The 50,655-nt window shown below is 61.2% G+C and carries 70 protein-coding genes and 3 tRNA genes (1 of these 73 only partly in view); 32 read left to right on the forward strand and 41 right to left on the reverse strand.

The features are described from left to right. Positions 1–143 precede the first annotated feature (143 nt). Positions 144–1,013: a TauD/TfdA family dioxygenase gene (locus HDC35_RS02995; protein ID WP_184643475.1), complete on the forward strand. Its 870-nt coding sequence runs from the start codon at positions 144–146 to the stop codon at positions 1,011–1,013. A gap of 166 nt (positions 1,014–1,179) precedes the next feature. Here HDC35_RS02995 and HDC35_RS03000 read toward each other — a convergent pair whose 3' ends face one another. Next, positions 1,180–1,842 carry a lysoplasmalogenase family protein gene (locus HDC35_RS03000; RefSeq protein ID WP_184643477.1) on the reverse strand — a complete coding sequence of 221 codons (663 nt, stop codon included), beginning with the start codon at positions 1,840–1,842 and terminating at the stop codon, positions 1,180–1,182. A 108-nt stretch (positions 1,843–1,950) separates the two neighbouring features. Here HDC35_RS03000 and trmFO point away from each other — a divergent pair, with 108 nt between their 5' ends. After that, positions 1,951–3,297: a methylenetetrahydrofolate--tRNA-(uracil(54)-C(5))-methyltransferase (FADH(2)-oxidizing) TrmFO gene (gene trmFO / locus HDC35_RS03005; protein ID WP_184643479.1), complete on the forward strand. Its 1,347-nt coding sequence runs from the start codon at positions 1,951–1,953 to the stop codon at positions 3,295–3,297. A gap of 77 nt (positions 3,298–3,374) precedes the next feature. On the opposite strand, the gene HDC35_RS03010 is transcribed toward trmFO, so the two are convergent. Then, complete coding sequence (locus HDC35_RS03010) at positions 3,375–3,710, reverse strand: 2Fe-2S iron-sulfur cluster-binding protein (RefSeq protein WP_184643481.1); 336 nt, start codon at positions 3,708–3,710, stop codon at positions 3,375–3,377. After that, positions 3,710–4,813 (reverse strand): cysteine desulfurase family protein, encoded by a 1,104-nt coding sequence (locus HDC35_RS03015; RefSeq protein ID WP_184643483.1) that lies wholly within the window; start codon positions 4,811–4,813, stop codon positions 3,710–3,712. The genes HDC35_RS03010 and HDC35_RS03015 overlap by 1 nt, the downstream gene beginning before the upstream one ends. Before the next feature lie 140 nt (positions 4,814–4,953). Here HDC35_RS03015 and HDC35_RS03020 point away from each other — a divergent pair, with 140 nt between their 5' ends. Beyond that, positions 4,954–5,610, forward strand: a complete 657-nt coding sequence (locus HDC35_RS03020; RefSeq protein WP_184643485.1) for an alpha/beta hydrolase — start codon at positions 4,954–4,956, stop codon at positions 5,608–5,610. Between the two features lie 148 nt (positions 5,611–5,758). Here HDC35_RS03020 and HDC35_RS03025 read toward each other — a convergent pair whose 3' ends face one another. Beyond that, entirely contained in the window at positions 5,759–5,923 is a 165-nt protein-coding gene (locus HDC35_RS03025) for a hypothetical protein (RefSeq protein WP_184643486.1), read from the reverse strand. 112 nt (positions 5,924–6,035) lie between these two features. On the opposite strand from HDC35_RS03025, the gene rpiB reads away from it, so the two are divergent. From rpiB to HDC35_RS03050, 5 genes are read left to right on the forward strand one after another with little or no spacing between them, the layout of a single operon-like run. After that, a complete protein-coding gene (rpiB, locus tag HDC35_RS03030; RefSeq protein ID WP_184643488.1) occupies positions 6,036–6,500 on the forward strand; it encodes a ribose 5-phosphate isomerase B in 465 nt (154 codons plus the stop codon). Next, positions 6,497–7,804: a serine hydroxymethyltransferase gene (gene glyA / locus HDC35_RS03035; RefSeq protein WP_184643490.1), complete on the forward strand. Its 1,308-nt coding sequence runs from the start codon at positions 6,497–6,499 to the stop codon at positions 7,802–7,804. The genes rpiB and glyA overlap by 4 nt, the downstream gene beginning before the upstream one ends. Before the next feature lie 5 nt (positions 7,805–7,809). Beyond that, positions 7,810–8,028: a hypothetical protein gene (locus HDC35_RS03040; RefSeq protein WP_184643492.1), complete on the forward strand. Its 219-nt coding sequence runs from the start codon at positions 7,810–7,812 to the stop codon at positions 8,026–8,028. Positions 8,029–8,031: 3 nt separating this feature from the next. Beyond that, complete coding sequence (gene nrdR / locus HDC35_RS03045; RefSeq protein WP_184643494.1) at positions 8,032–8,496, forward strand: transcriptional regulator NrdR; 465 nt, start codon at positions 8,032–8,034, stop codon at positions 8,494–8,496. Further along, a complete protein-coding gene (locus tag HDC35_RS03050) occupies positions 8,493–9,242 on the forward strand; it encodes an RNA methyltransferase (RefSeq protein ID WP_184643496.1) in 750 nt (249 codons plus the stop codon). Before nrdR ends, HDC35_RS03050 begins: the two co-directional genes overlap by 4 nt. 9 nt (positions 9,243–9,251) lie before the next feature. Here the strand turns inward: HDC35_RS03050 and HDC35_RS03055 are convergent, their stop codons facing one another. Continuing rightward, the gene (locus HDC35_RS03055) at positions 9,252–9,566 is read right to left on the reverse strand and encodes a chorismate mutase (RefSeq protein WP_184643498.1); all 315 of its coding nucleotides are present in this window, start codon (positions 9,564–9,566) and stop codon (positions 9,252–9,254) included. 202 nt (positions 9,567–9,768) lie between these two features. Between HDC35_RS03055 and rpsD the strand changes: the two genes are divergently transcribed. Beyond that, the gene (rpsD, locus tag HDC35_RS03060; protein ID WP_058803739.1) at positions 9,769–10,380 is read left to right on the forward strand and encodes a 30S ribosomal protein S4; all 612 of its coding nucleotides are present in this window, start codon (positions 9,769–9,771) and stop codon (positions 10,378–10,380) included. A 62-nt stretch (positions 10,381–10,442) separates the two neighbouring features. Here the strand turns inward: rpsD and HDC35_RS03065 are convergent, their stop codons facing one another. Next, entirely contained in the window at positions 10,443–12,428 is a 1,986-nt protein-coding gene (locus HDC35_RS03065) for a S9 family peptidase (protein WP_184643500.1), read from the reverse strand. A 175-nt stretch (positions 12,429–12,603) separates the two neighbouring features. Between HDC35_RS03065 and HDC35_RS03070 the strand changes: the two genes are divergently transcribed. From HDC35_RS03070 to HDC35_RS03085, 4 genes are all read left to right on the forward strand, one after another. Beyond that, positions 12,604–14,286 carry a M28 family metallopeptidase gene (locus HDC35_RS03070; RefSeq protein ID WP_184643502.1) on the forward strand — a complete coding sequence of 561 codons (1,683 nt, stop codon included), beginning with the start codon at positions 12,604–12,606 and terminating at the stop codon, positions 14,284–14,286. 136 nt (positions 14,287–14,422) lie between these two features. Continuing rightward, a complete protein-coding gene (locus HDC35_RS03075; RefSeq protein WP_184643986.1) occupies positions 14,423–15,406 on the forward strand; it encodes an agmatine deiminase family protein in 984 nt (327 codons plus the stop codon). 58 nt (positions 15,407–15,464) lie between these two features. Further along, positions 15,465–16,316 (forward strand): N-carbamoylputrescine amidase, encoded by an 852-nt coding sequence (gene aguB, locus HDC35_RS03080; RefSeq protein ID WP_184643504.1) that lies wholly within the window; start codon positions 15,465–15,467, stop codon positions 16,314–16,316. 20 nt (positions 16,317–16,336) lie between these two features. Then, positions 16,337–16,981: an FABP family protein gene (locus HDC35_RS03085; RefSeq protein ID WP_184643506.1), complete on the forward strand. Its 645-nt coding sequence runs from the start codon at positions 16,337–16,339 to the stop codon at positions 16,979–16,981. Between the two features lie 3 nt (positions 16,982–16,984). Here HDC35_RS03085 and HDC35_RS03090 read toward each other — a convergent pair whose 3' ends face one another. Then, positions 16,985–17,605: a PilZ domain-containing protein gene (locus HDC35_RS03090; RefSeq protein WP_184643508.1), complete on the reverse strand. Its 621-nt coding sequence runs from the start codon at positions 17,603–17,605 to the stop codon at positions 16,985–16,987. A gap of 457 nt (positions 17,606–18,062) precedes the next feature. Here HDC35_RS03090 and HDC35_RS03095 point away from each other — a divergent pair, with 457 nt between their 5' ends. From HDC35_RS03095 to HDC35_RS03170, 17 genes are all read left to right on the forward strand, one after another. Next, positions 18,063–18,410, forward strand: a complete 348-nt coding sequence (locus HDC35_RS03095) for a hypothetical protein (RefSeq protein WP_184643509.1) — start codon at positions 18,063–18,065, stop codon at positions 18,408–18,410. Further along, entirely contained in the window at positions 18,407–18,811 is a 405-nt protein-coding gene (locus HDC35_RS03100) for a hypothetical protein (RefSeq protein ID WP_184643511.1), read from the forward strand. The genes HDC35_RS03095 and HDC35_RS03100 overlap by 4 nt, the downstream gene beginning before the upstream one ends. Further along, positions 18,808–19,230 (forward strand): hypothetical protein, encoded by a 423-nt coding sequence (locus HDC35_RS03105; protein ID WP_184643513.1) that lies wholly within the window; start codon positions 18,808–18,810, stop codon positions 19,228–19,230. Before HDC35_RS03100 ends, HDC35_RS03105 begins: the two co-directional genes overlap by 4 nt. After that, entirely contained in the window at positions 19,227–19,409 is a 183-nt protein-coding gene (locus HDC35_RS03110) for a hypothetical protein (protein ID WP_184643515.1), read from the forward strand. Before HDC35_RS03105 ends, HDC35_RS03110 begins: the two co-directional genes overlap by 4 nt. After that, positions 19,402–19,707 carry a hypothetical protein gene (locus HDC35_RS03115; RefSeq protein ID WP_184643516.1) on the forward strand — a complete coding sequence of 102 codons (306 nt, stop codon included), beginning with the start codon at positions 19,402–19,404 and terminating at the stop codon, positions 19,705–19,707. Before HDC35_RS03110 ends, HDC35_RS03115 begins: the two co-directional genes overlap by 8 nt. Continuing rightward, entirely contained in the window at positions 19,700–19,945 is a 246-nt protein-coding gene (locus tag HDC35_RS03120) for a hypothetical protein (RefSeq protein ID WP_184643518.1), read from the forward strand. Before HDC35_RS03115 ends, HDC35_RS03120 begins: the two co-directional genes overlap by 8 nt. Further along, positions 19,935–20,186 carry a hypothetical protein gene (locus HDC35_RS03125; protein WP_184643520.1) on the forward strand — a complete coding sequence of 84 codons (252 nt, stop codon included), beginning with the start codon at positions 19,935–19,937 and terminating at the stop codon, positions 20,184–20,186. The genes HDC35_RS03120 and HDC35_RS03125 overlap by 11 nt, the downstream gene beginning before the upstream one ends. Then, on the forward strand, positions 20,183–20,671 hold the full coding sequence (locus tag HDC35_RS03130; protein WP_184643522.1) for a DUF6557 family protein: 489 nt from the start codon (positions 20,183–20,185) through the stop codon (positions 20,669–20,671). The genes HDC35_RS03125 and HDC35_RS03130 overlap by 4 nt, the downstream gene beginning before the upstream one ends. Continuing rightward, positions 20,668–20,832, forward strand: a complete 165-nt coding sequence (locus tag HDC35_RS03135) for a hypothetical protein (protein ID WP_184643524.1) — start codon at positions 20,668–20,670, stop codon at positions 20,830–20,832. Before HDC35_RS03130 ends, HDC35_RS03135 begins: the two co-directional genes overlap by 4 nt. After that, on the forward strand, positions 20,822–21,124 hold the full coding sequence (locus tag HDC35_RS03140; RefSeq protein ID WP_184643526.1) for a hypothetical protein: 303 nt from the start codon (positions 20,822–20,824) through the stop codon (positions 21,122–21,124). Before HDC35_RS03135 ends, HDC35_RS03140 begins: the two co-directional genes overlap by 11 nt. Beyond that, complete coding sequence (locus tag HDC35_RS03145; RefSeq protein ID WP_184643528.1) at positions 21,117–21,380, forward strand: hypothetical protein; 264 nt, start codon at positions 21,117–21,119, stop codon at positions 21,378–21,380. The genes HDC35_RS03140 and HDC35_RS03145 overlap by 8 nt, the downstream gene beginning before the upstream one ends. Then, positions 21,373–21,645: a hypothetical protein gene (locus tag HDC35_RS19490; RefSeq protein WP_221438071.1), complete on the forward strand. Its 273-nt coding sequence runs from the start codon at positions 21,373–21,375 to the stop codon at positions 21,643–21,645. Before HDC35_RS03145 ends, HDC35_RS19490 begins: the two co-directional genes overlap by 8 nt. A gap of 596 nt (positions 21,646–22,241) precedes the next feature. Continuing rightward, the gene (locus HDC35_RS03150; RefSeq protein WP_184643530.1) at positions 22,242–22,589 is read left to right on the forward strand and encodes a hypothetical protein; all 348 of its coding nucleotides are present in this window, start codon (positions 22,242–22,244) and stop codon (positions 22,587–22,589) included. A 202-nt stretch (positions 22,590–22,791) separates the two neighbouring features. Continuing rightward, positions 22,792–22,995, forward strand: a complete 204-nt coding sequence (locus HDC35_RS03155; RefSeq protein ID WP_184643532.1) for a hypothetical protein — start codon at positions 22,792–22,794, stop codon at positions 22,993–22,995. A gap of 325 nt (positions 22,996–23,320) precedes the next feature. Further along, positions 23,321–23,397, forward strand: a tRNA-Leu gene (locus HDC35_RS03160). A 92-nt stretch (positions 23,398–23,489) separates the two neighbouring features. Then, positions 23,490–23,565: transfer RNA gene (locus HDC35_RS03165), tRNA-Leu, on the forward strand. A gap of 1 nt (position 23,566) precedes the next feature. Beyond that, positions 23,567–23,658: transfer RNA gene (locus tag HDC35_RS03170), tRNA-Ile, on the forward strand. Between the two features lie 169 nt (positions 23,659–23,827). Here the strand turns inward: HDC35_RS03170 and HDC35_RS03175 are convergent. The 8 genes from HDC35_RS03175 to HDC35_RS03210 form a co-directional block, all read right to left on the reverse strand. Then, positions 23,828–24,193: a hypothetical protein gene (locus tag HDC35_RS03175; protein WP_184643534.1), complete on the reverse strand. Its 366-nt coding sequence runs from the start codon at positions 24,191–24,193 to the stop codon at positions 23,828–23,830. Next, positions 24,187–24,387, reverse strand: a complete 201-nt coding sequence (locus HDC35_RS03180) for a hypothetical protein (RefSeq protein WP_184643536.1) — start codon at positions 24,385–24,387, stop codon at positions 24,187–24,189. Before HDC35_RS03180 ends, HDC35_RS03175 begins: the two co-directional genes overlap by 7 nt. Further along, positions 24,387–24,662, reverse strand: coding sequence for a hypothetical protein (locus HDC35_RS03185; RefSeq protein WP_184643538.1), 276 nt, complete (start codon positions 24,660–24,662; stop codon positions 24,387–24,389). Before HDC35_RS03185 ends, HDC35_RS03180 begins: the two co-directional genes overlap by 1 nt. Continuing rightward, complete coding sequence (locus HDC35_RS03190; RefSeq protein ID WP_184643540.1) at positions 24,659–25,228, reverse strand: carboxypeptidase; 570 nt, start codon at positions 25,226–25,228, stop codon at positions 24,659–24,661. Before HDC35_RS03190 ends, HDC35_RS03185 begins: the two co-directional genes overlap by 4 nt. A gap of 8 nt (positions 25,229–25,236) precedes the next feature. After that, positions 25,237–25,518, reverse strand: a complete 282-nt coding sequence (locus HDC35_RS03195; protein ID WP_184643543.1) for a hypothetical protein — start codon at positions 25,516–25,518, stop codon at positions 25,237–25,239. Continuing rightward, positions 25,515–25,925 (reverse strand): hypothetical protein, encoded by a 411-nt coding sequence (locus tag HDC35_RS03200; protein ID WP_184643545.1) that lies wholly within the window; start codon positions 25,923–25,925, stop codon positions 25,515–25,517. The genes HDC35_RS03195 and HDC35_RS03200 overlap by 4 nt, the downstream gene beginning before the upstream one ends. Positions 25,926–26,051: 126 nt before the next feature. Then, positions 26,052–28,016 carry a right-handed parallel beta-helix repeat-containing protein gene (locus HDC35_RS03205; RefSeq protein ID WP_184643547.1) on the reverse strand — a complete coding sequence of 655 codons (1,965 nt, stop codon included), beginning with the start codon at positions 28,014–28,016 and terminating at the stop codon, positions 26,052–26,054. 493 nt (positions 28,017–28,509) lie between these two features. Continuing rightward, a complete protein-coding gene (locus HDC35_RS03210) occupies positions 28,510–29,079 on the reverse strand; it encodes a hypothetical protein (RefSeq protein ID WP_184643549.1) in 570 nt (189 codons plus the stop codon). Positions 29,080–29,270: 191 nt separating this feature from the next. On the opposite strand from HDC35_RS03210, the gene HDC35_RS03215 reads away from it, so the two are divergent. Next, positions 29,271–29,675, forward strand: coding sequence for a hypothetical protein (locus tag HDC35_RS03215; protein ID WP_184643551.1), 405 nt, complete (start codon positions 29,271–29,273; stop codon positions 29,673–29,675). Between the two features lie 51 nt (positions 29,676–29,726). Here HDC35_RS03215 and HDC35_RS03220 read toward each other — a convergent pair whose 3' ends face one another. The 24 genes from HDC35_RS03220 to HDC35_RS03330 form a co-directional block, all read right to left on the reverse strand. After that, positions 29,727–32,609, reverse strand: coding sequence for a hypothetical protein (locus HDC35_RS03220; protein ID WP_184643553.1), 2,883 nt, complete (start codon positions 32,607–32,609; stop codon positions 29,727–29,729). Continuing rightward, positions 32,609–33,634 carry a hypothetical protein gene (locus HDC35_RS03225; protein WP_184643555.1) on the reverse strand — a complete coding sequence of 342 codons (1,026 nt, stop codon included), beginning with the start codon at positions 33,632–33,634 and terminating at the stop codon, positions 32,609–32,611. Before HDC35_RS03225 ends, HDC35_RS03220 begins: the two co-directional genes overlap by 1 nt. Next, positions 33,631–34,230, reverse strand: a complete 600-nt coding sequence (locus HDC35_RS03230) for a hypothetical protein (protein WP_184643557.1) — start codon at positions 34,228–34,230, stop codon at positions 33,631–33,633. Before HDC35_RS03230 ends, HDC35_RS03225 begins: the two co-directional genes overlap by 4 nt. Further along, entirely contained in the window at positions 34,230–34,688 is a 459-nt protein-coding gene (locus tag HDC35_RS03235; RefSeq protein WP_184643559.1) for a GNAT family N-acetyltransferase, read from the reverse strand. The genes HDC35_RS03230 and HDC35_RS03235 overlap by 1 nt, the downstream gene beginning before the upstream one ends. Further along, positions 34,682–35,218 (reverse strand): aspartyl/asparaginyl beta-hydroxylase domain-containing protein, encoded by a 537-nt coding sequence (locus HDC35_RS19795; protein WP_184643561.1) that lies wholly within the window; start codon positions 35,216–35,218, stop codon positions 34,682–34,684. Before HDC35_RS19795 ends, HDC35_RS03235 begins: the two co-directional genes overlap by 7 nt. Before the next feature lie 436 nt (positions 35,219–35,654). Then, positions 35,655–36,170, reverse strand: a complete 516-nt coding sequence (locus HDC35_RS03245; RefSeq protein WP_184643563.1) for a hypothetical protein — start codon at positions 36,168–36,170, stop codon at positions 35,655–35,657. Next, positions 36,170–37,522: a hypothetical protein gene (locus HDC35_RS03250; protein WP_184643565.1), complete on the reverse strand. Its 1,353-nt coding sequence runs from the start codon at positions 37,520–37,522 to the stop codon at positions 36,170–36,172. The genes HDC35_RS03245 and HDC35_RS03250 overlap by 1 nt, the downstream gene beginning before the upstream one ends. After that, positions 37,523–38,224, reverse strand: coding sequence for a hypothetical protein (locus HDC35_RS03255; protein ID WP_184643567.1), 702 nt, complete (start codon positions 38,222–38,224; stop codon positions 37,523–37,525). Then, positions 38,221–38,547, reverse strand: a complete 327-nt coding sequence (locus HDC35_RS03260; protein WP_184643569.1) for a hypothetical protein — start codon at positions 38,545–38,547, stop codon at positions 38,221–38,223. The genes HDC35_RS03255 and HDC35_RS03260 overlap by 4 nt, the downstream gene beginning before the upstream one ends. Before the next feature lie 10 nt (positions 38,548–38,557). Beyond that, positions 38,558–38,962: a hypothetical protein gene (locus HDC35_RS03265; protein WP_184643571.1), complete on the reverse strand. Its 405-nt coding sequence runs from the start codon at positions 38,960–38,962 to the stop codon at positions 38,558–38,560. A gap of 1 nt (position 38,963) precedes the next feature. After that, entirely contained in the window at positions 38,964–39,725 is a 762-nt protein-coding gene (locus tag HDC35_RS03270) for a hypothetical protein (RefSeq protein ID WP_184643573.1), read from the reverse strand. Further along, positions 39,725–40,207 carry a hypothetical protein gene (locus HDC35_RS03275; RefSeq protein ID WP_184643575.1) on the reverse strand — a complete coding sequence of 161 codons (483 nt, stop codon included), beginning with the start codon at positions 40,205–40,207 and terminating at the stop codon, positions 39,725–39,727. Before HDC35_RS03275 ends, HDC35_RS03270 begins: the two co-directional genes overlap by 1 nt. Before the next feature lie 141 nt (positions 40,208–40,348). Beyond that, the gene (locus HDC35_RS03280) at positions 40,349–40,546 is read right to left on the reverse strand and encodes a hypothetical protein (RefSeq protein WP_184643577.1); all 198 of its coding nucleotides are present in this window, start codon (positions 40,544–40,546) and stop codon (positions 40,349–40,351) included. Positions 40,547–40,629: 83 nt separating this feature from the next. Next, positions 40,630–41,538, reverse strand: coding sequence for a hypothetical protein (locus tag HDC35_RS03285; protein WP_184643579.1), 909 nt, complete (start codon positions 41,536–41,538; stop codon positions 40,630–40,632). A 14-nt stretch (positions 41,539–41,552) separates the two neighbouring features. Beyond that, entirely contained in the window at positions 41,553–42,128 is a 576-nt protein-coding gene (locus HDC35_RS03290) for a hypothetical protein (protein WP_184643581.1), read from the reverse strand. An 83-nt stretch (positions 42,129–42,211) separates the two neighbouring features. Next, entirely contained in the window at positions 42,212–42,700 is a 489-nt protein-coding gene (locus tag HDC35_RS03295; RefSeq protein WP_184643583.1) for a hypothetical protein, read from the reverse strand. A 2-nt stretch (positions 42,701–42,702) separates the two neighbouring features. After that, entirely contained in the window at positions 42,703–43,506 is an 804-nt protein-coding gene (locus HDC35_RS03300; protein ID WP_184643585.1) for a hypothetical protein, read from the reverse strand. 14 nt (positions 43,507–43,520) lie between these two features. Continuing rightward, positions 43,521–43,847: a co-chaperone GroES gene (locus HDC35_RS03305; RefSeq protein ID WP_184643587.1), complete on the reverse strand. Its 327-nt coding sequence runs from the start codon at positions 43,845–43,847 to the stop codon at positions 43,521–43,523. A gap of 105 nt (positions 43,848–43,952) precedes the next feature. Then, positions 43,953–44,123, reverse strand: a complete 171-nt coding sequence (locus HDC35_RS03310) for a hypothetical protein (RefSeq protein WP_184643589.1) — start codon at positions 44,121–44,123, stop codon at positions 43,953–43,955. A 32-nt stretch (positions 44,124–44,155) separates the two neighbouring features. After that, a complete protein-coding gene (locus HDC35_RS03315) occupies positions 44,156–46,294 on the reverse strand; it encodes a collagen-like protein (protein WP_184643591.1) in 2,139 nt (712 codons plus the stop codon). Between the two features lies 1 nt (position 46,295). After that, positions 46,296–46,670 carry a hypothetical protein gene (locus HDC35_RS03320; RefSeq protein ID WP_184643593.1) on the reverse strand — a complete coding sequence of 125 codons (375 nt, stop codon included), beginning with the start codon at positions 46,668–46,670 and terminating at the stop codon, positions 46,296–46,298. Further along, positions 46,670–47,119: a hypothetical protein gene (locus tag HDC35_RS19495; protein ID WP_221438072.1), complete on the reverse strand. Its 450-nt coding sequence runs from the start codon at positions 47,117–47,119 to the stop codon at positions 46,670–46,672. The genes HDC35_RS03320 and HDC35_RS19495 overlap by 1 nt, the downstream gene beginning before the upstream one ends. After that, positions 47,119–48,450 (reverse strand): PBSX family phage terminase large subunit, encoded by a 1,332-nt coding sequence (locus tag HDC35_RS03325; protein WP_221438073.1) that lies wholly within the window; start codon positions 48,448–48,450, stop codon positions 47,119–47,121. Before HDC35_RS03325 ends, HDC35_RS19495 begins: the two co-directional genes overlap by 1 nt. Beyond that, positions 48,447–48,872: a terminase small subunit protein gene (locus HDC35_RS03330; protein WP_184643595.1), complete on the reverse strand. Its 426-nt coding sequence runs from the start codon at positions 48,870–48,872 to the stop codon at positions 48,447–48,449. The genes HDC35_RS03325 and HDC35_RS03330 overlap by 4 nt, the downstream gene beginning before the upstream one ends. 926 nt (positions 48,873–49,798) lie before the next feature. Between HDC35_RS03330 and HDC35_RS19545 the strand changes: the two genes are divergently transcribed. Then, positions 49,799–49,930 carry a hypothetical protein gene (locus HDC35_RS19545; RefSeq protein ID WP_260397470.1) on the forward strand — a complete coding sequence of 44 codons (132 nt, stop codon included), beginning with the start codon at positions 49,799–49,801 and terminating at the stop codon, positions 49,928–49,930. A gap of 387 nt (positions 49,931–50,317) precedes the next feature. Here HDC35_RS19545 and HDC35_RS03335 read toward each other — a convergent pair whose 3' ends face one another. Both HDC35_RS03335 and HDC35_RS03340 read right to left on the reverse strand, forming a co-directional pair. After that, positions 50,318–50,575 carry a hypothetical protein gene (locus tag HDC35_RS03335; RefSeq protein WP_184643597.1) on the reverse strand — a complete coding sequence of 86 codons (258 nt, stop codon included), beginning with the start codon at positions 50,573–50,575 and terminating at the stop codon, positions 50,318–50,320. Beyond that, positions 50,572–50,655, reverse strand: the final stretch of a protein-coding gene (locus tag HDC35_RS03340; protein ID WP_184643599.1) for a hypothetical protein. It continues 114 nt past the right edge of the window; 84 of the gene's 198 nt are visible here — the last part of the coding sequence; its start codon lies off the right edge, out of view; its stop codon occupies positions 50,572–50,574. The genes HDC35_RS03335 and HDC35_RS03340 overlap by 4 nt, the downstream gene beginning before the upstream one ends.

Below are 50,655 nucleotides of genomic sequence, written 5' to 3' on the forward strand. Positions count from 1 at the left end.
GATGTCGCTATCGACGCAAGCCGCCCCTCTGGCCGGACAGATCGCCCCCCGCTTATGGCAACCCGGCAGCGAGTTTTGCTTGCCCGACCGCAGGGCGGTGGCGCCCGATTGACCGCGCGCCACAATCGGCGCAGCATCGGCGCATGACGCTCACTATCACCCCCAGTGGTCAGTCCTGCGGCGCGCGTGTTACCGGCGTCAACCTGACCCGGCCGCTCGATGCCGATGTGGTCGCCGCGATCCGCGCCGCATGGCTCGACCATCATGTTCTGTCCTTCCCCGACCAGAAGATGAGCGACGACGATCTGGAGCGCTTCACCGGCTATTTCGGCGGTTTCGGCGACGATCCCTTCATCCGTCCAATCCCGGGCCGCGAGCATATCATCGCGGTGAAGCGCCGGGCGGACGAGACCGCGCCGCTCTTCGCCGAAAACTGGCACAGCGATTGGAGCTTTCAGGCGCGTCCGCCCGCGGGAACCTGCCTGTTCGGCATCACCATCCCGCCGGTGGGCGGCAATACCGAATTTGCGAACCAGCACGCTGCACTGGACGCGATGCCCGCCGATCTATGGGCGCGCGTGGAAGGCCTGCAGGCGATCCACAGCGCCCGCGCGGGCTATGCGCCGCAGGGCATGTATGGTGCGGCGGACCCAAAAGGACCGAGGGGCCGCAGCATGGACATCCGTTCGGACGAGGAAGCGCTCGAAACCCAGCTTCATCCCTTCGTCCGCGCGCATCCCGAAACCGGTCGTCTCGGGCTGTTCGGTTGCGCGGGTTATATCATAGGCTTCGACGGGCTGGACGACGGCGAAGCGCTGTCTCTGCTCTACGAACTCATCCAGTGGCAGGGGCGCGAGGAGTTCCGCTACCGCTATGACTGGGAACCCGACATGCTGATCATGTGGGACAACCGCTCCCTGCTCCACCGCGCGACGGGCGGCTACGACGGCTACGACCGCCTGCTCCACCGCACGACGATCGCGGCGTGGGACGCCGTTCCGCACCCTGCCTGACGCCCGCCGTCTATCGTACGCGCCGCCCCTCGGCGGACGCCGAATAGAGATCGATGTCGCGGATTTCCTACCGCAGGTCGGCGTGGATACGCTCGGCAGTCGATTTCTGTGGCGGCGTATAGGGCGGCAGGCTTGGACAGACATGCGCCGACCGAGCGCCCCCGTCCTACACCGTTTCGCGCGCAAGCGTCGAAACCACGCCCCACGCGATCAGCGTTTGCCCGCCGAAATAGAGCGGCCAGACGAGCCACTGGGTGATGTCGTTTGAGAGCGCTCCGCCCTCGCCCGCGAAAATGAAAAGGTCGCTCGCAAGGAACAGCATCGCGCCGATCCCGGCGCGATAGCGCGGGAAACGGCTCGTCCATGCCGCCGCCGCCATCGCCGCGACGAACAGCGAATAGAGTGCGGCGTGCCACCAGCCGGGCGCGGGGCTCAGCATGCCCCAGACGATCGCGAGCGTCGCGGGCATCGTTAGCCAGACGAGCAGGCGCTGCGAAGATGTGAGCCGCGGGCGCCGGTTCATCAGATAGAGGGCGATCGCGATGATATGCCCGATAACGAACGCCACCGCCCCCGTCTCCAGCCCCTTCGCGTCGAGCAGCCAGTCGCCAAGCGCCCCGAATGCGAGCGTCGCCGCAATCATCCACCCATGTTTCCCGCGCGCATTCGCTGCCGCCCACAGCGCCAGCAATCCGACGCCACTTGCCTTCCACGCCCAGATCGTCGGACCGTCGAGCCGCTGGTACACCACTGCGAAGAAACTGACGCCGCCGAGCAGCGCCAGCCACCACAGCCAGCGCGCGCGATCCCAATTCTGCTGTGTCGTCATGACGTCCGCCCCTTTGCATCTTGCTCGCAACCGGCCTAGTGCGCGCCGAAGCGCACACAAGTAGAAAAGCCGAACGGCGCAACAAGCACAAATCAACGGACAGAGTAAATGACGTACGACATCCATATCATCGGCGGCGGCCTCGCGGGATCCGAAGCGGCCTGGCAGCTCGCCGAAGCCGGCTATCGCGTGCGTCTCTCCGAAATGCGCGGGGCCGGCGACATGACCCCGGCGCATCAGGGCGATACGCTGGCCGAGATGGTGTGCTCGAACAGCTTTCGCAGCGACGACGGCGACAGCAACGCCGTCGGCCTCCTCCACCGCGAAATGCGCGCGCTCGGCTCGATCATCATGCGCGAAGCCGACGCGACCAAGGTGCCAGCCGGATCGGCGCTTGCGGTCGACCGTGACCTGTTTTCGGGCGGCGTCACGCGCGCCCTGTCCGAACATCCGAACCTCACCATCGTCCGCGAACGCGTCGACACGCTGCCTGCCGAGGGCATGACGATCGTCGCGACGGGACCGCTCACCGCCGCGAGCCTGGCGGAGAGCATTGGCGCCGCGACGGGCAAGGATGCGCTCGCCTTTTTCGACGCCATCGCGCCGATCGTCTATCGCGACAGCATCGACATGGACATCGCGTGGATGGCGAGCCGCTGGGACAAGGTCGGGCCGATCGGCGACGGCAAGGATTATATCAACTGCCCCATGGACAAGGAGCAATATCATGCCTTCGTCCAAGGGCTGATCGACGGCGACAAGACCGACTTCAAGGACTGGGAGAAGAACACCCCCTATTTCGAAGGCTGTATGCCGATCGAGGTGATGGCCGAGCGCGGCATCGAAACGTTGCGCTTCGGTCCGATGAAGGGCGTCGGCCTCGACAATCCGCGCACCGGGCGCTGGCCCTATGCGGTCGTCCAACTGCGGCAGGACAATGCGCTCGGCACGCTGTGGAACATGGTAGGCTTCCAGACTAAGCTGAAGCACGCCGCGCAGGTCGAGTTGTTCCGCACCATCCCCGGGCTCGAAAAGGCCGAGTTCGCGCGGCTGGGCGGGCTCCACCGCAATAGCTTCATTCGCTCGCCCGAATTGCTCGACGGCCAGCTTCGGCTGAAATCGGCGCCGCATATCCGTTTTGCGGGTCAGATCACCGGTTGTGAAGGTTATGTCGAAAGCGCCGCGATCGGGCTCGTCGCCGCGCGCTTCGCGATCGCCGAACTTGGCGGGCGCACCCTGCCCCCACCGCCGCCCGAAACCGCGCTTGGCGCGCTTCTTGGCCACATCACCGGCGGCGCCGACGCCGCATCCTACCAACCGATGAACGTCAATTTCGGCCTCTTCCCGCCGCTCGCCGAGGATGTGCGCAAAAAGGACCGCAAATTGGGCTACACCCAGCGCGCGGGCGCGAAGCTAGCCGAGTGGATGAAGCTGGCCGACGGCGTTACGGCGTAAGGTCTCAACGTTGGAGCGGCGGCTTTGGGGCTGTGAGCAACCATACCCAATTGAGATACGCAGCCGTCCGCAACCGGTTAGTGCGGTACCTGCATGTTGCGGCTTTCTGGCGGGATATGGACGGTCAGCCCGTTGAGATCGGGCGTCAGCACGATCTGGCACGACAGGCGGCTGGTCCTGCGCACGCCGGCGGCGAGATCGAGCATATCCTCTTCCATCTCGCTCGTGGGCGGTAGGCGGTCGAAATCCTGCCTGTCGACGATGACGTGACAAGTCGAACAGGCCATCTGTCCTTCGCATGTCCCTTCGAGCGGCATGAGATGCCGCTGCGCTACGTCGAGCAATATGTCACCCGACTGCGCCTCGGCCTCGGTGCGTCCCTTGCCGTCGGCGTGGATGAAGGTGACGCGCATCAATTCACTCCCTGGAGGCGAGCAGCATCCTTGATTACGTTCAGCCCGTCACGCAATTCCTGCTCGCTCGTATAGCGCCCCCAGCCAAGCCGGATCGAGGCGCGCGCATCGGTCTCGCGGACACCCATCGCGCGCAGCACATGGCTGACCTTCCCGGAGCCGCTGCCGCAGGCGCTGCCGAGCGAAAAAGCGATTTCGCGCGCGTCGGACATCAGGCGGAGGCCGCTGACGCCCTCGCGGCGGATATTGAGGTTGCCATGATAACGCGGGTTTTCGGCGCCATTCAGCGTCCATTCGGACAGCAGGTCGCGCGCGAGCGACCACAGACGCTCGACATGGCTCGCGTCCTTGTCGAACCGCTCGGCAGCGAGCGCCGCTGCGGCGCCGAAGCCCGCGCACAGCGCGGGCGAGACGGTGCCCGACCGCATTCCCTGTTCCTGCGCGCCCCCGAACATCAGCGGCGGCAAGTCAACGCCGTCCCTCACCCACAGCGCTCCTATGCCCTTGGGCCCGTGAATCTTGTGGGCAGAGATAGCGATGAGGTCGGGCCCGTCCGGGATGGCGACGCGGCCGTAACCCTGCACCGCGTCGCAGAGCAACAGGCTCTTCTTCGCATGCGCGGCGGCGGAGAATTCGGCGACCGGCTGGACCGTGCCAACCTCATTGTTCACCAGCATTGTCGCGACGATGCCGCCTTCGGGAATCAGCGCGGTGTCGGGCGGCAGCGCCAGTCCTTCGCCATCGACGGGCAAAATCGCCGCATTCAGCCGTTCGAGACATTGCAGCGAGGCGGCATGTTCGATGCTCAACCCCGCGACGCCGCCCGGCATCGTCTCAGCGCCGCGCAGCAGCGCCCAGTTCAACGCTTCGGTCGCGCCCGAAGTGAAAAATACCCGCCCGCCCTTTGGCAGCAGCGCCGCGACCCGATCGCGCGCCACTTCGACCACTGCTGCGGCGGCGCGGCCGGCCTTGTGCGTGCTCGATGGGTTAGCGAACCCGTCACCCCCAAAATCATCGGCCCCCGGTCCACCGAGCCAGCGCAGCATCGCCTCGCGCGCCTCAGGAGCGAGCGGGGTAGTGGCTTGATAGTCGAGGTAAATCATTCGCCGAAAATGTCCTTGTTGCGAACGATTCGCAAAAGTTGCAAGTTGAGACTTATTTTCTATATAGGCGCCAGTCCCGCTCCGCCACCCCGCCCCTCGGCGAATCACTGGCAAGCCCAAGATATATAGAAGGTGCGCCCATGCCCGACGTCATTTTTCCCGGCCCCGAGGGCCGCATTGAGGGCCGTTTCTCGCCCCCGCCGCGCCCGCGCGCACCCGTGGCGCTGATCCTTCACCCGCACCCGCAGGGCGGCGGCACGATGAACGACCGCATCACGCAGGCGATGTACAAAAGCTTCGTTGCGCGCGGTTTCGCTGTGCTGCGCTTCAACTTCCGCGGTGTTGGGCGCAGCCAGGGTACGTTCGACAACGGCATCGGCGAACTGAGCGATGCGGCCTCGGCGCTCGACTGGGTCCAGTCGATCCATCCCGAAGCGCAGACGACCTGGGTCGCGGGCTTCAGCTTCGGGGCGTGGATCGGGATGCAGCTCTTGATGCGACGCCCGGAAATCCGCGGCTTCCTGTCGGTCGCGCCACCAGCGAACATGTACGACTTCAGTTTTCTCGCGCCCTGTCCCTCGTCGGGCATCATCGTCGCGGGCGGCCAAGACGAGATCGTGCCGCCGAACGCCGTGCAGAAACTGGTCGACAAGCTCCGTACACAAAAGGGCATCACCATCCATCACGACGAGATCCCGCGCGCCAATCATTTCTTCGAGCATGAGCTCGACCAATTGATGAAGTCGCTCGACAATTATCTGGATATGCGGCTCGCGCCCGATTCGCCTATCCGGTGATCGAAAACTTCCTCCCTGTGCCGCAGGCATGGGGAAGGTGGCAGCGACGTAGCTCCTGACGGAGGGGCAAATGGCGCGACGTTTCAGCCCCTCCACCACCGCTTCGCAGCTACCCCTCCCCACCGCTTCGCGGCAGGGAGGATCGAGGCTATTTCACCGGCACCAGCCAGATCGCGACATTCGCGAACATCACCAGCGCTGCGACCAGCATCAGCAGCGCGCGGCGCCGGTCGCCCCGGCGAAAGACAAGCACGGCGCCGCCTGCCATCAGCACGCCGGTCAGCATCAGGATGGACATAATCGTGTCGGACATGTGGTGACTTTATCGGCACCGTCACAAATTTGCCACCTCGCTTATGGTCAATCCTCGCAGCTTCGCCTAAAGCGCGCTCATCGATTCCCTTAGACCCCGCGGGAGCCGCACCATGCGCATCGCCATCGCCTCCGACCACGCCGCTTACGAGCTCAAGGCCGTACTTGCCGACTGGCTGCGCGAACAGGGGCACGAAGTCGAAGACCTCGGCACCAACGGCCCCGAAAGCGTCGATTATCCCGATTATGGATACAAGCTCGGCGAAGCGATTGCCGAGGGCCGCGCGGAACGCGGGGTCGCGCTCTGCGGGTCGGGCATCGGCATCTCGATTTCGGTCAACCGCAACCCCGCCGCGCGCTGCGCGCTCGTATCCGAGCCGCTGTCCGCAAAACTGTCCCGCGAACATAATGACGCGAACGTCGTCGCGATGGGCGCGCGCCTGACCGGTATAGACATGGCCAAAGCCTGCGTCGACGCCTTCCTCACCACCGATTTCGCCGGCGACCGCCATACGCGCCGCGTCGACAAGCTTTCCAATCCCCCTGTCAATTTGGCCCAACTGGAGACCAGCCGATGACCACAGAAACGCTCGACAAGCCCATCAAATCGGCAGGCTATTTCACCGATGGCGTCGGCACCGTCGACCCCGCGGTCGCGGCGGCGATGAAGCATGAACTCGAACGCGAACAATATCAGATCGAACTGATCGCGTCGGAGAATATCGTCTCGAAGGCGGTCCTCGAAGCGCAGGGTTCAGTTTTCACCAACAAATATGCCGAAGGCTATCCCGGCCGCCGCTATTATCAGGGCTGCGCGCCGTCGGATGAGGTCGAGACGCTCGCGATCGACCGCGCCAAGCAGCTGTTCGACTGCGGCTATGCCAACGTCCAGCCGCATTCGGGCGCGCAGGCGAACGGAGCGGTGATGCTGGCGCTGACCAAGCCGGGCGCGACGATCCTCGGCATGAGCCTCGACGCCGGCGGTCACCTGACCCACGGCGCGCCGCCCGCGATGTCGGGCAAATGGTTCAACGCCGTGCAGTACGGCGTGCGCGCCGACGACCATCTCGTCGATTTCGATCAGGTCGAGGCGCTGGCGATGGAACATCGCCCTGCGCTGATCATCGCGGGCGGCTCGGCCTATCCGCGCACGCTCGATTTCGCGCGTTTCCGCAAGATCGCCGACGATGTCGGCGCGCTGCTGATGGTCGACATGGCGCATTTCGCGGGCCTTGTCGCCGGCGGCGTTCATCCTTCGCCGATGGAGCATGCGCATGTCGTCACCACGACGACACACAAGACGCTGCGCGGTCCGCGCGGCGGCATGATCCTGACCAATGACGAAGCGATTGCCAAGCGCATCAATTCGGCGGTCTTTCCCGGGCTGCAGGGCGGCCCGCTGATGCACGTCATCGCCGCCAAGGCCGTGGCATTCGGCGAAGCGCTCCGCCCCGAGTTCAAGGATTATGCGAAGGCAACCGTCGCCAATGCGCAGGCGCTCGCCGGCCGGCTGAAGGCGCGCGGCGCCGATGTCGTCGCGGGCGGCACCGATACGCACCTCGCGCTGATCGACCTGCGCCCGCTCGGCGTCACCGGCCGCGACGCCGACGAGGCGCTCGAACGCAGCGCGATCACCTGCAACAAGAACGGCATCCCCTTCGATCCGCTGCCGCCGGTCAAGACCAGCGGCATCCGCGTCGGATCACCCGCGGGCACTACGCGCGGCTTCGGCATCGCCGAATTCGAGGAAATCGGCGATATGGTTGCCGACGTGCTCGAGGCGCTGCGCGACAAGGGCGAACATGGCGACGCCGACGTCGAAGCCGATGTTCGCGGCCGGGTTCGCGCGCTGTGCGAACGCTTCCCCATCTATCAGGGATAAGGGCAATGGCGCGGCAGCACCCCGAGGAACCGACTCTGGTCGAGCTGACGATCGAAGAGATCAAGGCAATGGGCAAGCAGGGGGTCAAGCATCCCTCGACCAAGCCCGTGCTGATCGGCGGCGGCCTCGGCGCGGCCGCCGGGCTAATCCTGCCCATCGTGAGCTGGCCGGTCGGCCTGTTCGCGGGCGCCGCCATCGCGCTCGTCAGCCGGGTTAAACGCTAACCCATGCGTTGCCCCTATTGCGGACATGAAGACAGCCAGGTCAAGGATAGCCGTCCGACAGAGGACGGCGCGGCGATTCGTCGCCGGCGCCAGTGCGAGGATTGCGGCGCGCGCTTCACGACCTTCGAACGCATCCAGCTTCGCGAAGTCGGGGTCACCAAGGCCGACGGTCGCCGCGAACCCTTCGACCGCGAAAAACTGATGCGCAGCATCCAGATCGCGTGCCGCAAGCGCCCGATCGACGGGGCGCGCATCGAACGACTGGTGTCGGGCATCCAACGCCAACTGGAAACCTCGGGCGAGAGCGAAGTGCAGGCGCAGCAGATCGGCGGGATGGTGATGGAGGCGCTGAAAGGCTTCGACAGCGTTGCCTATATCCGCTTTGCCAGCGTCTATCGCGAATTTACGGAAGCCAAGGACTTCGAAGAGTTCGCCTCCTCGGTCACCGAGGCTGCGCTCAAAAATTGAGCTCCGCTCTTCCCCCCGTCATCGTCCTCGTTCGCCCGCAGCTTGGCGAAAATATCGGCAAGGCGGCGCGCGCCATGCTCAACTTCGGGCTGACCGAACTGCGCCTTGTTTCCCCGCGCGACGGCTGGCCCAATCCCGACGCGGGTCCAGCGGCTTCGGGCGCCGATATCGTGCTGGCGGACGCGCGCGTGTTCGACACGCTCGCCGGTGCCGTCGCCGACTGCACGGCTATCTATGCGACCACGGTGCGCAAACGCGGCGTGACCAAGCCGGTGCTGACGCCCGAGGCCGCGGCACGCGAAGTCCATGCGAGCGCAGGGCGTTCGGCCTATGTCTTCGGCGCCGAACGCTCGGGGTTGGACACCGACGATGTCGCGCTGGCGCACAAGATCGTCACGGTGCCGATCAACCCTGAATTCGCCTCGCTGAACCTTGCGCAGGCGGTGATCCTGCTTGCCTATGAATGGTCGAAGCATCTCCCGAGCGGGGTCGAGGGCGGCGTGACGCTGGCCAGCCCGCCCACGGTCGAACTCGACTCGCCCGCGCCACATGGCGAACTGGAAGGCCTGATCGACCATCTCGTCCGCGATCTCGACACGGCGGGCTATTTCTTCCCGCCCGACCGCCGGACGAGGACGCTTCGTACCCTGCGCACGGCGCTGACCAAGACGGGTTGGTCGTACAACGATATCCGGATGATGCGCGGAATCATTACCGCGCTCGGCCGGACGCCAAGGTCGCGATAGGCCAGCCGGTCAGTCAGCAGCGCGCAAGCTGTCCCAGCGGACGGTTTCATAGGCGATCGATTGCTCGACCAATTCGTTCCACACCGCGCGCAACCGTTCGGGTTCCAGTCCGGCAGCTGCGGCTTCACGGCCTACATTGTCGAGTACCTGCGCCTTCCGCGCCTCGTCGCGCACCGCGTTCCTGTCGCCTTTGATACGCGCGGCTGCATCCATATAGCCAAAGCGGCGTACGAGCAGCGCGACGAGCTCGCGGTCGACTTGGTCGACCCCGGCGCGCACTTCGGTCATGGTTTCGCACTGTTCGGGAAGTTTGGCGGACGTCATGCGCGCTGCCTTTAACGGCTTTTTCCGCTGTGTCGAGCAGCGGCTGCAAAGCTTGACTTTGCACCAATCGCCGTCTAACCGCGCGCCTTCGCAATGGACTCCGCACCCCGGTGAAGCGGCGGTCGCATATGGCATATCGTCCATATGGTGCGACCCGGGACCCGCCGAAATCCTTCGGCAAACAGCATATTGGAGACGACATATGTCGAAGCGCCAGAGCGCCAAGTATAAACTCGACCGCCGGATGGGCGAAAACATCTGGGGTCGCCCGAAGAGCCCGGTCAACCGCCGCGAATATGGCCCCGGCCAGCACGGCCAGCGCCGCAAGGGCAAGATGTCGGACTTCGGCATCCAGCTCCGCGCGAAGCAGAAGCTGAAGGGCTATTACGGCGACATCACCGAAAAGCAGTTCAAGAAGAACTATTTCGAAGCGTCGCGCATGAAGGGCGACACCGGCCAGAACCTGATCGGCCTGCTCGAGCGCCGCCTCGACGCGGTCGTGTATCGTTCGAAGTTCACCCCGACGATCTTTTCCGCGCGCCAGCTTGTTAGCCACGGTCACGTCTATGTGAACGGCGTGAAGTGCAATGTCGCGAGCCGCCTCGTGAAGCCGGGCGACGAAATCACCCTCGGCAAGAAGGCGCAGGAAATGGCGCTGGTCGCCGAAGCGCAGAGCCTGCCCGAGCGCGACCTGCCCGAATATCTGGCGGTCGACGGCACCAAGACGACCTATGTCCGCGTGCCCACGCTCGACGAGGTGCCCTATCCGGTGAAGATGGAACCGAATCTGGTCGTCGAATTCTATTCGCGCTGATCCGGCGGTTCACCCGCACGAAATCAAAGGGGCGGTCCGGCGACGGGCCGCCCCTTTTTGCTTCAGTGCGGCAGAAAGGCCGATATCTTGCGGAGCATGTCGGCGCGCGCCTCGCCCTCCTCCAGCGAATGGGCGAGTTCGGGATATTCGATCAGTTCGACACGCTTCCCCTTGTCCTCCAGCGCGCGGCGCATCGTGCGCGACTGGGCGACATCGACATTCTGGTCGTATGTGCCGTGGAACATCAGCACGGGCGCCTGGATCGCATCGGCATTTTGCGCGGGCGATCCTTCCCGGATATGCGGACCCGCACCGATGAATTTGGCATTGATCCGCCCGGCTCCCTCGCGCGACGCTTCGTCCTTCAACTGCGCAAGGTCGGTGACGGGGGCAATGGCGACGAGAGCTTTGAACAGGCCGGGCGCCAGGACGCCCGATTGCAGCGCGGCATAGCCGCCATAGGACCAGCCGACGATCGACAATCTGGCCGGGTCGACGCCCTGTCCCGACACCAGCCAGCGCCCGCCATCGACGATATCGCCGACCGCGGCTTTCCACGACTGAAAACCGTTATTCTGGTACCATTTGTCGCCGTATCCCGACGATCCGCGGTAATTGGGCTGCAGCACGGCATGGCCGCTTTGCGCGAAATATTGCGCCAGCCAGTCGAAGCCCCATTCGTCGCGTGCCGACGGACCTCCATGCGGCATCACGATGGCGGGCAGTCCTTTCGCATCCTCGCGGCCCGGCGGCAGCGTCAAATATCCCGGCACCATCGTACCGTCGGCAGCAGGATAGGTGATCGGCTTTACAGGCGACAAAGTCGTTTCCGCGAGCTGGACGCGCGCGGACAACAGCGGACGCAATTCCTTCGCTTTGGGCGTGTAAAGATAGTAGGTGCCGGGATCGGCATCGGATTCTGCGCGGATCAGGTAACGACCCTCGTCCGCCGAGGCGTCGACAATGGCAACCTGCTTGCCGCCGAGCGCCTTCGACAGGGCGCCGGTCATCCGTGCCAGCGGTGCATCGGTCATCACCGCCTCGCGCTGGTCGGTGGCATAGGAGACGCCGACGATGCGGCCGTTCCGGCCGATACGTATGATATCGTCGACATCGACCTCGGGATGCGAAAAGATGGTGGTTTTCGTCCCGCTCCCGTCGAGCGCCATCGCGACGACCGCCTTGCGACCGTCTATCTTTTGGAACCCGTAAACGCGGTTCGTCGCTGCATCGATCGCCGCCGGCTCGAAGCCATCCTCGTTGACGATATCGGTTTGCGCGAGCGGCTGCCACGATCCGCCATCCTTGGCACGGAAAAAGAAACGGATCACCGGATCGAGCTGCCCTGTACTACTCAAAAAGCTCTGCGTCGCCATGATCCGCACATTGCCATGGCCGTCGGACAGGTACGCGATCGCGTTGCGGTTGGGCGCTTCAACGCGGCGGGCGGTCGCTTTCACCGTATCGACACGATCAACGCCCAACCCTTCCCCGCTTTCGGCAATGCGCGTATTCATCGCATTTTCGGGGACATAGCTTCGCGTCATCAACAGCGAGCCATTGTCGGTCGATGACCAGTCGATGACGCTGCCGCCACGCAAATCGGCGTAAAGCGACCGGTGACTGCGACCTTTGCTAAGCAGGCGGACATTCCCCCCAGCGGCGTCGAGCGCGACGATATTGGTCGCTCTCATGACCTCCCCTGCGACCTCGGCGCGGACAAAGGTTTGGCAGGCAAGACGTTCGTTGGTCACCCAGCCGCACCAGCTGAGATTGCCGCCATCGCCCCCGTCGCTCGTCAGGATACTGCGCGGAGTGGCACCTTCGACGGTATCGACGACATAGAGGTTCCGGGTCCGCCTTGCCCCTTGCCCGACGAACGCCAGATGATTGCCATCGGGCGACAGGCTGACGTCCAAAATCGATTCCAGGGAGCCGAAACGCGCAGCATTGTCGACGTCTTGCGCGCCGACCGGCGCATTTACCGATAAGGCCACCGCAAAGGCCGCGATCGAAAAGCCGCGCCCCACCCATTTCGTCCAAATCATTAGAATCCCCCGTTGGTTTCGGGCGACAGACTGGCAAAAAGCGGAAGATTATCAAGCATTTTTCGGACGCTATCGACGGCATTTGGGCGGACCGATCCAATCGTCACCCGCCTTGCATCGGGGCGCCGCGGCTGGCACAAGCCCACAATCGAATACGAAAAACCGAGGAATTTTCATGCTTCGTTTCCCCCGATCGACCGCAGCCTTTGCGGTTCTCCTGACCGTTGCCGCGTGCAATGCTTCCGACAAGACGGCGACGTCCGCCGTCGCCATCCCCGACGTCGAAATCCCCGAGCTGTCGCTCTCGACGCTTCAGGACGTGACCAAGGAATTGTCGTCGGACGCCTATGAAGGCCGCGCCCCCGGCACTGCGGGCGAGGAAAAGACAGTCGCCTATATCATCAAGAAATATGAGGAAGCGGGGCTGAAGCCCGGAAACAACGGCAAGTGGACGCAGGACGTCCCGCTGGTCGAGATCACCGCGAAAAACGCGACACCCCTCACTTTCACCGGCGGCAAGACGCCAGTCACCGCGCAATATGCGAAGGACTATGTCGCGTTCAGCTGGCGCGTCCAGCCGAAGACCGAAGTGAAGGACAGCGACGTCGTCTTCGTCGGTTACGGCATCAACGCTCCCGAAAAGGGCTGGAACGACTACGCCGGGCTCGATGTAAAGGGAAAGACCGTCGTCGTCCTCGTCAACGACCCCGACTGGCAGACCAAGGAAGCCAAGGGCGAATTCAACGGTCGCGCGATGACCTATTACGGCCGCTGGTCATACAAATATGAGGAAGCCGCGCGGCAGGGTGCCGCCGCGGTGCTCATCGTCCACGACACCGAACCCGCGGCCTATGGCTGGAACGTGGTCGAGAGCAGCAACACCGGCACGCAATATCTGGCCGAAAGCAAGGACGGCGGCGCCAAGGAAACCGTCGCCAACGGTTGGATCCAGCTTGCCAAGGCGAAGGAACTTTTCGCGAGCGCGGGGCAGGATTTTGACAAGCTGCGCGAAGACGCGATGAAAAAGGGTTTCAAGCCCGTCGCGCTGACGGGCGTGAAGGCGAATTTCGGCTTCGACAATGAAATCTCGAAGAAGATGTCGCGTAACGTGATCGGCGTGCTGCCGGGCGCGAAGCGTCCCGACGAATATGTCCTCTACACCGGCCACTGGGATCACCTCGGGCGCTGCACGCCCGTCGGCGGCGACGACATCTGCAACGGCGCGGTCGATAATGCGAGCGGCATCGCCGGCCTCGTGACGCTGGCACAGGCGTTCCAGAAAGCCGGTGCGCCCGACCGCAGCATCGTATTCCTCGCCGTGACCGCCGAGGAATCGGGGCTGCTCGGCTCGAAATATTATGCCGAAAACCCGGTCTTCCCACTCGCGCAGACGGTTGGCGGCGTGAACATGGACGCCCTCAACGCCATCGGCCCGGCGAAGGACATCGTCGTCGTCGGCGGCGGCAAGTCCGAACTCGACGCCTATGTCGAAAAGCTCGCCAAGATGGAGGGCCGCACGATCAAGGCCGAACCGACCCCCGAAAAGGGCTTCTACTACCGCTCGGACCACTTCAGCTTCGCCAAGCTCGGCGTACCGATGTTCAACTTCGGCAGCGGCGACGATCTGGTCGAGGGCGGGGTCGAGGCCGGCAAGAAGGCAGCGGAAGACTATGAAAAGAACCGCTACCACGCGCCGGGCGACGAATATGAGGCGATCACCAACTGGAACGGCATGATGTCGGACCTGCGCCTCTATTACGCCGCGGGCCGCATGCTGGCGATGACCGACGCCTGGCCGAACTGGGTCGAGGGCGACGAATTCCGTGCCGCCCGCGACAAGTCGCGCGCCGGGAAGTAATGACGACAATCGCTCCTCCGCAATTGCGGGGAGCATCGTGTTCCGGCAATCCGGAATGGCAGTGGCCATTCTGGATTGCTGCGTTTTGGACGAGATGATCGATGTCACGGGCATCGACGCAAGGGACTATCACGCGATGACCCACCGCATGCCCGCCGAATGGGCGCCCCATGATGCCGTCTGGATCGGCTTTCCGCACATGGCGGAGGAATGGTCGAGCCAAATCGATGCGGCGCGGCGCGATGTCGCGACCTTTGCCAATGCCGTCCACGACGGCGGACGTGGCGAGACCGTGCATCTGCTCGTGCGCGACCATGAGAATGCCGACATTGCCGAGGCGCTCGTCGATGAGGGGGTGCAGTTGTTCGTCGCCCCCTTCGGCGATATCTGGCTGCGCGACACGGGGCCGATCATCGTTGGCACGGGCGCCCAGCGCGAGGCGCGCAACTTCGACTTCAACTGGTGGGGTAACAAGTTCGTGATGCCCGGCGACCGTGAGGTCGGGGCGATCTTGGCCGCGCAAGCGAACCTGCCAACGCAGCACCTCGACTGGGTGCTCGAAGGCGGCGGAATCGACGTCGACGGCACCGGCCTTTGCGTCACGACCGAGGAATGTCTGCTTAACAGCAACCGCAACCCGACGCTGACGGGGGAGGATATCGCGGTGCGCCTGCACCAATCGCTCGGCATCGACCGCATATTGTGGCTCGGCAACGGGCTCGTGGGGGACCATACCGACGGCCATGTGGACAATCTCGCGCGCTTCGTCGGCGAAGGCCGGCTGGCGCTGCCCGTCGCGGCGGGCGATGACGATCCCAACGCGCATATCTATGCCGACGCGCGGGCACGGACGGCGGCGTTCGGCGATGTCGAGATCGTCGATCTGCCCTCGCCCGGCCGCGTGGAGATCGGCGGCGAGATCGCGGCGGCGAGCTATATGAACTTCTACATCGGTAATACGACGGTCGTCGTGCCGACCTATGGCGTCGCGAACGATCAAGCCGCGGTCGATGCCCTCGCTGCACTGTTCCCCGATCGCCGCGCGCTTGGCGTTCCCGCGCAGGGGATCATCGTCGGCGGCGGAAGCTTCCACTGTTCGAGCCAGCAGCTTCCGGCCTAGCATCGGGCGCGAAGCCCCCTATATTCCGCGTCGATTCTCGCGCCATCACGGACGAAACATGACCCGCACCATCACCGTCGCCGCGCTGCAGCTTCCCCTGCCCGGCCCCGTCGAACCCAATATCGAGGCCGTCTCCGCGCTCGTCGAGCAGGCCGCGGCCCAAGGCGCGCAGATCATTTTGCCGCCGGAACTCTTCGAAGGTCCCTATTTCTGTCAGGTGGAGGATGAGGCGCTGTTCGCATCCGCCCGCCCGACCGCCGAGCATCCGAGCGTCACGGCGATGCAGGCGCTGGCCGCAAAGCTGAAGGTCGCAATCCCGACCAGCTTTTTCGAAAAGGACGGGCCGCATTATTACAACACGCTCGCGATGATCGGCCCCGATGGCGGCATCATGGGCATTTATCGCAAGAGCCACATCCCCGACGGGCCGGGATATGAGGAAAAATATTATTTCCGCCCCGGCAACACCGGCTTCAAGATCTGGGATGTTTTCGGCGCGCGGATCGGCGTCGGGGTATGCTGGGACCAATGGTATCCCGAATGCGCGCGCGCGATGGCGCTGATGGGCGCCGAACTGCTTTTCTACCCGACCGCCATCGGCAGCGAGCCCTATGACGCCGATCTCGATACCAGTCGCATGTGGCGCCGCGCGATGCACGGCCATGCGGTGTCGAACTGCATGCCGGTGATCGCCGCCAACCGCATCGGCAGCGAGGGCGACGCCAGTTTTTATGGCCACAGTTTCATCACCGACGAATGGGGCGACATGACGCAGGCCTTCGGCGCAAGCGAAACCGGCGTGTTGGTCGAAACGATCGATCTTGACCGCGCCGCAAAGCATCGCGCCGGCATGGGTTTCTTTCGCGACCGCCGACCGCAGCTCTACGGGCGGCTCGTCGAGGACATCTGACAAGAGACTGGGGGCAAGCGATGGAACTACCCGACGACATCTTCACCGAGCCGGAGGACGTCGATCCCGAAACGCTGGCCAACCTCGGGCCGCTACGCCGGCTGGCGGGCATGTGGGAGGGCGAGCGCGGCGTCGACGTCAATCCCAAGGCCGACGGCCCCGAAACGCGCAAATATTGCGAGCGGATCGAGATGCAGCCGATCGATCCGCAGGCAAACGGCCCGCAACTCTTCTACGGCTTGCGCTACCATGTCCACATCAACACGCGCGAAGAAGATATCACCTTCCACGACCAGGTCGGCTACTGGCTTTATGAAGCAACGACCGGCCTGATCCTGCAGACGCTAGCGATCCCACGCGGACAGATCGCGATCGCGGCCGGCCATGCCGCACCCGACGCGAAACGGCTCGTCGTGAAAGCGGAGCGCGGCCAAACCGAATATGGCATCTGCTCGACGACGTTCCTCGACCTCGCCTTCCGTACCGACAGCTATGAATTCGCGGTCGATTTCCACGACGATGGATCGTGGAGCTACGTCTCGGACACGATGCTGATGGTGAAGGGCCGCGACGAATTGTTCCGGCACCGCGATCACAACCGGCTGACCAAGGTTGCCGAGCCCGACCTCAACCCTTGGGCAAAGATCGTCCGCGGCGCCGCCTGAGCCTCAGCTTTCGAAGCGGTGGATACTCTCGAGGTCGGTGCGATCGAGCGGCTGGGTGAGCCAGAGCCCGCCGCGCCCGGCGCGCGACCAGCGCACGATGGCGCGGCGCTTGACTCCGCCCGCCAGGATCAGGTCCAGCTCCTTGCCGACCTCCAGATGGCCGTCATGGATGAAACCGGCGCCATTTTGCGACAGGTCGACGAGTTCGATCTCGCTTGGTCCGTCGTCGGTCACCGCCTGCGCGCGCGTATGCACGGGCAGACGCGGCTGGCGGTATCCGGTGGCGCGCTGCTCGGCCGCCAGCTGCTTGAGCACGCCAGCAACATCGACTTCCTTGTCGAATGAGACGCCGCAACGCCCCGCATCGGACCAGACCACTTCGCCGCGAATGACGACCGTGTCGGAAAGCGCGATTTCGAGTTTTTCGCCGACCGCAATCGGTACGTCGGCGGCAAGCATCATGCCGCGGTCGGAAATATTGCGAACGCGCCACAAGCCAGCATCGCCGTTGCGCACAACCTTGGCGATGCGCCACACCGTACGATAGCGATCGCCGCCGCGGCGATCGCCCGCTGCAGCGGCGGCGTGCTCCTCTGCCGGATCGGAGAAGAGACGTTGATTCATGGCCATCACCTTATCCAAACAGCGTCAGATGAAAACAGTAAGATCCTATCAATACTGCAAAATACTCAAAATGCGCAAAATGATAATATCTGGATTTTAATTGTTATTCAATTGCATTGATAATCATAGTTAACGAAAATTCGATATGCCCGCTTCACGCCGGGCCACCGATCGCCTTGCCGACTGAATAATTCCGCATTTTTCATAATTTACGGTGCGCAAGCGCCCGGATTAAGTGCCAATGTGGAAACAATCGCAGCCAAGCAGGTCGGCGCGCGGGCGAGCCGCGCATCGCATCGATCGAAAGGAAATGGTGCCCCTGGCCGGAAACGTCCGGCTAAGTCTTTCAATAGTTTGGCGCCTACTGCCGTAATCTTTGGCGGGGCGGCGCTTTCAATTCGGGCCGCAACGAGACTGGCATCTCGCGCGGCCCTGACCAACGATGAGGTGACATCGCATGGCTAACGGATATGATAGCTTCGCCCGCGCACAATTGGAACGGGCAGAAAATTGGGATGAGGCAATCAAAGCGATGCCCGCCCTACACTTCCCCAAATCATGGGCTGTGACGATCATTCCGCCATTCTGCGGAGCGATGGCGCGCTTCCTTGTCGAGAAAGGCTCTGCGCGGGTTTCCGTCTATGCCGACTTCAATGAGGCGCTTGGCTATTACGGCGGACCGCATTGGGAGATTTATCCCGGCGTCAGCGGCGAAAACGAGCGGTTCGACATTTCGGACAGCGAAACCCTGCTTAGCGAAATTGGCAAGTCCCTACGCAAGCAATCGCGAAAGGCCCCAGCATGACCGACAACTCTACTGCCCGTGACGATACGGGGATGGGAGGCGTCCGCTTCGATTGCCCGTTCGATGTGCGTTTGGCGAGATGTCCGTATTTGGTCCTGCCAAAGCTGGCATTGCAGGCGATGCCGTTTGAATGGCGCGACCGCCTCGAGGCCATGCTTGCCGAGATGGATGCGACCGGCATGGAAACACCCGCCTATGTCGTTCTACGCGATGATGGGCCAGACGGCGAATACACCAAGGCCCACTGCGTCAATCGCGAGACAGGCTTCATTCGCATTCGCCGCGCTCCCGATGATCCGTGGGCGAATTACCGCCACAGTCGGGTCGAGGACATTTGCCCCGGCTTTAAGCGCCCACACGACCCGCTTCGTTGGTCGGACGCCAAGGAGCCAACCCCATGACCACCCCTAATCCAGACCCCCTCCCCGATACTGTGGGGGGAGGGTGGCTCCGGATGACTGGAGGCGTCACGCGCGCGGTTATTCTCGTCGGGCGCTATTCGATCAAGATCCCTCGCCTGCGCTACGGCTGGGCGAAGCTGCTCTATGGCTTGTTATCCAACATGACCGAGGCGCGTTTCACGCCGTTGGCTGACCAGTTTCGTCTTTGCCCTACCGTCTTTTCAATACCGGGCGGCTTCCTGAACATCCAGCGGAGATGTGCGCCTTTGACGGATGAAGAATGGGAGGCGACCAAGCTGAACAATAATGATGTTCATGGAACCGGCGAGTGGCAAGGCATGGAATGCGATTTCAAGCGCGACAATTTCGGGACGCTAGACGGGCGGGTTGTCCTGCTCGATTTTGGAGAGATAGGATGATTTTCCCGCTCTGGAAATTCTGGACCTACACTCCTTGGGGATGGCTGGCGGCGATCCTTTGGAACTTGTGCGAGTTGCTTGGTGTGCGGTGCCCCTGGGCGCATATCGTGTTCGGTTTAATCATCGGACGCAAAGGGCGCCTCTCTCCCCTCAACAATAAGGATGAAGAGAATGGGTGACGAGGAACGGCTATGCCCCGCCGACGCGTTGGCCAAGGACATCGGGCGCAAATGCTCTGATGATGTGGGGGCTGCGATCCGGCGCAACATGGCGTTGATGACCGACCAGCGGGGCGCGTTTCTGGTGGCGGCTTATGGCGCAGCAACGGCAATCGGGTCCGCGACCGGCGCGTTCTCCAACCTTGCCGACGACATTCCCACCCCAGACGAACGGATGATTGATGAAATGTGGCGCGACTTCCTGCGCCCGCTCGCGATCGGCCAGCTTCTTAACAATAAGGATGAAGATAATGGGTGATACGACAGATTTTAACTGGCTAGCGGAAGCTGGCGACCTTGAACCGAGGCGAGGCACTGTCGAGTTGCAGAATGCTTACGGTCCGAGACGGATGCCTTCTTCAATGGAAGATATTCGGGCGGCGCTTTTAGCGCAATATCCTGAGCGGCGTTTCAGCATCTTCAAGCACGGTCAGCGCATTTGGCTGGTTAGGCAGGATGACCCCCACCCCAACAAGGACAAATCCCATGACCAGTGAAGCGGAACAAGTGAGGCATACGCCTTGGGGCCTATGGCGCTCGATCGATGAGCATTTCCCGCGCCATCACGCGTGCTGGATCGTCTGGGATGACGAACATGACCGGCCCGCCGTCGTTGAAAAACGCGACAACGCTGGCAAGTTCTTTGCGGGCGACTGGAAATATGAGGTCAAGGCGACGCTATATCTGCCTTTTGATCCCCCACCTCCCGCCGCCCTCTATCGCACAGGTGCAGCATGACCGCCGAACAAGTGAGGCATACGGTGGGGCGAATTGTCAACGCCGCCGATCCCGCGCGCGTCGCAGAGATTTATCGCGATCAGTATTATTCCGAGGATCATCAAGATGGTTGGGGGAATGTCGACAGCTTCGAGAGATTCCGGTCGATCTTGAACGCCTCGGTTGGCGTCGATGAAGGCGACGGGATGCGGGTCGTTCTCAAGCGAGTGGGGGGCGACAAGGACGATGGCCCATGGATTGATGTTTCCGGCAGGGACTCGGAAGGAACAAGCTGGGCAATCGAGTTTACGCCATGGGGACAGTGGAAACTCTTGCCCGTCCTATGCGAAGGTTTCGCGCCCTCAAATGACGAAATCGCCGCGCATCTCTACTACGAGATGACATGGTTCGGATGGCCGGAAAACACTGTCGCTAAACTGGATGATCTTACCGACGCGGTAGAGCGTATTTGTCGCGACATTGCTGCCCAAGAAGATACGCCATGACCGCCGAACAAGAGCGAGCGGCTGTGGTGCGGTGGCTGCGGGAACTGGCGGGACCGTTGCCGGAAGGGTCGATACCGCGCGGAGAGGTTTGGGTGCTCAATCGTGCCGCCGACGCAATCGAGCAAGGCCAGCACATCAAGGAGACCCCCAATGCAGACTGACCCGAAGCTGGAGATGGCGCGGGAAATCTGCGCTGCGACCTACACGAAGGCGGCGGGCCGTATTTGCAGTCACACCGAGCATATCGAGGCGAAATACCGGCAAGGGCATCTCGACGGCGAAATGGAAGTCCGCGCCGCCCTCGCGGCCATAGAAGAATGCACGGAGAGATCTGCGAATCTGGCGGACCGCTGGGCTGCTACTGATTTTGATGAAAGCTCGACGTGCATGGCGTATAACATCGCCCACGAATTACGTTCTGGCGACCACCTGAAAGGACCGAACGATGCCTGATACCAATGACGCTGTGAAGGATGACGAATGGACCGCTTCACCGGAGGCGCGGAAAGCGGCGGCTAGGGCGTTCCCTTGGTCTGACGAGATGCGGGCTAAGATATTGGCCGGTCATCTCGATTCCTGCGATGAGGTTCGGGCCTTTTCGCGCTTTGAAAAGAAAATCCGCCTCTCCATGCGTTTATCAATGCAGGCGGAGATAGAGAAACTGGATGCGGTGCTGACCGCGGCTTTTGGTAGTAGATACCGTGAGTGACGATCTGGCGATGCAGGTAGCTATAGCCCGCTTCAACTATAGCGCAAGCGAACTGCCTGAGGGGTGCGACATCATCGCAAGTGACCTTGACGAGTCTATCGCCAACGCCGTCCGCTCTTACCTGCTATCAGAGGAAAGGGTGGAGGCTGCGGGGCAAATAATCGGCGATATGCTAGACACGTACAACCCAGCATCGAAGTCTGGGAGCGACGCAATCGCCCGCGCCGCGCTTACTGCTGCTATGGGAGGTGAGGATGGACGCTGAGACTGTGGCGAAGGGGTTGAGCGAGCGCGAGTGCAGGTGGCTTTCCGCTGTCCAACATGACGTTGCTGACGATGCCGGGATGGTGGCGTGGCGGGCTGGTTACGACTCAGGCGGAGGCTTTGCTTTCTTTGCGCGAAGTCATCAGGATTTGATTGAGCGAAGACGGAATTATGCCGACACGAAATTCGTTTATATTCTCACCCCGCTCGGCCTAGCCGTTCGCGAAGTCCTGTTGCGCCAATGATCCGCCGAGGTGAACAGGTGGCCAAGATACTGGCGGTGATGCTTCTGGCGGGGTTGGTGGTGGCGGTGTTTAGGTGAGGCGGGATCGCGGGATCATGCACCCCATCCCTCTGCCAGCCAATGCGGGCAGCGAGCCGACGCCACGCTCGCGAGCGGTCTTATCCCGCCTGACTTACCCACCGCCGTAGCATGGGATTATCTGAGCGCCTGTTCGGCTGCGAGGTCCCCGTATCTGCTTGAGAGACGCCGAAGCGCTTTTTCCGATGGCCGCGCCTCATTCTGGTAGCATACCAGGACAGGGCAAGCAAGGCGGTAATGCTTGTATTTCTGCGGGTTTTGGAGGATAAAGAGGAATGGAACAGCAATACACGCTTCGCCTGATTTTAGACGCCCCGTATGGCGGAAAGTCCTACGAAGTGGCGCTGCCCGTCGATGCCTTCGACGTCTGGGACAAGTGGGAAGGCTTGACCCCGCCAAGCGACTTGGATTTCGTTATCGGGAATGTCGCGCTCGACCGGGTTGTGGACCGCATCCGCAAGCGCCAGTATCGCAAAGAGGATTTCGAACGTCTCTGCCAAATGCTAGGCCGCAAGCTTGGCGAGCGCATGGAGGACGAAGAGGGATGGCACGGTGTGAGTAGGCAGGAAGCCTATGAGCGTCTCCGCAGCGATGGTCATCGCGGCCATCCCCACCCAATATAAAGGACTAACGGATGGTCACCCTCACCCCTCCCTCTATATCCCCTGCCCTTTCATCGGCATGGCGTAATTGCGAGCGACGATGCCCGAAGGAAACGGCGTTACTGGTATCGGAGTTCACAGCCAAGATGCTTGATCTTGATAGGCGGAGCGAGGGGGCCGGGATTAACCGAACGCTCGACGCGCCGGGAAGGGAGTAAGCAGAATGGACGAATGGCGCCTTCTTTTGGCCGGAACGAAATACGGCTACAGCTACCCCGACGATTTCGACCGCAATCGGGAATATGAGTACCGTCGCGACGGGGGCGAGACGGCTACGTTCCGCATGGCCGACCAGTCGCCCTATTTCAACGTGGCGGGGTTGATGTGGCGCGAGATCAATCCGGCAGCGCGTCAGCCCAAGCCTTAGTCCCGACGACATCGGACAAGAAACGCTTGCGAACATATCGTGACTCTGGCATGAGGGCAAAATCATGTTCGACCGAACCCACCTCATAAGCTCATCCAGTCACTCGTTACGATATTGACGGGTGCTTTGTGCTGCTCGTCTTTGGCGGGTGGCGCTCGATGGTGGGCAACTAGTCTCGAAAACTAGGCTAACCGCAAGGTTAAGGGTTCGACTCCTTCACTCGCCGCCACATTCAGGAACGTGAACCCGATAGGATCGGGGTCCGCCTGCTAAGCGGCTCGTCCCTTCGGGGATTTGGTTCGACTCCAGCGCGTTCCGCCATCACCCCCATGTAGCCCAACTGGTAGAGGCGCTAGTCTTAGAAACTAGGCGATGGGAGTTCGAATCTCTCCATGGGGACCAAGGGAAGGGAAAGCCGGTGGCTCCGGCAAGCGGCCTGTAAAGCCGCTCTGGCGAAAGCCGGGAGTGGATCGAAACCACACCTTCCCACCAATGCGCGGGTAGCCCAATGGTAGAGGCAGCGGCTTCAAGTCCCGTACAGTGCGAGTTCGACCCTCGCCCCGCGCACCAACGCAGCGTAGCTCAATGGTAGAGCGGTGGGCTTATACCCCATGACGGCCAGATTAGCCGACGATCCGGGTTCGACCCCCGGCGCTGCGTCCATTCTCAATCCGGCATCGCGTCCGCCCACGCACGAACCCCGTTGACCTTCGCCGCGCAATCTCCGTATGCGGCCCGCATCGCCAACAGATACGCCAACACGATGCGATCCCGCTCGATCCCCGGATCGGGCAATTCTGGAGCCGCTGGTTCCGACTGACAGGTCATAAGCTCAACGGGGGGCTTGACCACCTTTACCGGCACTCTGTTTCCGCAGCTCGCCAATGCCGTCGCGCAAAGGGTCAGAGCTATCAAGGGCAGCATCCGCCGCGCGTTGGTTCGCATCGTCGATTCCTTTCTTCACCTCGCCAGCCTTCGCCGTCCCGGCAGCATCGGCCTTCGCATCGGCAGCCTCGATCCTTGCGGCAGCGGCCTCCCATCGGGCGCGCTCGTCATCCCTGCCGTTGCTGTAGGCGTGATTGTAGGCCCACCAGAGGGCTAGGAGCGCCAGCAGGGCCACAATCGCCCACGATGCGAGCTTTGCCGCCTTAGGCCCTAGGCCCGTCTCCATGAGCTTCATTGCGATAAGGGCTACCATTCGTCGTCCTTTCCGAAACCGACAGGATTGGGTGCGCGCCAGATGGAATTGCCATCGGCGTCCAGTAGGCCGGTGTCGGTGGCTACATGCTCGTCCACGGTAATGTCGGGGCAATGTCCGCCGCGTTCGTCGTCGAACAGATCATCTCCACACCACCCGTCCGCGCGCGGGCGTTTACTGAAATAGCGGGGCATTAGGAAACTCCTCGCATCTGCTCTACACTTCTTATGCCGTGAAGCGCCGCCGCAAAGCCAAGCACGATCAATCGCGTCCCGTCGTCCATCGGCTTGTCGATCCAGTCGCCAACGAACAGCGCCCATGCCGCCCCGACGACGCCGACCCAATCGAGCGTCGGGCGGGCAAGGCGGGCATATATCTGATACCAGGCCTTCGACCGGATCGGGCTGTCGGGGAGCAGGATCGACGCCGCGACGGGCCGAGTCGCCTTCGTTGTGCGGGCGGCGTTCACGACAGTCCTCCCGCGCGCAAGCCGCGCTCGAATATCTGGGCGTAATCCTCGATCAAGTCAGCCTTGTCGCGACCATTTATGATCGTGCGAGCATCCATATACTGCTTGCGGGTCGCTACCCCCTTCATCGGCAGGCAATCGGACAGCTTCACACCGGTAAACCACCCCTCGTCCATGCCACGGCGAAGGATGAAGGCGGAGATTGTGGGTTCCATCACCTTGTCTGGATTGGCGAGAATCTCTCCCTGTTCGGAGAGGCCGACGTCGGAGCAAGCCTTGTCGGCCTTCTTGTAGTTGAACTCCCACGTAAGTTGAACGTCACCGCGCCCGTACCAAGGCCAGTAGCGTAGATGCTTCTTACGCCATGCCTCGCTCAGCCAGTACGCTTCCCGCACCGGCTCCATCGTCTTGTTGCTCTCATGCCAAGGGGTGGCAAGCATATAGGCTTGGTGAGCCAGTGGCGCGCCTGAAGCGGCGTCAAGGATGCGCTCGATCCCGGCGACTTGGCTTTGCGAGAACGGACCTATGCGCGGACGGATCGACGAAAAGAATGCAGCCCTGTCCATGCTACCCCCTATTCAGGCGCCACGATAGGCGCGTAGAGCTGCCGACAGGTCGAAGCCGTCGCACAGAGGAAATTGAGCTGATTGGTCGCGGCGTTGTCGAACCGACTGCGGGCCTTCGCCGTCGCCCGTTGTTCGGCCACCTGCGCCTCCAGTATCGCGATCCGGTTGACCAGCGCCGCATTGTTGGAGGTGAACCAGCCATAGGCCATCGCCACGCCAAGGACGATGGTCAGCGCGTTCTCCCGAAGGAAAGCCAGCAGCCATTCACCGGTCGGTCTCCCGCTCGTCATTTGCCAACAGCCGACGAACGATGAAATAAAGGCCAGTGAAGGCCAAGACGAGCGCCAATGCGCTTTCCAGCATCGCCCGCCCCCCAGCAGAGCAGAATGAACCATGCCAACCAGCCCGCGCCGGTCAGCAATTGATAATATACTGTAATCGCAAGGGGATTGCTTGCAATAACATATCCGATGTGAGCGATAATCATGCCCACATAGACACGGCCGATATAGTGCTGCGCCGTGCCCTTCCGACGCGCCAGGACGACAAACGCAGTCGCCACGTCGATGACCACGAACGCTAGAACCGGATCGGTGTATATCGTCGAGACGAGCCGCCCCAATAGCCCCGACGCGAGCATCACCGCCCATGTCCTGAACCGGGTAGGTTCAAGGCACAGGGGCAACACCGCGATCATGGCTATCTGCCAAGCTGTCACGAATTAGGCTCCGTTGGTTTTGGCGTCGGCGTCGGCGTCGGTGTCGGTGCCGGTGTCGGGGTTGGCGGGGGTGCCGGATCGGGTGGCGTCATGTGTTCTCTCCTTCTACGCTGCCCACGACCGCTTCACGCGCAGCGTTGCCGTGCCCGAAGAAAGATCGAGGGGGTTGGTCCCGTTCGTGTTCGTGATGTACCAACTCACCGTGTTGGAGGCGCTGACATAGGCCTTGATCTCAGCGCCCGCGAGGTTCGCACTCCACGATGCGGTGACGACATCTCCCAAGGCCGCGCCCGTTACGGTTGTCGTCTGAATCGGCGTGGATGCCCCCGTAGCAAGGCTCGGCGGGTCGTAACTCGACGACACAGCGGACAGGTTGCCTTCCGTGATGTTGTTGTAGTTGTTCGTGATCGTGCCGCCCCCGGCAAGGAAGCTGTTCGGCCCAACCTCCATGCGATCAAGCGTGCTGCCGCTGTTCGCGACGCCATTTGTCCGCGTGACGTTGGCGGCTGCGACGTGCGTGTTGTTCGATATCCTCACCGCGCGGGGCGAGCAGCTTTGCAGCAGGATATCGTAAGTGACGACGGTTGCCGATGGACGTCCTTCGCGGAAGCCGAAGCGGTTGCCGTCGATGACACCCTGAACCGGACGGGCGCTGGCATTGCCCCCGATCTTGACATTATACTCGATATTCATGCCCGCCACATCGCCGAACAGATTGTCGCGGATCGAGAAGCTTGGACACTCGTTGTTCACCTCCACCGCGACTTCAATCGTCTGGTAGCTTTTCGTCGTGAAGGCCGTCACGGACGGGTGGAATATATTGGCGTTGATGACAATGCCCGTAGGCCGAAGCGCGTAAATGCCCTTGTGCGTTACATCGGTCATCGCATCGGCGCGAATCCAGTTGGCGATGAAGGCATCGTTGTTGGAGAACAGCGACTGGATCGTCGCATTGCCCGCATAATTGTTCTTGAACTTGCTCCCCTCGACCAAAAGGCCATGATTCTGGTAGGAGCAGAAGATGCCCGAACCAAGCGAGGTGGCCGTCGCGGGATAATTCGGATCGGGCGTGCCATCCCCCGCGTCGATCAACGTCGAGTTGAGGAACACCGTGTTTTCGCTCGACATGACCAGCGCGGCGAACTTGGTAATGCCGTCCACGCCGCAATTCTCGACCCGCGTATTCTCGCAGTCCTTGAAATAGAAACCATGTCCGCAATCCGAGATATACACGTCGCGGATGAGGTTTTGCAGGGCGTTGACGCCGATAACCGCACAAGCGGCGATAGAAGGCGCGCTCACCTGACTATCGCGCCTCCCCAAGCCGTTGAAGCCTGCGATCTCGAGCTGGTAGATCATCCCCTGCGAAGGAGATTTCGCCCCGCCAGCAACGTCGTTGTCAATCAGGTCGATGGCGTGCCCGTTGCCATCCACCCCGGTCAGGGTGTTGCCCCTCAGGCTCATCTGCCCGATATACCAGAAGGCGCAGCTCGCATCGGTCTTGAACGTGCTGTCACCGATGACTTCGGAGCGAATCGTGGTTTTGCGACGGCCCGCCCCGGCAACGGCAAGCCCACTCTTGAAAATCAGCGGCGCATCGACGTAGTAGGTGCCGGAAGGCATATAGCCGACGCCAGCCGTAAAAGCCGCATTCACACCAGCCGCGACAAGAGAGGGGTCTTGCGAGGCATAGTCATTGTCCCGGATGAAACCCCACTGTGACTCGTCGATGAAGTCCATCACCGAAGGACGGTCCTTGTTGACCTCATCCTGATTGCGCGCGACCGATCCCGCTTGCGGGGCCTGCCAGCCAACCATCCCAGCGCCAGCCGGCGAATTGAGAGCGGCAGACACGACGCGGGCGTCAAGATCGGCCTGAACATCGCTGGGACCAGCCGAACCAATCTGCGATGCAGCGGTCGGAGCCGCCAACGCGGAGTAGGAAACCCTTGTGAGAAGATCGGCGCCGAGATTGTAGACGTAATTGGCCGTGGGACTGAACCCCGGTTCAGCCGAAGTCACGACAAATGGGACATACCCCCCGTCGGGGATCGTCGCGCTGGTCACCATGTCGGAAATCTGAGTCCCTGTCATGTAACATCGCTCCAGAAGGCGGAAACCAGGTTGGAATAAGCAGTGAATGGAGTGCCTGGAGAGCTGTCGGTGACGAGGCAGCGGAAGGTGGCCACGTAGTACGCACTGATCCCAATGCTGGTTTGCCTGAAGCCAGTCGTTGCGCTGGTCGGCGATACCGCAGTGGGCGTCACGGGACCGTCGTATGTCACGACCTCCCAAGCATAGGAGTATGGCGGCGTTCCTCCAGACGGGGTGCAGGTTGTGCTGTCCGTGATCGCCGTCCCGGTTCCCATCGTCGTGCCTCCGACCGTCGATGGCGCCGCTACAGCGCTGAGCGGGGGGGCAATCGACCAGATGAGCCGGGGGACATTATTGCTGTCGCGAGCCCAAAGCTGCATCAAGTCCCGAGGCGTGTTCGTGCCGTCCCGAACCCGTAGAGCAGTGATCGTCCGCGGCGTGTTGGTGCCGTCCCTGATGGACAAAGGCATCAGTATTTCGCCCACACCTGACCGGGAAGGGTCGTTGGGTCAGGATCGGCGGCAGGGGTTATGAACCAGCCGCCGTTATTCATGGCGGCGGTTTCCCAATAATGATGGACACCTTTAGTGGAGCGAATGATATTCCCGGTAACGGTACCTCCCGCGAGCGGGAAAGCGCCCAGCGCCACGAGCGCATTGACCGCGCTCGTTGAAGCCGTGCCGCCCTTCGCGATCGGTAAAGGCTCGCTGCCCGCCAAAAAGGCGTTCAGGTCAGGATCGAACGACGGCGGGGTGTCGGGGACGTTGAAATTGTCTACCGTATTAAGGGGGTCGGCTGGCGACCCGCCCGGAGCGGTCAGGACATATTTGTAATCGCCGGGGGCGAGCCAGATTTCCGGGAAACGCCCATCTGCGTCCGCCAGAACGGGATTGGTGTTCGCAACGTTGAGCGCCGGGGTGGTATAAGTGTCAGTCGGCGTCGTCGTATTGGCGACGTACCAATAGAGCTTCGAACCGACCTCGATTTCGCTATCAAGGCCGATGATGCTGAATAGTCCGGTATCGAAAAGCAACGCCATGGCAATCCATCTCGTTTTACAACGGGACGAGGTTGCCTTTAGCGTCGTGCGCGACCCTCAATCGCGCGGGCAATTGCCGTGACGGGGGTGGTTTAGCACAAGGGCTAGGTGAACGCAATTATTGGTGCTATGTTAGGCGGATGAGAACGCAATTAGTCACAGCGTGCGCTCTGCTGGCTTCTGCCCCCGTAATGGGGCAAACCAGCACGACGACGTGCTCGCACCTCGGCAATTCGATCAACTGCCGCACCGTCCAGCAGCCGGTCTATTCTCCTCCCCCGCCGATCCAGCAAGTCGAGGTTATGGCCGCACTTCGCAATATGCCAAGGCCCGCGCCGCGCGAGCTTGTTGCCCCCCCTGCAAGGCACTTCGGAGAAGACGCTGGCGCCGAATTTATCCGCTTCCGCGAGGCGAACGAGTGGTATGACTTAGGCGGTCTGGCTGGCGCGACAGAAACGCAAAAACGAGCCCGAGCGATGGCGGACCGCACCGCGGACCGCATGGCAGGCGAGGGTCTGCAACGCAAGATTGCCCCAAGCGAGTTTTTCGCGCGCGTCGCGAATGAAGTCCGGGCAAAGTTTCCGGACCTGCAATAGGTGACCAAAATGGCGCGATGGTTCGCGGCGTTCGTTTTGGTAAGCTGGTTCTTACCGACGATCCTGTTCCTCTTGACTGGAGGCCGCAGCGCGAGTTGGGGACTGTGACATCGCCGAACGCACATAGTCCTGAATAGCGCGCGCATCCATCAGGAACGCCTGATCGCGACTGGCGACTTTGTTCAACTTGTCGAAGTTGCGTTCAATCGCAGCGGGGTTAGCGACGTCCGGCATCTGCCTAAGCCAACGCGTGAAGTCAGGGTTGAGAAGGAGCCTTGATGCTCGCCCGCTGGCAAGACGCTCTAATATGCCCCTGGTAGCCATCCCAGCCATCGCGCCGGGAACGCCCCCCATACCGCCGCCCAGCGCGCCGAGAATCACGTCTTTAGCTGTGTTCGTTCCCGCAGCGACAACCCCGCTTTTGGAGTTGTTGAGTCCACCGAGAGTATCTGCTTTTGCCCGCGCCAGAACGCGCAAGTCCTGAATGGCGCGCGCGGCCTCATCACCGAAAAGCAGGCGAAGGGCGCGGGGGTTCATCTTGCTTGTGTTGGTCGAAAGTGCGGCCAGACTGAACTCGCCATTTCTCGCCGTCCCAAGCTGCTCTGCAACCGACGCGGCGAGGTCTCGGCGCTCGCTTTGATCAAGACGTCCGATCATTTCCTGAAAGCGCCGCATGTCGCCGCGCTGCGACTGCATCATGCTCTTGAGGGTGGAGGCGGCCCGCTCTGCCGACATGGAGAAATTCTGGCCATCAACACGGGGACCGGTGAACTTCTGTACTACGTCCTTGATGAAGGTCTGCTTTTCCCTGAAAAAACGATCCGCAGCGCGATAGGCGTCTGCCGCCTGCGGATTGTTTCCAAGCGCCTTGGCGATGTCATCCGATGCGGCATCCAGAACCTCCATTACGCGGCGGTCGGCGTCTGTTTTTGTCAGTCCGCGTTGGTCGAGTTGCCCCCGCATGTTGGTGCGAAGGTTGCGAAGTGCCTGTATGGAAAGGCCCCCATCGCGAGACAGATCATTATTGAGATCGCGCAGATATTGGATGGTCGGATTATTGGTCGTTTCTCCCGCCTCCGCAAGTTCGTTGATGTTTTTGCGGATTGCTAGTGACGCCTGCACAGGAAGAATGCGAACATCTCCGGCCGCGCGCTCGGCGCGGCTATAAAGGTTATTCGCCTGTGCTCGCGAACGAGCGATGAACCTTCTTCCAGCCTCCTGTATAGAGGCTCCAAGGTCGTCGTTTTCCAACGGCTGTCCGCCACGTCCCTGCGCGCGGACACGATCCTGAATCAGCGCCGTGTCGTCGTCCAGAGCCGTCCGGATGCGCGGCCCCGCCGTTGGACTGGCCTCTGCAACCGCCATGGCATTGCGGGCCTCTGGAAGCGCATCAGGAAGTCGCACAGGAACGCCTAGGCGTTCCCCAGCCTCGACAACCTCGGTATTGAGGTTCCCTTGGGGGCGGCGCAGCCTGTCGATCCCCCGACTTACGGCGCCGGATGCACGCTGTCCGATTTCGGTATTCAGGGCCGAAGTCGCCAAGCGGGGTGCTTGCGAAACTGCCCCGCCTATAGTCGCACCCACGCCAGAACCTATAATCCCGCCTTTGATTGTTCCGCCAACGCCTTCGCCCTCACCCGCCCCGGCGATGGCCCCCAAGGTCGCGCCTTGCTTCGCGAACTGCCCCGCAGTGCGCGCCTGCGAAGCCGCGCCCCCCGGCAAAAGAAGGCCTCCGACCAGTTCAGGAACAACACCCGCGCTTTCGCGACTAATTTCTTGCGCGCGCCTTTCAATGTCGCGTTCGTTCGCGTAGCCTTCGCTGAACCCTTCACCACGAATAAGGCTGTCGAGGCCGCCCCCCAAGCCAGCAAGCTCGTCAGACCACCCGAGCGTCAGACCCCGATTTAGGCCGGCCTCCCCTCCCTTGGCGTAATCCATACCAGTAGAAGTGAGGCCGCCCTGATTGCGCAATTTCTCATCCAGTTCGGCGCGGCGCTCAGCATCCGTCTGTCGATAGTCGATACCTTCAAGATTCCCCTTTTTGGCGGCTTCCACGACTTCTGCGGCATTTTCCAGCCCCCCGAACCCGCGAGATTGCCACCATGCGTTCAACAGTTCTGGAGTGAGATTGGAGCGGTTGCTTTCGATGAAGGCGGAATATTCCTGCTCCTGTTCAGGCGAAAGGCGCTTACCCGTAACGGGTTCGGGGCCGCCGTCCATGTCGAAGCGGATATTGTCCATCGTCGCGCCGGGAACGCGGGTGCTCGGCTCTTTTCGCCCATACTCGCCGATCTTGTTCTGCTTGTCGTAACTGCGAAAAAGCTCAACATAGGGATCAGCATCGTGATTGCCGACGATCTCGTAAGGATCAAAATTGTTGCGACGGGCCAACTCTTCATACTGGTTACGGAACTGGTTATACTGCTTCACGCGGGGGATGACCGACGTGATGATCTCTCGGCGAAGGCGCTTGCGAACTTCGGGCGGAAGGTTGCCGCCGCCCTCGATCCCAAATTCTTTTTTCAGTTTGGCGGCAGCGGCCTCCACAGTCGATGCGCCGCTTGCGGCCATGCCGACTTCCGCCTCTCGGACAACCGACGTCGGATCGAGCGCCTTTACATAGTCGTAAATCAACGCGGTATCGCCGCTTCCGTCCTCGCCGCGCTTCAACGCAGCCGCCAGAGACTGGACGGCTACGCGATACTCCTTGACCGTGGGAAGCGCATTGTAATCCGAGCGCAGCTTGTCGCGCTGGTTGAATGCGGTGTTACCGGTTTCGACGCCGAACTTCTGGCGCTGCATCCCCTGATCTTCTTCCGCGCGAATGTCGGCGCGTTCTTTGTAGGGGTCAGGCGCGGCAGGCGGCGTGATGCGCGTCAACCCTCCCTGCGATGCGGGAGCATCGGAGCGATAATCATCCCAAGGGCCTTGCATCAATAATTCCCTACCGAAAGGCCGTTGCGCTTGAGAAGTGCGTCGGCCCCGGCTTGGCCCAACTCACGAATCCACGCCTGATAAGCACTGCGCGCGATAGTGTTCGGCGGCGAAGGCGCGCCAGAGGCGGCACTGACTGGTTCCCAATTATTCTGGTCCGCCGGGTCGCCACCCCTGAAACGGTAACCCTTCTTCACCTCTCCTACTTGCGGAGCGGGGGGGCGATTGCGCTCATACAAAACCCCGTCCTCGCCTTTGACGATCGGTGATTCATAAACGGTGGGGTCGCCTGGCAGGCCAATGCGGTCTTCGTCGATAATCATGTCGCCGGGTCCGACGTTTCGGAGCTTCGGTTTCAGATCAGCCAGTTTCCCGAACACGGCTTCGTACCGCGTTAGTCCATGATCGGAGAGGTCAACCTGTGCGAGTTGGGACGTATCTATTCCCATACTCTGCAACATAGGGAGAGAGGCCTGTAGTTCAGCTGCGCGCTGGTCTTGAGGGAGCCTTTTCAGGCGATACACGACCCCAAGCCCCGCCTCACCATAGGCCTGCATCTGGTCGAGCTGTTGCTTGTTGGCATTGTAGACGCTGGTTTGGAGCTGGAAAGCAGTCTGCGGATCGTACCTGTAAAGATCGCGTAGCGCGTCTTGATTAAGCTGAATGCCGTCAGTGCGAGGATCCAGTCGCGATGGGTCTACAAGCCCTTGAGGCGCCTGAGCCGTTGCCCGATCATCAGCGAAGGCGGGCGCTCGACCTGCAAACTCGCCCTCCATCCGCGCGGTCTGCGCTTCCTGTTCCGGCGTCGCAACGAGTGAGCCCCCACCGAACTGAGCGGCAGCGCCAGACATGCCGCCTTGGCCACCCGTTTTCGGGGTGAAAATGCGGCCCATGATGTCGTCGCGCTGAGCTTGGCGCTCCTCTTCCCGGCGCGCCTTCATAAGCTGCATACGACGGTCCTGCGTTCCCTGATAGATCGAGAGAAGGCCTGGAACGTCCACTTGCTGAATGCCGTAAGGGTTCATTTGCTGAACATGCCTCCCTGATGGGCAAGATAGGCCGCGAGAACATTGTTGATGCCGCTGTTGATCGCGCTTCCCGTGTTCGCGTAGGCCGAAGCGCGAGCGTTTCCTGCGCTGCCAAGGGCGCCAGTGATATTGTTTGCCGCATTCATTCCAGCCTGCGTGGTCGAATCGGTTGCCGCCTGCCCAACGCCAGCCAATCCGGCGTTGCGGTTCCACCAGTTGCCATATTCGTCAGACGCAAGGCCTTCGCCATAACGCTGGACGGCCTTCATCGTGGCTCCTGAACCTAGGCGCCCACGGGCTGCCGCCGATCGCTCGGCAGCCTTCACGCCTTCGGACAGCCTGAAATCATAGCCCGGCGTCTTGGTGAACGCGGTTGTCGCTCCCGCCTTCATTTCGTTCTCAAGGCGAGACAGGGCACTTTGGCCCGCAGCGCGCCAAGGAGCATAGTCCGCGCGCGTCTGGTCATACTGACGCCGCTGCTCCGCAATCTGCGCATTAGCGGCGTTCTTTTGCGCCTTGCTCGCCTTGTTCCCGGCGATGATGGACGAACCGGCACCGACAACAGCGGCGCCCCCGATAGCAACCGCCACCATCAGCTTTCTCCCATCCAAAGACAGTAAAACCGCTCGACCTCTTCGTAACCGAGCTTTTCAAACAACCAGCTCGCGTCCTTGTGGCATTTACTGCCGACGAACATGCGCTGGACGCCGCGGCGCTTCGCTTCGCGCTCGACCTCCTTGAACAAAACAAAGCCCCCGCCATCCCCGCGATGCTCCGGAAGCACGTAGAATATGTCCATCGTGAGCGTGAGGCACGTCTGATAATGAAGGGCAGGCCCGACAAAGCCGACGAAATAGCCGACAATCTCTCCCGCCTTTCGGAGAGTGACCAGCATCATCTCGCCAGCCTCATCCTTGGCGAGGTAGATGCCGTAATCAGGATCGAGTGGCACCTGTTTCTGATTCAGCGCCAACTCTTCCCAATGCATCGGGAAAAAGGCTTTCAACCCCTCCAGATTATCGGTCAAGCTCTCGACTTGGGCTGTCAGCATGGCCGCACGTCCATCACGACAACAATCCGATCATCAGCGGAATTGTTCACGACAGAATGAGGCGCGGCATTGTCGAACCACCACACCTCGCCGGGGCGATAGACCATCGTTTCGTCTCCGCTGTTGTTCAGCGCTCCCGGCAGACTTTGCAGGGCGATATGATACCGCTTGTAATAGGTGGCAGGGGCGCCCTGATCGATGTGCTCCGGGATAGTCGCGCCGGGTGGCAGGCGGGAAATAATAACACGGCCCAAGCGCGTCGCGCTCACGCGGCGCATCACGTCGAGCACCAAGTCCCGGATCGGCAGCACGTCCCAAGCACGATATGGAATGACCTCGCAATCATCGACGACTGCGGCAGCGTCTTCCGGGATTTCGTTAAACATCACCCAAATGTCGTCGGCCTCGCGATGAGGGCTGGACGGGTGGGTGGTGCGCAGATTATTCTCGTTCCACAGCTCGGGATTGACCGCGAGCGCGTTCACGAGCGGGATAATATCGACCTCGGCAATTTTCGCAAAATGGCGCACGGCTGACTGACTTGCTATGGGGAGCGTCTGTCTAACCGCTACGGCGTGCTCTGGCCGCGCGTGGTTCTTCTAGCAAATCAGGGGGCGTTGTGCTACCCAAAATTTGGCTGGCCCGGGGTGTGCACGACCCTAACCGGATATTGGCTGAGAGCTACAGCCCCTTAGTATGGAAGCGGCTCGCGACCCGCCAGAATGGGATTGTCATGCAGCAAGTCTCACGTCCGGGCGCCAGTCACAGTAAGGCAGGGAGCAGACATGGGCCCTTCGGGCAAAGAATGTTTTTCCAGCGATCCGGCTGAGCGCTTGTTGCATACCGCGCTTGCACGCGGGAGCGGCGTTTTCGTGGTATCGCAAGACGGAAGCAGCAAGCTGTTTTACGAGCTTCCGGCGGACTTTCTGTTGCGAGAATATGACGTAGTAATGGAAGTTTGCGAGCCTAAGGCGTCGAGCTAAGCAAGATATACATCGTTCCGCTCGCCGTCTCTATCGGGATCGAATGCGTGACCGTGGCAGTGGAGGCCGCCGGGGTTTCCGTGCTCTCGAATACGTCCGCGCGCACCAAGGGGGCCGCCATCGTCGGCCCTATACTCACCCCGTTGATGAAGGCCCGGAATGCCAGTTGGCCGCCCTCGCGCGTCAGCACTCGGTTATCCGCGTCGGCCGTGATGTCCGCGACATTGCCCGTCGAGCCGAAGGCGCGGCCAATAACCGAAACGCCTGCGCTTTGACGGATCATCGTATTGGTTACGCCATTGTCGGCAATGCGGATCGAGATGCCGCCGGCAACCGGCCCGCCACCCGCCAGACCGGAACCCGGCGCCGTCGCGACGCTGCCTTCCGTCGCCTGATTGGCCGTCTGGTTGAGACTATTGAAAAATTTCCACCACTCTCTCGACACCGTAAGGCCGGTGACAATCGGCGTGTTAGGCGGGTTGATAGAGTTGACTGCCACTATCGAATATCCGCCCAGTGCGTAATTATGAAACGCTGCGCCTTGGCAGGCATTTTCAGGCGCAATTGCAATTGGTAAAACTGCACGCCCAACCGCCAGATTGCGCGCGTGAGATACTCACCCACCTTGCCCATCGCCCTCGTCAATTCAGGCGACCAGGTGTTGCCCCCGTCCCGGCTGTATTGCAGAATCATTTGCGGATCGGCTTCGACTGAATTGCCTACGCCCGCCTGTAGCTGGCACTCATATGAATAGAGCGTCTGCTTCGCTCTTTGTGACTGAACGCTCGGCAGCAAGATTTCCATCGGAATCTCGTCGCCGTCCTCTGTGTTCACCGACAGGCTCGGCACATAGAGCTTGCCCGTATAGGCATCTGCCATGATCGTACGGCCATAGCAGGACGTCGCGAACCCAACCCGGTAATTCGCCCTGCCAAGCGAGCGGCGATCATGCCACGCGCCAGTCGCCATGTCGTAGGCGAATGTCCCGATATTGGTGTTAAGAACGTAGAATTTATGCCCATGAAGCGTGTAGGTAAAGGCGCGGAACCATGACGCTCCCGCGATATCTCCCTCTATCGCATGGGTGGAAATGCGAACGGGCTCATAACCGCTAAGCCGGTAGACGACTAAATCGTCCCCGACAAAATGAACGCTGTTGTCGATCTTGACGAGGCTGTTCCGGTCGCGCAGCCCGCGCTCGATAAAGGCGTTGCCCTGCCGCTCGAACGGGAAGTCGGCATCTCCGCTATTGTACCATATTTCGACGGTCTGCGCGCCGTAGAACTGCAATTCCCGGTGATCGTTGATAACCCCGACATTGTTGTCCGGGTTGCCTTCCACGGTCGCCACGTCGAGCGGGTCATAGGTCAGCCCGTCATTCAATCCCGAAATGATGAACTGGTCGCTATCGGCCACCAGCCAGACGAAATAGCCGTCTATATAGGTTACCCCGGACACCGGCCCGAGATTGACGATGTTGCTGTAAATCGTGCCGCTGTCGAGCACATAGCCTTCCGTGTCGGCCTGAATGGCGAGCTGCGATCCATTGTCCGCCATCTGCACCGGAAGGGAACCGGGAATGGAACCGATAGGCGTCTCCGTGCCGTCCGACGCCACGCTGTAGAGCGTCGTGCCGTTCACGACATAGAGCACCCCGCCCATGACGTGCTCGCCGCGATTGCCGAGCGTGCCTATGCTCGAAAACTCCGCCAGCCCCGGAATGGCCATGACCGCGAACAAGTCGGCCTTATCGCCCTCCGCCAGCTCGGCGAAACAGTTGACGAGGCGCGCGCCAGACCACGCCCGCGAACGCCCCTGTGACGACTGGATGCCAGAGGCAATCTTGCGCATTTAAGCCCTCGGACCCCAGCGCGTTTCCGGCTGGAGATAGATGGATGCCGGCTCGTTGTCCCATTGGATTAACGAATTATAGGTTTCGCTGGCCTGTCCGATGACAAGTTGCGCCATCATGGGATCGTTGACGGGATATTGCGTCATGAGGCGCTTCGCGAGATTCCACGTTACCGGCTCGATCCACTGCTGCGGAAAGTCCAATGTGTTGTTGCTCGCGTCCATCACGTCGAGGAAGCGGATAAAGGTATAGTGAATGCTGTATTGTGAAGCGGCCTGCGTCGAGGGGCACGGCCAAAGATACAGCGTGCCTTCGTCGACCTTCGGATCGAAATAGAAATTGACCGGGATCGACGGCGAAACCAGCTTGTTCGGCTGGTCGAAATATTCCTGCCTGCTGAACATGTTCATCGGCGTGTCGATGCCGTTCAGGCGATATCTGCAAGACGTGACGCGAAGGGCGCGCGGGCTTACGACATATTCCGCCTGCCCGCCGACGAGGTTGAAACTCCCCTCCTCCAGCGTCCACAAATGGGGATTTGCGCTCCACGTCTGAACCAGCCAGTTGAGAGCGCGCAACCCGTCCGCATACATGCGCGGGGTGAGCGCCTCGCCCTCTTGTGCCACCCCGAGCACGTTAAACGCCCCCGTGATGATTTCGAGCGCGACTGGTTCATATGTGATCGCACCGGAAGTGGTCATAGCGACTCGCCCGGATTGACGCCCTCGGTCAACAGAACGTCGCCAGTCTCGGACGTCATAATCGCCCCGTTCTCCCACGCGATATTGATCGCTACGAAACTGTCCGGCGATTCAGGGCGCGCATAGGGCAACGCCTGAACGTCCCTCACCCCCCGCACAAAGTCCTGCGGGTTGCGCTTGTCCACGAAGCGCCGATCCACCATTTCCCCGTCCCATTGCCGAACGAGATTGGAGAGGGGAACCTTGAACCCGCTGGCGGGATCTATGGCCTGCGGAACCGGTCTGCCGGTCGGCGTGCCGAGCCTGTCCTTTCCCCTCCGCATGCTCCGCTCCTTACTGAATGATGTAGCTGTAATTGCCGTAGAAAATGATTAGGGTATCCACCCCCGACATGAATCTGAAAGACCCGCGATCCGTGACGGAATTTGCTGCGAACAAGCCCGCCTGCTGTGTGACGGGATTGGCGGTCTGCCCCACCCCAGCCATTCGCGTGGTTCCGCTGAAATCGGTCGCGAACGGAACGGTAAAGTCGAAACTGGTTTCAGCGCTTGCCACAGTGGCGCGCACGCGAAATGCCCATATAACCGTGACGAAATTTCCGTATTTGAAATAGGTGGCCGAAAATATCTCGGTCTCCGCGACATTCAGCAGATTTGACAAAACAGGCGAATAGGTGCCGATTTGCGTGCCCTGAACGTCGTCATAATTGACCGAACCAGGGGGATTATAGAGAGGCATGTCAGGCGATCCACGAGAGGACGACCTTGCCGGGTCCGCCAGCCGAACCCTCGGCATTCTGGCCGCCCCCGCCCCCGCCTGCTCCGATGCCGCCGACCGTGCCGGTTGCCGTCTCATCCCCGCCTTCGCCGCCGTCCGCCATCATCGAACCGCCACCGGCACCCCCGCCGATCCCGGTTCCGCCCTGCGGATAGGGAGTACCGAAATAGCTTCTGCTACCACCGCCGACAGTACCGCTTGTTCCCGCGCCCGAACCCCCCGGCGCCCCATCCACATAGAAGGGGGCCGCGTTGCCAGCAAAAGCAGGCGAAGGCGCTCCGTTGCCGGAACCACCCGTCGCCCCGTTCGCACCCGCATAAGGAAACAGACCCGCGCCCGATGCGCTCCCGCCGTTTCCGCCGTTGGTCGCTGCGCCAGCCGCACCGCCATTGCCGGGAGGGGGAACAGGACATTCGATATTGCCGCCAGTGACGCGAGAGACGCCGCCCTGACCGCCGTTCGCACCAATGGTCCCCGCCGCCCCGGCTGCAGCGACAGTAACCGTCAACGTCGCCCCCGGCGTGACAGGAAGCGGGAACATGACGATGGAACCGGAAGCGCCACCACCGCCACCGCCGCCGCCCGTCGCATGGCCACCACCACCGCCACCGCCACCGCTGGTCATCGTCACAGAGACGAGATTGACCCCGGCGGGAACGGTGAAGGTGCCGCTTGCGTCGAACGCCTGCTGGCGAAGCGTCGGGAGAGGGTTATACAGCGCCATCAACCGAACTCGGTCACAAGCGCGGCGCCAGACCCGTCCGCGTCCCAAATGCCCACGATGTCGCCGGTATAGCCGAACGGAACCTCGTAATAGCCATCGCTCTGGATCGCGACCGTGAAGTTGGTTGCCGAAGCAGTGCCGGTGGAAAGAAGCAGCCGCAGCGTGTTCGCGTCGGTGTTCGTGATCGTCGCGCCAAGCCTGTTCGGATTGGCCGACAAGATGCCCACCGATGCCGTACCGCTCGGAACGCTGGAAACCGTGCCGGTATCGGGTCGCCCCATGACGACAGGAATAGGCGTCCCGGATGGATCGCCCTGCACGGTAAGAACACCACCGGCAGGTGTCCCGGCGGTTCCTTCGCCTTCAACGGTAGACGTGCCGGTCGAACCGGACACCTCCACCCGCTGGACCCACGCTACGTGGCCGTCGTCGTTGACCGGTGAGGCGCTGCGCCAGTCGTTCGGACCCATTCTATTCGCCATCAATCGGCTCCCATGAATTGCGCTTGATCGCGGCCTTGAGCTTGCTGTCGTTACGGGCCTCACTAAGCGGGACTTCCTTCACCACGCCGTTAGCCGACGTGATGACATACATTCCGTGCCGAACGCGGCCCTCGATCCTCATCAGGGGGACGGAGCCATCAAACCGGCGGCGACCAGCGCTGCCGAAATATCAGCGGGCGTCTCGGAATATGCGGCGGGGGTTTCGACCGCCGCGATTACGGGGGCGAGCGTCGTAATGGCTGCCGTGTCCACAGGGACGCCATTGTCTTCGAAGCCGTTCACCGAATTGACGGGGCCTGAAAAAGTCGTCTTTGCCATGATAAATCTCCGGGCGTTATTTCACCGTTACCGGTGGGAGAAAGCGGCGGGAGGGAAAGGGGATACCCTCCCGCCTTGGGGAATCAGGCGCCAGCGTTGCCGTAGGCGGCGCGGAAGTCGCTCCACCCGCAGGAATAACGCTCATATGCCTTGTATTTCAGGTTCGACGTGTCGAAGTCGCCATCCTGCGCGAAGGTCGCCTTCTTGCGCTGGAACAGCGTCATCCCCGCAGTCGGGATATTCGTCCGCATGAACCACGCATCCGGGTCGGTGAAATAGTGATTCACCTTCCCTCCGTCCGGGAACAGCCCCATCGACCGCAGCGCGTTCACCGCATTGTCGGCGGTGTCGTTCTGGAGAACCGATTTCAGGATGCGCTCGGCGTTGAATGCGTTGGTCGGCGCATAGTGCAGCGACCGCGGCATCAAGGCGATCTTGAGGCCACGCGCGTTGCGAGCCTGCATGATCTGGATGCAGCCGTCCTCGATGGCCGCTTCCGACATGTCGGCGCCGGTCAGAAGGTTCGACTGAGTGCCCGACAGGGTGGGGTGAGATACCGAAAACAGCGGCTGGCCATCTGCACCGGTATAAGCCGGGTCAAACCCTCGGTTGTAGATGTTCGCAGCGACATTCTCCTTGGTCTGGCGCATGGAGAACGCCAGAGCGCGGGTGCGGTTGACGCCCCGGCTTTCATACAGATTGTCGTCGAACTCTTCTTCCGTGAGAATGAAGCCCAGCGCATAGGCAACGTGCTGATAGCGCGTCACCGTCTGCTGGTTGTCCGTGTCGTAGATGATCGAAGCGCCCTGAAGCTTGACGGGGGCCAGACCGAAACCGGTCATTTCCACGTCTTCCTCGTAGTTCTTGTCCGACGTCTCGATTTCGAAGATGTCGGTATATTCTTTGGCGTGCTCTTCGTATCCCTGCCCCCAAACTGCGTTCAGTCCGGGCCAAAGGAGTTTTGGCGCGTTGCCAGTGGTAATTACAGACATTGGTCAGCCCTCCCTTAAATACCCGCGACCTGGTTCGCGAAGCGGTGGCGGTTGATGCGGACGAGGAAGCGACCCGGAAGGGCGCCGGTGCTGGTGTCAGCACCCAAGTCATTGTCCGCTGCGAGGTACTGGCCGATGATCTTGAGATCGAGCGTGTTGGTGACTGCCTCGGTCCCGTTGTTCAGCGCCATGCCGGACATGCCGGTAACGGTGCTGCCAGCATTGACCACGACGTTGATGTTCAGGCCGACGTCGTTTGCGGTAAGGGCCGTGCCAGTATTCTGTTCCTGAACGAGGAACAGTGCGTTCGGGTCGTCCGCGACCAAGACAACGCAACCCGTCGAAGCGGGCGCGTAGATCGGGTCGTTCTGGGTCTGTGGGAGGACACCGATGCAGACGCCTCGAAAGATGTCGCCGGTAGCGGCGCGCGTAACGACAGAATAGCTCATCTTGAACCCGCCCTGCATGACGAACTCAGACACGCCGGTCTCGGTTACAAGATCGCCGATGAGAATGGGGGTGGCGTCAGACGCCGCGTGATAATATGCACGGACCGACCCATTATAGGGCGCCCCATATGCATCGCTCACGGGGACAAATCCCCGCACCTGATTAGTGTTAGCCATTGTGGCACCCTTGAAGCCTTGGCAGGCTCAGGGTGTCACGCCATCACCTACCGGATTGAACCGTGGCCGTATTGATTCTCAACACGTCCGTCCAAATCCCGCCCGGCTGCGATGGCTTTATCAACCTCACGGGTTTCCTCCACTTTCTCGCGTTGACCGCGCTCATATTCTTCGAGCGGGGTTTCCATGAGATATGCGTAGAGGGGGTTGCCGTCGATGGTGCCTACGTGACGACGTATACGAGTATCGGGACTGTCTGACTTCAAAGTCCGATCCTCGACGAAATCATACGCCAATTCATGGGCCATTGCAAGCCGTCCCGGAACATCGTTGAACCAGTGACGATGATAGCCCGGACGCTCGGGCACCTGGAGCTTCATATTGAGGCCGCCCACACTCGCACGACGACGACGACCGGGGATTTTGCCATCGGCCCTCGCTTCGACTTTCGGGGCTTCGTCGGCGGTCACAGCCTGCTCGACGACCGGATTGCGGGTCGGACGCCCGCGACGGACAGGAGTTTTATATTCGGTCATTTTCAATCCCAAGCATAGTCTTTGGCGAACTTGTCCAAGGCTTCCGCCTTGTCTTTCGCCTTGATGATCCCGCGTTCGAAGAAGCGTAATGCCTGCGCCTTCGCTTCAGGTGGTAGATTGGCACCGTTCCTTGCCGTTCTCCCGGCACCGGGGCGCGTCACCCCGGCCACATCGGAAGGCGGCTTCGGCTTCGCTTGCTTCGCCTCACCGCCGAGCATCGGGATTTGCTCCTTCACCTGCTCGGCAACGCGCTGGAAAAACTGCGAAGGCGTCAATTCCTTCTGAAGCCCCTGCGCCGCCAGCTTGTCGGCTATGCGGTCGGCCAAGGCCCGAGCGCGGCGCTCGCTATCGCTGGCTCCCGCCAGTCCGCCGAGGTCGTACCATTCGTTGGCTTCGCGGAACTCCGCAAAGGCAAGCCCCGGATCGTCGCTCTGAGCTTCGTCCTCGATGTCCTTGCGCAGCGTGTCGATCTTCTTGTCGATCTTGCGATAGGCTTCGACGTCGCCGTATTGCACGGCTTCCTCGGCCTGCGATTTCAGATCGGCAAGCGCGCTCTCGTAGGCCTTTTGCTCGGCCTGCGCGAGCTTCTTCACCTGCCGCTTGAGGAAGTCGATTTCCCCCTTGAGCGACTGGTTCTGCTTTTTCAGCAGCGGCATGACGCTCTCGCCGCGCTTCACGAACGCTTCGGCGTCGATCCACTGTTCGGGGTTGCCCTTGAAGTCCTCCTTCGGCGTCCATCCCTGCGAACGGGCTTCCTCCTCGAAATCCCGTTCCCCGATAACGCCTTCGTCCGGCGCTTCCTCCAACTGCGTGGCCATGGCTACTCCTCCAGCCTGCCGAGAATGTCGGCGTCGTTCATGAACAGATATTCTTCGCCGTCCGCGCCCTTGAACTTCGTGCCGCCGTAGAGGGTGAACATCACCCGATCACCGGGGGCGGGGCGCACAAATACAGGACTGCGCGCTTTCGCTTCCTCGAAAGCATTTTCGCCCACCGAAATGAGCGTGCCTTTCTGGCCGGCGAATTTGAGCTTATCGACCTCTTGGTCCGGCAAGTGGATGCTGCCGATCTTCTTCGCGATGCCGTCCTGCTTGACGATGACGCGAAGGTCCATTGCGTTGACGCCGCTGGTGTTCGCAAAGCTCATTTGCGCTTTTCCTTCGGCAGGTCAGCATATGAAACCGCCTTCCGCTGCGGGATGCCGCGCGCCATCTGCTCGCGCACCGTCGCCGGAACGGGCTGCTTTTTAGGTTCATCCTTCATTTGTCATGTCCCTTTCAAACTGTCGAACAACACCGGCGAACAGCCGCTCAAGCTCGTCCTTGCCGTCCTCTGTTTTCCATTCGAACCGCATGGACATGGACCCTTTCGGGATTTTCCACTGAGCGCACACGGTCAGGCCATCATCAGGAAGCGGGTTCATCAGCCCCCTTTCCGTAATGAAATTCGACGTCGTCAAACGACAGGTCCGCCAACTGGCCCAGCAGGACCGCTTGGCCCTGCTGCTCCACCGTCATCGGGGAACCCCGCGCCCATGCCATCGACAGGGCCGTCTGGCGCTCCCGCAAGAAGGTCAGGAAGTCCTGCGTCGCCGGGTTGTCCATCCATTCCTGGAACGTCCCCTTGTCCCGCATCAGGCTCATTCAAATCCTCCTCTTGTGATTCCTCAACCGCTTGGGCGGCAAGCGTCGCAGCGTCCGGGAGCAGCCCAATCTCCGCGAGATTCTTCGCTGCATCCGTGAAGCTCTTTGCCGCGCCCGCCTGTGCCGTCATGCGGCGGCTCTCCGCGTCCTTGGCCTTCGTTTCGGCATCGGCCATCTTCGCCATAGCTTCGGGATCGGGCTGCGGTGGGGGCACCTCGAAATATGCCTTCACATCGCGCACGCCCAACGCGTTCAGCGCGTCTTCCCGAATCTTCTTCTGATTGATCAGTATATCGCCGTTGAACATGCCCATCACGGCTTCCGCCCGCACGATCTTCTGCATGTCGCTGACTTGGCTCGGATCGCTTACGGGGATGACGTCCAAATCCTCGTCGGCGTAATCCGCGCGGCCGATCTCGACAGCCTCCTCGTCGTTGAGCTGGAAATATTCCTCATCGTCCAGATAGTCGCGGTTGAGGCGGCGGAGCACGCGAAGCTCTTGCCCGAACGAGCGGTGAATGCGCTTGAAGATCGCGGTCATCACCTTCTGCCCCTGCTCGATCAGGGCAAGCGTCGTGGTGGCGGGCTGGTTTGCAGACCCCTCACCTGTAAGCACGTCCTGAACGGAGGTGATTTCCTTCGCGGACTCGATCAACAGACCAAGCAGATTGAACAGCACCGCGGACGGTCCGGGGGCGTTCATCGGAACGATGTTGTCCTTGAGGCTCCCCCCGGTCACATCGACGCGCTTCCACTCGCCAAGGGCAAACCGCATGTTGCCGCCGCGCACCTGAACGCCAGACCCGACAAATCCGCCCTGCGCATTCTGCAACGCCCCGGCGTCGATCATCTGGTTCAGCATCGTGTCGATGACGCTCGAAATATCCCCCAGCAGCGTGCCGAAGCCCATATCGTAGAAGCTGCCATCGGGCGCCGGGATGAACCCGTATTTCGTGAAGTAGCGGCGCCGCTCGATCCGCACGATGCGCTCGATCAAGTCGGGACGTCCAGCCTCGAAAACCTCCGACAGTTTCCAATTCTGCCCAATGGCAAAGACCGTAACGTCCTCGATCCCGAAGCACGGCACGATGCGGGCAATCTCGCCCTCCTTCGTGCAGGTGACAACGTAATGCTCGGGGAAGCCGTCGCCGTCCAAATCTATCGTACAGTGCTGCTCGTAATACTCGCCCAGCGCCTGCTCGTCGTTGCCGTCCGCGTCGTCGACCGTGACCGGCAACCATTGGCCCGACGCGATGAACTCCTGCACCTCATAGGGGTAGTAGTGCAGCACCTGCGTATATCGCGGGGCGCTCTCCAGCGACTTCGCCCAATAGTTTACGATGAAGTCGTTCGCGCTCACCATCTCCGAGCGGTTGGCGTTCTCGATGGGATCATACCATGTCTTGCGGAACACACAGCCGACAATCGGGAGCATTAGCAGCATCCGGTCGGTCTCTTCTTCCCATCCCGGCATCCGGTAGAGAAGCTGCCATGTCATGTGCTGGCCCATGCGCTCTGCTCGGGCTTTCTTGTCGCCGGTCGGGTCGGGACCGAGCACCCGGCCCTTGACGAGGTTCGAGCCGTCAACGATCGCGGGGTATGCGCGCGCCTGAAACTGCACCGATGCCGTTGTCAGCAGCGGATATTTGACATTGCTCGCCTTGGGCCAAGGGAACGTCTTGTCCTCCCGCACCTGCATCGCGATCTTGAGAGAGTTTTCATAGCGAGACAGCCAGCCGTCGCCGCCATCATCCTGAATGGACCCACCGCCACGGCTGATTTCGTCGATCTCCACGTCGCGAATGACGCGCTGCCCGATTGTCCCAAGCGCGCTGCTCGTCAGCATTTCGGCAAGATTTTTGCCCGACAGGATTTTCTCAAGCGAGAGCGTGTCCGTCAGCTCGGGAGCGTCCTCGGCCTGTTCGTCGTCGAGTTCAAATGCTGTTGCCATGTCAATCGGCCCTGCTTGGAAGATAGCCGCAATTCACGGCAAACATCGCGCCCGCGCTCTCACTCCCGGCGCACAAGAATATCTCGCCATCATCGTGGCAGGACTTCATGCGCCGCGTATCCGAATACAAAAGCCAGTCCGGATCGACGCGCATGGCCTTGCGCGCGTCACTGACGACAACCGCCGCGATACCCTCTGCCCGCAACGCCGATGCCAGCGAAAAAGTGCGCAAATTGTCAGCCCCAATGACTGCGATTTCGGGCCAGTTAACGTTGGGTTTTGCCCTATCGAGCAGGCGCGATGACACCGCATCGCGATACCTGGTGAGGTCCGCCACATACTCCAGCGCGGCCGCGGCTTTGGGCGCTGTCGCCATTATTGGGTGCCCTTGAATTTATCCCAAGCGAGACGAGCGTAGATTTTTACGTCCAGACCATCGCACTTGAGGCAGCGCGAGGCCTCGGGGCGGGCGCGCCAAATTAGCAAATCAGCTTCGGGCGGCTTGTTTGCCACGATGCACTCATAGGTGGACGATGCGGCCGCTTGCATCGCAGCGATCTGCGCTGACTTAGACAGGTCAGCGCACTGTATACGTCGAGCATAAGCGCCTTGAGGCTTGATCGCGCCGTTCACGTAAACAGTGTGAATTTTGCCCTGTTCCGTGGTCGCACCGCCGCTATAGGCAACATAAGGAGCAAGAAGTTCCACCCTGCGCTCAAGGTCGTGGGCGATGGCTTCCAGCGTGCATTCAAGACTTTCCCCATCCCCCGAAGAGAACCAGTCATCGGTCATGTCGAGAATTTCGCGGGAGAATTTCGCCATCATCAATACCCCGTCACGCTGGAGCGGCCGCCTTGCCGCTCGTCCCAATCGTCGTTGTCGTTGTCGGGAATGTTGAGGATGATCGGGCGAGCAACCGCGATCAGTCCGAATGCATCGGCCCCGTGGCTTGACCAGTCATGGTTCGGCCCAAGGCCGACGCCGCGCTCCTCGTCCTGCTTTTCGTGATACCAGCCGATGGCCTCGATACCGGCTTCGCAATACTCAGCGTCGAAATACATCTGCGGGAACAGGCGGCGAGCAGCCTCCACGCGCCGCATGGCAGCACCAGCGCCCTGATTGGGAATAACTATCGTCTCGAAGCCCGCTTCGCGCAGCGCCCCTTCGTACGTCGTCTTGGCGACTTTCTCATGAGCCGCTCCGTCATGGGGAAGGACGCAATGAGCCTTTTCGTAACCGCTCTCGCGCAGCCAGTTGACATGCGTGGCTAGAGGTTGACCCTTCGCCTCGTAATAATCGAGAAGCCACACTGCCTCCCCGATGAACTGCACGATCCAGATAGATGTAGCGTCCGCCTTCGCGCCGGTTCCGCCGATGTCCCACACGGCCCACAGGGTCATCAGCGGATCGGGGTCTAGCTGTCCAATGCGGCCCCGCTCTTTCGCGACGTTCAGTTGGGCTGCATAATAGGCGCCCTCTGCGAAGGTGATAAAATCACCCTCCCATATGTGCTGATACTGGTCGGGGCGCTCAACCTGGTCCTTGAGACGCACGCGGTTGAGAATGTCGGGGAACCACGGATTATCCCTCCAGTTCATCTCCACGATCTTGACGCGCGGATCGTCGTTGTCGTTGCAGGCCGGATGGAAGCGCTTGTTTGTCGCGGACTTCTTGCGTTCCGGGTTCCATGTTATCCACAGCTCGCTATCCTCTTCGCGCAGCGTCGGGATGAGTTTGACCCACGCCTCCTCAGTGACCGGCTCTGCCTCTTCGACCCAAGCCAACAGGATGCGGGACTTCGATTTGATGCTGTTCAGGTTGCGGGCAAGGCCGACAAACGAATAGGAGATGCGCCCGCTCTTTGTGCGGATATAGGTTTCACCGATATCGAAATGCTCGGCTAACCAAGGCTCATCCCGGATCGCGGCCTTGATCTCTTCGAGCGATGAATCCGCGAGGCTGTTCATGAACTGGCGAGCGCAGAGGATGATCCCCTCTCGGCCTGCCACGTCCCACATATGGGCGCGAACCGCTGTCATCTTGGCGAAGGTGCGCGTCTTTGCAGAACCACGCCCGCCATGCGAGCCCCGCACGTCCGCTTCACCTTCGAACACAGGGACGAGCTTTGCGGGTATCTTGATCTGCGCGACCGTCATTCGGGGGTGACCCCGACAAGCTCGATCTTGCTGACCGTATGATTCAGGTGCCCGCTGTGTTCGTGCTCGATCTTGTCGCCGTATTTCTTGGGGCGGAGTTTGCCCGCCATCCATTTCCGTGTTTCGATGCGCAGCTTCGTGCGCTGGATATGCTCGGGGTCCGCCGCCCCTTCGATGACGTCCTTGCTGGCGTCGTCGGCAATATCGAGCATCTCGTCGAAAAGCGTGTCGGCTTGGGCTTCACGCGCGCAAGTGTATTGGTCGCGAAATTCTTCATGAGCGGCCAGCCAGCGGAACACGGTTCCCTTGTCTGGCATGTTGTCATCGCGGCATATGGAGCGCAGGCTGTTACCGTCGGCAAGGCGCTCGCAAATCTCGGCGGCGATGTCTTTGCTGTAATCCGATGGCCGTCCCGCAGGCATTTACCGAGCGCTCCTGACTAATAGCTCGGCAGTCCATGTACAGCATGTCAGGGGGCTTCATAACGGGGGATTAAATCACGCCCAGAGAATTGGGGGCTCGCGATCCGGATAGCGCTTTATGAAGCGCTCACGACTGCGCTGGCGCTTCCAACGTTCTTTCGGCGTCATTGCGGGGGCATAAGCGACATGCCAAAATATCGTCGCATAGCGCGGGGTCCCATAGTCTTCGATCATATAGCGCCCAGCTTCTGCAAGTCCGCCATGGCGGGAGGATCACGATCAGGATAACGCCTTATGTAACGTATAATATGATTCAGGAGCTTCCATCTCTGTTTAGGGGTCAGGGGGGCAACGAAGCCAACATATAGATAAACGGCTGCCTGAGATTTTTTCAAAATGCTCATATCACCCCGATCTTTTGCAAGTCCGCCACGATCCTACGCGCTTCCCGATAGTCATACAAGCCGCAGCGGCGGGCGAGGCGAGCAAGTGAGATGCGTTCGCCGTCCTGCGCAGCGTCGATATACTCCTCAAGCACCTGCCGGCGCCTGTGCGTCATCTGTCCAGAGGGGCGGCCTCTTGCCATTACCGCCACCCCCATCCTTTGCTACGCTTCCCGTCGTGGCCGATTACGCTCCACAAGTGAAACGCTCCCCATGTCAGATGCCACCCTTCAAACGCGCCGGTCGATAGCTTCCCGCGTGTGATGTGTGGTCTCCACCACCACCATTTCCAGAATGAAATTCGGTTGCGGTGAAACAGCCAAAGCGCGCGGAACCCTCTTGCCATTATGGCAACCCCTTCCCGTTCCATGACGGAGATATATTGACCGTGTAAATGAGATGATCTTGGTGAATGACACAGGACCCGCGACCTCCAGACATGAAATATCTTCGGCAATGAGCAACTGCATCAGGGATAGATTCGTGCCGATGCTCCTCTTCGTCTATGACGAGGCCAATCGGGCCGCGAGATTGCTTGCCGTCCATGTGGACGGTAAAGCTTTTCGTGACCGTGACGCGCGGCGCGAACAAATCGCCCAGACGTTGCCAGATTGAATTGGTCATGCGAGCACCCCCGCGCTGATACCAGCAAGCCCGCACAAGACGATGAATGCAGCCAGCAAATATCGCGGTCGGCTATAATTCGCCTCTGCGCCGAAGGCGTCATAGACAGCAACGCCGCCAAGAGCTAAGCAGCCTCCGAAAATCAGGAACCCCAAGCTCATCCCTCGCCCCTTCCCGTCCATCGCGAGCTGTCGAAAACAGCCTCGAACTCCGTAACCATCGCGTGCACGTGGTTTGTGATCCGAACCTCACGAGCAGTGCACCCGGCGCGATCTGCAACTAGCGACGAAACGGAGCGGAGATACCGTTCAGGGCTTATCCCCGAAGCGCAGATTTCCGCCGCTGTCGCATAGTCCCGGTATTTGCTGCGAAAGAACATTATCCCTCCCCCTTTCCAGCGTTGATCATGGCGCGGTAGATGTCGGATGCGTCGTCGCGCCAATCGTCCTCTCGTGCCGCTTGCATGGACTCGCCCCCGGAAGTGCGCATCGCCTCGGTTGGCTCCAGCGGCACAATCGCATAGCCAGCATCGTGAAGGGCGCGCTGGACGGCGGCCGCCTTCTTGAGTGTGGACGAATGCGGGGCCAGCCCTTTGCCGACCATAGCCCGCGCGATGATCTCGACGATGTTGGTCATGCCTTGGTTTCCATGCACACGACGTCATCGGTCTTGACGCGCCAAAATTCCTTCGGCTGGCCGCCCTGCGGGTTGCCGCG

This window comes from Sphingopyxis sp. JAI128, assembly GCF_014207235.1.
Classification (GTDB): Bacteria; Pseudomonadota; Alphaproteobacteria; order Sphingomonadales; family Sphingomonadaceae; genus Sphingopyxis.

Bases quoted from the DNA above. Each gene is read 5' to 3' on its own strand.
- HDC35_RS03025 (WP_184643486.1), bottom strand. From the start codon at position 5,923: ATGTCCGACACGATTATGTCCATCCTGATGCTGACCGGCGTGCTGATG.
- HDC35_RS03175 (WP_184643534.1), bottom strand. From the start codon at position 24,193: ATGGTAGCCCTTATCGCAATGAAGCTCATGGAGACGGGCCTAGGGCCT.
- HDC35_RS03130 (WP_184643522.1), top strand. From the start codon at position 20,183: ATGACCGCCGAACAAGTGAGGCATACGGTGGGGCGAATTGTCAACGCC.
- HDC35_RS03140 (WP_184643526.1), top strand. From the start codon at position 20,822: ATGCAGACTGACCCGAAGCTGGAGATGGCGCGGGAAATCTGCGCTGCG.
- HDC35_RS03220 (WP_184643553.1), bottom strand. From the start codon at position 32,609: ATGCAAGGCCCTTGGGATGATTATCGCTCCGATGCTCCCGCATCGCAG.
- HDC35_RS03100 (WP_184643511.1), top strand. From the start codon at position 18,407: ATGACCGACAACTCTACTGCCCGTGACGATACGGGGATGGGAGGCGTC.
- HDC35_RS03180 (WP_184643536.1), bottom strand. From the start codon at position 24,387: ATGCCCCGCTATTTCAGTAAACGCCCGCGCGCGGACGGGTGGTGTGGA.
- HDC35_RS03315 (WP_184643591.1), bottom strand. From the start codon at position 46,294: ATGGCAACAGCATTTGAACTCGACGACGAACAGGCCGAGGACGCTCCC.
- HDC35_RS03065 (WP_184643500.1), bottom strand. From the start codon at position 12,428: ATGATTTGGACGAAATGGGTGGGGCGCGGCTTTTCGATCGCGGCCTTT.
- HDC35_RS03215 (WP_184643551.1), top strand. From the start codon at position 29,271: ATGGGGCAAACCAGCACGACGACGTGCTCGCACCTCGGCAATTCGATC.
- HDC35_RS03000 (WP_184643477.1), bottom strand. From the start codon at position 1,842: ATGACGACACAGCAGAATTGGGATCGCGCGCGCTGGCTGTGGTGGCTG.
- HDC35_RS03020 (WP_184643485.1), top strand. From the start codon at position 4,954: ATGCCCGACGTCATTTTTCCCGGCCCCGAGGGCCGCATTGAGGGCCGT.
- HDC35_RS03070 (WP_184643502.1), top strand. From the start codon at position 12,604: ATGCTTCGTTTCCCCCGATCGACCGCAGCCTTTGCGGTTCTCCTGACC.
- HDC35_RS03125 (WP_184643520.1), top strand. From the start codon at position 19,935: ATGACCAGTGAAGCGGAACAAGTGAGGCATACGCCTTGGGGCCTATGG.
- glyA (WP_184643490.1), top strand. From the start codon at position 6,497: ATGACCACAGAAACGCTCGACAAGCCCATCAAATCGGCAGGCTATTTC.
- HDC35_RS03085 (WP_184643506.1), top strand. From the start codon at position 16,337: ATGGAACTACCCGACGACATCTTCACCGAGCCGGAGGACGTCGATCCC.
- HDC35_RS03120 (WP_184643518.1), top strand. From the start codon at position 19,700: ATGGGTGATACGACAGATTTTAACTGGCTAGCGGAAGCTGGCGACCTT.
- HDC35_RS03225 (WP_184643555.1), bottom strand. From the start codon at position 33,634: ATGAACCCTTACGGCATTCAGCAAGTGGACGTTCCAGGCCTTCTCTCG.
- HDC35_RS03270 (WP_184643573.1), bottom strand. From the start codon at position 39,725: ATGGCGCTGTATAACCCTCTCCCGACGCTTCGCCAGCAGGCGTTCGAC.
- HDC35_RS03010 (WP_184643481.1), bottom strand. From the start codon at position 3,710: ATGCGCGTCACCTTCATCCACGCCGACGGCAAGGGACGCACCGAGGCC.
- nrdR (WP_184643494.1), top strand. From the start codon at position 8,032: ATGCGTTGCCCCTATTGCGGACATGAAGACAGCCAGGTCAAGGATAGC.
- HDC35_RS03110 (WP_184643515.1), top strand. From the start codon at position 19,227: ATGATTTTCCCGCTCTGGAAATTCTGGACCTACACTCCTTGGGGATGG.
- HDC35_RS03195 (WP_184643543.1), bottom strand. From the start codon at position 25,518: ATGACGAGCGGGAGACCGACCGGTGAATGGCTGCTGGCTTTCCTTCGG.
- trmFO (WP_184643479.1), top strand. From the start codon at position 1,951: ATGACGTACGACATCCATATCATCGGCGGCGGCCTCGCGGGATCCGAA.
- HDC35_RS02995 (WP_184643475.1), top strand. From the start codon at position 144: ATGACGCTCACTATCACCCCCAGTGGTCAGTCCTGCGGCGCGCGTGTT.
- HDC35_RS03280 (WP_184643577.1), bottom strand. From the start codon at position 40,546: ATGGCAAAGACGACTTTTTCAGGCCCCGTCAATTCGGTGAACGGCTTC.
- HDC35_RS03335 (WP_184643597.1), bottom strand. From the start codon at position 50,575: ATGACCAACATCGTCGAGATCATCGCGCGGGCTATGGTCGGCAAAGGG.
- HDC35_RS03260 (WP_184643569.1), bottom strand. From the start codon at position 38,547: ATGCGGAGGGGAAAGGACAGGCTCGGCACGCCGACCGGCAGACCGGTT.
- HDC35_RS03305 (WP_184643587.1), bottom strand. From the start codon at position 43,847: ATGAGCTTTGCGAACACCAGCGGCGTCAACGCAATGGACCTTCGCGTC.
- HDC35_RS03265 (WP_184643571.1), bottom strand. From the start codon at position 38,962: ATGCCTCTCTATAATCCCCCTGGTTCGGTCAATTATGACGACGTTCAG.
- HDC35_RS03255 (WP_184643567.1), bottom strand. From the start codon at position 38,224: ATGACCACTTCCGGTGCGATCACATATGAACCAGTCGCGCTCGAAATC.
- HDC35_RS03075 (WP_184643986.1), top strand. From the start codon at position 14,423: ATGACCCACCGCATGCCCGCCGAATGGGCGCCCCATGATGCCGTCTGG.
- HDC35_RS03200 (WP_184643545.1), bottom strand. From the start codon at position 25,925: ATGATCGCGGTGTTGCCCCTGTGCCTTGAACCTACCCGGTTCAGGACA.
- HDC35_RS03210 (WP_184643549.1), bottom strand. From the start codon at position 29,079: ATGGCGTTGCTTTTCGATACCGGACTATTCAGCATCATCGGCCTTGAT.
- HDC35_RS03145 (WP_184643528.1), top strand. From the start codon at position 21,117: ATGCCTGATACCAATGACGCTGTGAAGGATGACGAATGGACCGCTTCA.
- HDC35_RS03095 (WP_184643509.1), top strand. From the start codon at position 18,063: ATGGCTAACGGATATGATAGCTTCGCCCGCGCACAATTGGAACGGGCA.
- HDC35_RS03040 (WP_184643492.1), top strand. From the start codon at position 7,810: ATGGCGCGGCAGCACCCCGAGGAACCGACTCTGGTCGAGCTGACGATC.
- HDC35_RS03230 (WP_184643557.1), bottom strand. From the start codon at position 34,230: ATGGTGGCGGTTGCTATCGGGGGCGCCGCTGTTGTCGGTGCCGGTTCG.
- HDC35_RS03320 (WP_184643593.1), bottom strand. From the start codon at position 46,670: ATGGCGACAGCGCCCAAAGCCGCGGCCGCGCTGGAGTATGTGGCGGAC.
- HDC35_RS03155 (WP_184643532.1), top strand. From the start codon at position 22,792: ATGGACGAATGGCGCCTTCTTTTGGCCGGAACGAAATACGGCTACAGC.
- HDC35_RS03015 (WP_184643483.1), bottom strand. From the start codon at position 4,813: ATGATTTACCTCGACTATCAAGCCACTACCCCGCTCGCTCCTGAGGCG.
- HDC35_RS03285 (WP_184643579.1), bottom strand. From the start codon at position 41,538: ATGTCTGTAATTACCACTGGCAACGCGCCAAAACTCCTTTGGCCCGGA.
- HDC35_RS03205 (WP_184643547.1), bottom strand. From the start codon at position 28,016: ATGGTGACCAGCGCGACGATCCCCGACGGGGGGTATGTCCCATTTGTC.
- HDC35_RS03150 (WP_184643530.1), top strand. From the start codon at position 22,242: ATGGAACAGCAATACACGCTTCGCCTGATTTTAGACGCCCCGTATGGC.
- HDC35_RS03275 (WP_184643575.1), bottom strand. From the start codon at position 40,207: ATGGCGAATAGAATGGGTCCGAACGACTGGCGCAGCGCCTCACCGGTC.
- HDC35_RS03090 (WP_184643508.1), bottom strand. From the start codon at position 17,605: ATGAATCAACGTCTCTTCTCCGATCCGGCAGAGGAGCACGCCGCCGCT.
- HDC35_RS03190 (WP_184643540.1), bottom strand. From the start codon at position 25,228: ATGGACAGGGCTGCATTCTTTTCGTCGATCCGTCCGCGCATAGGTCCG.
- HDC35_RS03310 (WP_184643589.1), bottom strand. From the start codon at position 44,123: ATGAACCCGCTTCCTGATGATGGCCTGACCGTGTGCGCTCAGTGGAAA.
- HDC35_RS03330 (WP_184643595.1), bottom strand. From the start codon at position 48,872: ATGCCTGCGGGACGGCCATCGGATTACAGCAAAGACATCGCCGCCGAG.
- HDC35_RS19495 (WP_221438072.1), bottom strand. From the start codon at position 47,119: ATGATGGCGAAATTCTCCCGCGAAATTCTCGACATGACCGATGACTGG.
- HDC35_RS03055 (WP_184643498.1), bottom strand. From the start codon at position 9,566: ATGACGTCCGCCAAACTTCCCGAACAGTGCGAAACCATGACCGAAGTG.
- HDC35_RS03115 (WP_184643516.1), top strand. From the start codon at position 19,402: ATGGGTGACGAGGAACGGCTATGCCCCGCCGACGCGTTGGCCAAGGAC.
- HDC35_RS03135 (WP_184643524.1), top strand. From the start codon at position 20,668: ATGACCGCCGAACAAGAGCGAGCGGCTGTGGTGCGGTGGCTGCGGGAA.
- HDC35_RS03250 (WP_184643565.1), bottom strand. From the start codon at position 37,522: ATGCGCAAGATTGCCTCTGGCATCCAGTCGTCACAGGGGCGTTCGCGG.
- HDC35_RS03235 (WP_184643559.1), bottom strand. From the start codon at position 34,688: ATGCTGACAGCCCAAGTCGAGAGCTTGACCGATAATCTGGAGGGGTTG.
- HDC35_RS03295 (WP_184643583.1), bottom strand. From the start codon at position 42,700: ATGACCGAATATAAAACTCCTGTCCGTCGCGGGCGTCCGACCCGCAAT.
- HDC35_RS03105 (WP_184643513.1), top strand. From the start codon at position 18,808: ATGACCACCCCTAATCCAGACCCCCTCCCCGATACTGTGGGGGGAGGG.
- aguB (WP_184643504.1), top strand. From the start codon at position 15,465: ATGACCCGCACCATCACCGTCGCCGCGCTGCAGCTTCCCCTGCCCGGC.
- HDC35_RS03325 (WP_221438073.1), bottom strand. From the start codon at position 48,450: ATGACGGTCGCGCAGATCAAGATACCCGCAAAGCTCGTCCCTGTGTTC.
- rpsD (WP_058803739.1), top strand. From the start codon at position 9,769: ATGTCGAAGCGCCAGAGCGCCAAGTATAAACTCGACCGCCGGATGGGC.
- rpiB (WP_184643488.1), top strand. From the start codon at position 6,036: ATGCGCATCGCCATCGCCTCCGACCACGCCGCTTACGAGCTCAAGGCC.